This window comes from Aeromonas sp. TW 6 (assembly GCF_013168745.1).
GTDB lineage: Bacteria > Pseudomonadota > Gammaproteobacteria > Enterobacterales > Aeromonadaceae > Aeromonas > Aeromonas caviae.
The window spans coordinates 1-56,437 of sequence record NZ_JABERS010000023.1; the positions used below are offsets into that span (position 1 = coordinate 1).

A 56,437-nucleotide genomic window follows, 5' to 3' on the forward strand; every position below is an offset into this window, starting at 1 on the left:
CAGTTGGTTAAGATCTCGACTATTTACAGCTTGGCAACGCAAGGTACAATTAAAATCGTACTTGGAGCCGTTCAACTGATCGAGACTTGATCAACTTGTGCAGAGAATGATCATGCGTCGGCCCTGGTCTTGCCGATTTTGTAGCAAATCAAGGATGGTTTTCTTTTAGGAACTTGACGAGTCTCGTTGTCAACAGGATCAAATTCTGTCGAATAAGTCTTTTGCAGACTGCGCTTAGATACTTCAGCCTGACAATGGGGGCATGGAAAACTGTCTTTTACTCGCTTTGATTCTTCATCCAAAGCCTCGGCGAGAAATTCCACCTCGCCAGCACAATCAGGACAAGCGAACACTTCACTCCAGACGGTATATTCAATACGCCCCTTAGTTTTGCCATCTGTATGAAGCGTCTCGTACATCCAGCCAATTTCATTTTCAACGTCACGCAGCAGTTTTTTCGCTGCTTTATTAAATGCTGTTACATCAAAAGGCAAATTGTAGTTTGCCGCGATAAAAGTTGCGGCAGGAGATAAATCATTAAGAACACAGTGCCGAAGCCCCCATTGAGGAGCTGCATGGCCTTCTTCCTTCCACTTCTGTTCAAGCTCCATTTTGTATTCTTGAGGAGCGGACCCACACCATTGAGCTGCAACACCGGTCATGCCTGAGCCGTTGAATCCATCCAGTATGATGTCGCCTGGTTTTGTGTAATGGAGAATTGAAGGCACGATAGCAAGATGCGGAACCTTCGTGTGATAAGAGTGGGCTTTATATATGGCATGTGTCTTACCTTCACTGACATCTGCCGCAAATGGCTCGCGATGATATTCCTCATCAGTATCAGGTTTTTGTGCTTCCCATTCTGCAACAAAATCGCCAATCCAAGGATTAGGGCAGGCCGTGTAATAGGGCGGATCACTAAGATTTAAAATGTCTTCATCACTACCGATGGGAAACCCTTCAATTTTACGGAATTCTGGGTCTTTTAATTTTTCTGCCAGCAGGGCTAAAAAATAATCACGCCGAGCCTGATCGTTGGCAAAGGTTTTGCCTAAGCAGGTCACAGGGCCTGCAGTCTGATCGTGTTGTGGGCTATCACTGGAAAATAAGCTGTCTTGTTGCATGGAGCTTCCTATAGCGGGTACGGCATAAACCGCACCCGCGACTCTTGATTAATCGATGATGATGCGAACTTTCGCGATGTCTTTGCCCTGACAGAGTTTGTTCAGCAGGCGGTTAAAGCGCTCAGCGATTTCGTCACGCCCCTGGGGTAGACCTTGACCGAGTGCATACACGAGTTCGGCGGCACTGACTCGCACCTCCTCCAACCCGGCGAGAACCAGATTGACCGCCTGAACAAAGGCGGAATCCAGTGGGTCAGGTAGCTGCCCTTGCTGAATAAAATCATGAATTAACTCTGCCTGTTCGGCTTTGAGCAGATCCAGATTAATAAAGGGGTCATCCAGCAAGCTGCTGAGGTTACTGAGCCAATCACTTTGCAGGCTGTCGAGCCGCTGTTCCAGACTCTTCAATTGTTCGCTGGCTGGCGCCTTGCCGCTCTCTTGGCGAGCATTAAACTCCATGGGGTTGGCATTCATCGCCAGCAGCTTTGGGTCGATAGGCTTGGCGGCTTGCAATTGCGCCGCCTCCTTACGCCACTCAGCCAGTTGTGTGGCCGGGAGCAAGGCGATACCGCTTAAGATCTCCAGCTCAGCCAAGCGTTCGTCATTCAACAGCTTGGCTTTGGTCTTCTCTTCGTTGCCGTCGAGACGCGCTCGCATATAGAGCTCAACATAGTATTTGGCATAGTCGGTTTTCAGCGCCGACAATGTGCTGAGCTGCGCGGCCTTAAAGCTGTCATCACCGCGCAGTGAGGGGTTGGCCAAACCTTGGCGTAGGGCATCCCGCGCCAGCTTGACTTGCTCTTGCCAAGCATGTGATTCGGGCAATACCTGCTGCGCCTCTTTGAGATAGGCGCAGAGGGGGGCTAGATCGCCCACTACGGTTTTGAGCTGCACAAAGTTGTGCCATGTCTGCAGCATCTGTTGGTATGTGGCGATGTCGGCGGCAGTCACCTTAAGATTTTTCAGCTTGCCCGGTTTGTCGTAGCGCGCAATGGTTTCCAAAAAGTTCTTCAGCTCGCTCAGCTGGGTGGAGAGCGTCTGCTCCTCGCTCTCTTCCAGTACTGATTGCCCCCACAGCGGCAAGCGATCCTTAACGCTCTGCTGCCCCTTGACCAGCTCGTTAATCAGCGCCTCAGTGCGCTTTAACATTTCCCGCACCACGCCTTCATCGCCTTGCTGAATTGAGGTGGCTAGGCCATCGTTCATCTCAAGCAGGGTGAGTAGGGCTTTTAAGGCGGTGATATTAAAATCCTTGGGTGCCTGGATATGTTTAAAATCTCTCAGCACATCAAAGGGGATGGACTTGAACTTGACCACATCGCTGGCGGTCAGGGTGTGGCCGACTACCACCAACTCGAGCTCGCCGCTGTAAACCAAACAGGCGATCAGCACTAGCAGCCATTCAGGCTCCAGGCGGAAGCTATCGGGCTTAAAGTAGAGGCGGGAGTTGATGGCCTCCAGCAATTCGGCTTGATTGACCACTTGCCCTTGCTGCTTGCTTTGCAGGACGGCCAAAACGGCTTGGGCATAGCGCGATTGCAGCGGAGCGATTTTATCACCATCCAATAATTCCAACGCATCGAGCACGGCATTGGCGCGCTTGGTTGCTGCCCCACCGGAGACGACACTTAACGCATCCTTGGCTGCGCTTTCGATGTTATCGTAGGTGATCCATTGGCTAAAGCTGGGATACTCGGGTGCCAACGCTTCAAAGTGATTGGCCAAAATATGGCTGGCAACGGCTTCGAAGATATCTTTGAGACTGCCGATCTGGCTATCACCAAGTCCGGAGATGTTGCGCACCGAGGTGCCTTTTAGCCAGTCCATCATCGGCTTGTTTTGCCCGTTATATTGGGCAATGTAAGCCTCTTTGAAGTGGCTCTTGAGCCAGGTCTGCATCTCTTTGAGATAACCATCAGCCTTGAGTTTGTAGACATTCTTAGCGTTACCGGTAGCCGAAGCATGCAAGTCGATGGCTGCTGCGTAGTAGTTCAAGCAACGATCAAACTCGGCATCGGCGTTTTGCAAAACAAACAGCACTTCATCGCTACGGATAAACTCTTTTTTCAGCTTGGGCGGGTTATAGGGCTGAATAAAGTACATGTAATAGTCGAGCGGAGGTTTGGCTGTCTCGCGCTCATTGGGAGAGCCGAGGAACATCCAGCCGGGGCGGTTGACGTTACGATCCAACCATTTGAGCTCGTGCCGCCACATCTGAATATTAGGCTGCTGGGTATCAGTTTCTTCCAGGATCTGCAGCATGGCTTCACGATAAGCACCATTACGGCTGTCATCGGTCAGCAAGGGCACCTTGTTTTCGATATAGGCATCAAAATCTTCGGTCTTTTTCAAATCCAAAAAGAATTGATCGTTGGCCTTGTTCTTGGAAAAGAACTGGCCGTTGACGGTTTTACGGATCTTGGTCAATACCGCGACGATCTGGGTTTCCAGGTTTTTGCTCTTTTCCCCTGGCAACTGTTCGATACCGGGTAGATAGAGGCAAAGAGAATCACGTAGCTCGGCAGCCGTAGCCCCCATCTCGTTATAAACATCGCCGACGGACAAACGATGGATGGCCAGTCCGGCGACCAAGCGCTTGGCAAAATCGATCTCCGTAGCGGTGGGATAGGCTTGGTCGATACGCGTAAACAGGGTTTCACCGACCTCAATAACCTGACCGATCTCCGGGTTGGTTTTGGCGCTCGGGTCGCCTCTAAGCTCATCCCAGTAGGTGTCGTAAGAAAACACACCTGGCTTATCGGTAGGCACCACCTGCTCCATCAAGGCTTGCATCTGCCGCGACAGGCTACGCAGTACCTGGCGTTGCTCTATACCCGCGCCCCGCACGCGCTCGAAGGTATTGATGTAGTCAGGGTGCACTGGGAACATGCGCACAAACTCATCGAGGCGTTCGTTCATGCGGTCAAAGCAGGGGGTGAATTGCTGCAGGTACTCGCGGATCCAATGCAGTTGCTGGGCATCTTTTTTGAGCAGACGCTCGGCGACGACATATTTGATATCGTCACGGGTAATCAGCACCTGCTCGGCCCGGTCACGGATGCGTTTGACTTCTTGGGTGGCGAATGCAAGTTGCGTGCTATCAAAGATAGCTTCTTGCACACCACAGATGAAACGGAAACGGGTACCATCGATCACTTCACCCATCACACGCATCATGGCCATATCCAACGGCAGCTGCTGCTGATTACGAGAGCGCAGGTAATCGAGGATTTCGTCACAGATCAGCAGCAAACCTTGGTCGGGATAGCGCTCGTGAAACAGCGCCATCATCTTTTCAAAGTAGGGTTTGTGATTGGATGAGATTTCCTCCATGGCCGGGAATTGGTAGTCGATACCCATCTCAGCCAGGCCTGATGTCAAGTTGTCGGTGACAATATCGGCAAAGGCTTTTTTGCTAGCACCGACTTCAAAGCGGATGACTTTGAACTTGCCAGCAATCTTGTTCGCGGCTACACGCACCTTGTCGTTAGTGATGAATTGGGCCAATTCTGGAAACTCGGCGACGGCCGAGATCACCGACATCAAATGTGATTTACCGGAACCGTAGTTACCGACCACCCAGAGAGATTTGTTATCAACGGATTCGTCAAACTGAAGCTGAGGAATGATGATGTCCGCCAGCTTTTGCGACATTTTGTCCGAGATGACATATGAGGCCACCAACTGTTGAGCCTTTGACTGTTCTGCCGACTCTTTGAGTTTGATGATGGTGGTGACGGGCTCAAACTGAATGAGCTCCCCGTACTTTTTCATTTTTATCCCCTTTGCTCGGTAACGTGAATGATGGGCACGTTGGCCAAATCATTCGCAGAGTAAGATTGATAGTCGTCCCGTCCGGGGACGGAAAAGGTTAGAAATCGTTCTGTAATCTGACCAGGCCAGATGGCCACGATAGGTTTGAGGCGAGCTAAATCCTGGAGCTGACGCAGTGGGTCTAGTTCCAACGTTGGCTCAAACAAAACTTGGATCCTGTCTAGCCATACAACATCAGACGCTATGCCATTCAGCATTTGAGCAATGATGTCTGAAACATGGCGAGACCGGTCATTGCATGATAGCGGTAACAGCCGCTCACATAACTGTTCTGAAAGCTCAAGATATGTCAGCCCTTCTGTTTCACGAGCAGACCTGATGATTTGTGTAGGTGAGTTGATGACTAGCACCAAGGCGCTAGATTGGACACTCATTCTCAACAGGGCCTTGTTGGCTTCCGCTTGCAGCTCGTATGCCGAAGATACGCTTGTTACATGGATTGGTTGCCCGAGCATCGCTCTCTGCTTAATGACACAAATAAATTGGCATATTCTAGCGATTTCAACTTGGTCTGTCTCATCAGAAACCTTGAGATAGCGTGTCTTTATGAATCGCCCCGGCTCTCCAACTGACTGGGGATCCACATAACCACCCAACTGGAATCAAGGCTGAGACACGGATTGTGACTCATACTGACCTCTTTGTTATTTGTCGGCGCCATGGTACGCCATCAGTGGCATGCGGGACTTGCGCTGGTTCAAAGGTGGCGCGCTATAATGCCTGTATATAAATACAGGTGTTATTACCATGAAGCTGTTAACCCCAGACCCATCACCCGCCGAGGTGACCATCCCGCTGTTCTTGCATCACGCCTCCTGTGGCTTTCCCAGCCCAGCAAGCGACTATCTGGAAGGGAAGTTGGACCTCAACACCCACTGCGTGTCGCACCCTGCAGCAACCTTCTATCTGCGCGCCGAGGGGGAGAGCATGACCGGGGTCGGCATCTTTCCCGGTGACTTGCTGGTAGTCGATAAGAGCCTGACCCCGCGCCATGGTGATGTGGTGATTGCACTACTCGATGGCGGCTTCACGGTAAAGATCTTGCAGCTCAAGCCTAGGCTGCGGCTGTTGCCAGCCAATTCGGCGTTCGCGCCTATCGACCCTTGCATGAGCCTCTCCCTGGAGTTGTTCGGAGTAGTCACCCATGTGATTGGCAATCTGAGGCAGCGTGATGGCTATAGCGCTCGTTGATGTAAACAACTTCTACGCCAGCTGTGAGCGGCTGTTTCGCCCTGAGCTGCGTGGCCGCCCGATCGTGGTGCTCTCCAACAACGATGGATGCGTGGTGTCGCGCAGCCCCGAGGCCAAGGCGATGGGTATCAAGATGGCCGGGCCCTACTTCAAGATCCGCGATCAGTTCGAGGCGCATGGCGGTGTGGCATTCAGCTCCAACTACGCGCTCTATGGAGACATGTCTGGCAGGGTGATGAGCACGTTGGAGACCATGGCCCCCGAGCTGGAGGTCTACTCCATCGATGAAGCATTCCTGTCACTGTCGGAGTCGTTTGCCGGGGACCTGACAGCCTATGGACAACAGATCCGGCAGCGAGTGTGGCAGTGGACCGGCCTCACGGTAGGGGTCGGGATTGGCCCCACCAAGACCCTCGCCAAGCTGGCCAACTATGCAGCCAAGAAGTGGCCTGCCACGGGCGGCGTCGTGGACTTGCGTGACGAGCTGCGCCGTGCCCGGCTGATGGCTATCACCCCGGTGGACGAGGTGTGGGGCATAGGACGGCGCTTGGGCGCTAAGTTGGTGGCACAAGGCATCAACACCGTGGCTGACCTGGTGGCTAGCGACGCCAAAGGGTTACGCGCCCAATACGGCGTGGTGGTCGAGCGGATCGTACAGGAGCTGCGTGGCCTGCCTTGCGCAGAGCTGACCGTTGAACCGGCGGCGAAGCTGCAGATCCTCTCGAGCCGTTCCTTTGGTGAGCGCGTGACCGACCGTGGAGAAATGGCCCAAGCGTTGTCGGGCTTTATGGCTCGCGCAGCCGAGAAGCTGCGGGCCGAGGGAATGTGTTGCCAGCGGGTGCACCTGTTCGTGCGAACCAGCCCCTTTGATGAACGAGCCCCTTACTACAGTGAGCAGGCTGGCGTCCGGCTGGTCTGCCCTAGCGATGATACCCGGTTGCTGCTGCAGCAAGTGAACGTGCTGCTACCGCAGATTTGGCGCGACGGTTACCGCTATCAGAAGGGGGGCGTCATGCTGAGTGAGTTCACCCCCAAGGGGCAGCAACAGGCCGATCTGTTTGCCCCGTCCTCCGCTCAATCAGATGCGCTGATGGCAGTGATGGACCAGATCAAAGCCAAGGGATTGGGGCGCGTAGGCTTTGCCAGCCAGGGCACTGGGTCGCCTGAGTGGATGATGCGACAAGAGCACTTGAGCCCCTGTTACACCACCCGCTGGGAGGACCTGCCGGTGGCGAGGTAAAAAGCCACAGAAGGTTGAAACAGTCTATTCAAAGCTCGCTGGACAGGTAAATTTTGGACGGGAAATTTTTTTCCAAACGAGGAACTGATACAACAGAGAGCGCCAACTTTCGCAAGAGTCAGTTACCTTTTGAGAAAGGTGAGAGTTAAAATTTCCTCCACGGCCAATTAACCACATATGACCATTCCAGCCCAGATAACACTATGTTATTGCAGAAGTTCTGATGTTAGGCATACGGTTAGGCATATATTAATTTTCTGAATTGGCGATTTTAATTTAAGATCAATTAGTTAGTCATTAGGTTCAACATCCCCCAGCACCAAACGTTTGGAAAGGGCCACTTCGCAAGAAGTGGTCCTTTTTGTATCCTTTTTCTCACCTTCAGAGGTTGTATCCGCCCCGCGAGTGCTGTGCATCTCCAGACCAAGGGCCAAAGGCTCCGCGGGTCGTGACTGCATTTGACATGTGCCAGCATCCAGGTGATGCGGCCAGCAAAAACCGGCGAGTGGAGCGGCAATTTGCCCGGGAGCTGTGGGCCACGCCATCAGCCCAGCGCCTCCATGGGGTTGAAACAACCTCGAGGGTTCGCCCCCGAGAATCTTCCACTAGCCGTTGGCAGTGGAAGGCTGGGTCAGATGAACGACGGGATTTTCGGAGAAGAGGTAGCGGTCATCCTCCATTTCGTCATCGAAGATGGTGGCCTGGAAGAGCATCTGCTTGGTGTTCTCCAGGTGCTGCCACATGGCCAGCTTGGCCGCCTGCGGATCCTTGCGCATCAGGGCCTTGAGGATCTGGTCGTGATCGTCGCACCAGCTGGAGATAGCCTTGTCGTCGATATGCTCGTGGAGCTTGCGCCAGTAGGGGTTGCGCTCGCGATGCAGCCAGAGCTGCTCGGTCAGGATCACCAGCACGGAGTTCTGGGTCGCCTTGGCCACCTGGATATGGAACTGCTTGTCCCACTCCGAATCGCGGGCACGATCCTCCTTGCGGGCCAGGGCCTGGATCTTCAGCAGCTCCATGATGTCCTGCTTGGTCACCTGGGTCGCGGCAAACTCGGCGATATTGCTCTCCAGCAGTTGCCTGGCTTGCAGCAGCTCGAAGGGGCCCGCCGTCAACAGGGCGTCATCCAGGGTGGGAGTCGCTTCGGCATACTGGCTCTCCCGGGCGATCACGTGGATCCCGGACCCTTTCTGCACCGCCACCAGCCCTTCCACTTCCAGCATGATGATGGCTTCGCGCACCACGGTGCGACTCACGTCCATCTCCTCGGCAATCAGCCGCTCGGCCGGCAGACGCTCGCCAACTTGATAACGCTGGCTGGCAATGCGTTGTTTCAGCTCGGCGGCGACTTTCTGATAGAGACGCTTTGATTCAACCAAGTCCATATTCATCTCACTCACACCCCAGCCTCATACTATTCAAGTGCCGGGACTGTCCCCCGGATACGGTAACTTGTTATACCAATTTACATGAAAATGAACAAGTGAGCCCTGGGCTCACTTGTTCTCTCATGACTCAGTGCATGCCAAACAGTCCCGGCAGGAAGAGACTGAGTGACGGTATGTAGGTCACCGCCATCAGGCTCAGCAGCAAGACGAAGAAGAAGGGCAGCATGGGCCGGATCAGGGCCTGCAGCTTGACCCCCGAGACCGAACACCCCACAAACAACGCACTGCCCACCGGCGGTGTACAGAGCCCGATGCAGAGGTTGAAGATCATCATGATGCCGAAGTGGACCGGATCCATGCCGAGCTCGGTGACGATGGGCAGGAAGATCGGGGTGAAGATCAGCACCGCCGGAGTCATGTCCATGAAGACGCCCACGATGAGCAGGATCACGTTGATGATGAGCAGGATGACCAGAGGGTTATCGGAGACATTCATCAAGGCGTCACTGATGGTGTAGGGGATATCCGCATTGGTCATGGCCCAGGACATGCCCACCGAGATGCCGATCAGCAGCAGCACGATGGCGGTGGTGATGACCGAGTCCAGCATGATGGCCGGCAGATCCTTGAACTTCACTTCGCGGTAGATGAGCACCGAGAGTACGAAGGTGTAGACCACGGCGATGGCGGAGGCTTCGGTGGCGGTGAAGATGCCCCCCAGGATCCCGCCCATGACCACCACCACCAGCAGCAGGCTGGGGATGGCATCCCAGAAGGCGCGCATCACCATGGCAAAGGAGGGTCGCTCCGCAACCGGGTAGCCACGGCGCTTGGCGATGATGGCTCCCACGGCCATGATGCTGAGCCCCATCAGGATGCCGGGGACGTAACCGGCCATGAACAGGGTGGCCACCGAGATGCCGCCGGCGGTCAGGGCATAGATGATGAGCACGTTGGAGGGCGGGATCAGCAGACCCGTGATGCAGGAGGTCACGTTGATGGCCGCCGAATAGGCCGGATCATAGCCGGACTTCTTCTGCATGGGGGCCATGGTGCCACCCACCGCGGCCGCGGCTGCCACCGCCGACCCCGAGATGGAGCCGAACAGCATGTTGGCCATGACATTCACGTGGCCGAGCGAGCCCGGCATGCGGCCCACCAGCACCTGGGAGAAGTTGATGAGCCGCTGGGCGATGCCGCCGCAGTTCATCAGGGTCCCCGCCAAGATGAAGAAGGGGATCGCCAGCAGGGAGAAGCTGTCGAGGCCGGTGGCCATCTTCTGGCCGACCACCGCAAGGATGGTTTCCATCGGCAGCATCATCATGCCGGAGGCCAGGGTCGCCAGGCCGATGGAGAAAGAGATGGGCACGCCCGCGAACACCAACACGAAGAAGGAGCCGAACATGACCAGGGCTATGGTCCAATCCATCAGATGTTCTCCTCTGAGGGGGCAAGATCGGGGGTGGGCGCCAGACTGTCGAGCAGGGTCTCCAGCATGAAGAGCACACAGTAATAACTGATGATGAGGCCGCTCAGGGGCAGCACGGCGTAGACATAGGCCATCGGCAACTGCATGGCCGGGGAGACCTGGCCGGTGCTGTATACCTTGGTCACCAGGGTCAGGCCGCCCCACACCATGGCGCCGCTGGAAAACAGCAGCACGCAGAGATCCACGAACAGCTGGTTGGCGAGCTTGCGCCCTCCCTTGAGGTCGGAAACGAACAGGTCGATGCTGAGGTGGCGACGCTTGCCGGTGGCGTAGGCCGCTCCCAGCAATCCCACCCAGATCATGCTGAAGCGGGCTATCTCGTCGGTCATGGTGCTCGGCTGTGCCAGCACGTAGCGACTGAACACCTGCCAGACCACGCAGACTACCAGCATGGCCATCACGGCGACGGTAAACCCGGCGAGCAACCTGTCGATGGGTTGCTTGAACTTTTCAAGACGCATTGCGGTTCTCCCGGGAGGGCGATCTCGTCGCCCTCCCCTCATGATTACTGACCGGCTTCATTCTCGATCTTGGTGAGCCACTCACCGCGTACCGGATCCTTGCGGAAATCGTCATACAGGGGGGCCAGCGCAGTGCGGAAAGCCTCCTTGTCGACCTGGATGAAGGTGGCCCCCGCGTCGGTCGCCTGCTTGCGAGATGCCGCGACCTCCTTGTCCCACAGCTCCTGTTCGTAGGTTTCCGAGTGCTTGGCGGCAGTGGTGAGGATGGCCTTCTGCTCGTCGGAAAGCTTGTCCAGCACCTTGCTCGAGATCACCAGGAAATCGGGCACAGAAGTGTGCTGATCTTCGGCGTAGAACTTGGCCACCTCGACATGACGAGTCTGCACGTAGGAGGGCTCGTTGTTCTCGGCGCCGTCGATGACCCCTTGCTGCAGTGCGGTGTAGACCTCACCGAAGGGGATCGGGGCCGGGGCCGCACCCAGCAGTTCGATCAGCTTGATGGTGGTGGGGGTGGCGACCACCCGGATCTTCATCCCCTTCATGTCGGCCGGGGTGTGAATAGGCTTGTTGGCGTAGAAGCTGCGGGTCCCCGCCACGTAGGCGGCGATGGAGACGAAGCCCTTATCACGGGTCTGGGCCATCATGGATTCGCCCACGGGGCCGTAAATGACCTTGTTGAAGTGGGCCTGATCCTTGAACAGGTAAGGCAGGCTGAAGATGGAGAAGGCGGGCGAGAAGGGTTCCATCTCGCTGGCACTGGCCTTGGTCATGTCCAGGGCGCCGTTTTGCAGCAACTCCAGGGTCTCACGGGGACCGCCCATCTGGCCACCCGGGTAGATGCGCAGCTTCATCTTGCCGTCGGAGGCGGTGCTGATCTCCTTGGCCATCTGGGCCAACGCCTGGTGTACCACATGGTTGGTGTCCAGGTTATGGGCCAGCTTCAGCGTCACTCTCTCCATGGCATGGGAAGAGAAGGCTGTCAGGGCCAGGGGGGCGGCCATCAGGATGGCGGCGGCGATGGTTTTCATTTTCATTGGAGCGGGACCTCAAGTGTGTGCGTTTATCTGCTAGACCTCTTCCCTGAGGAGTCAGTCTTAATGTCCTACATCTTTGTGATGCACACTGTAATTGGTAGAACATCTATGAATGTTGAGAACCATCACAAAAACGGCATACCCCCACAAATGGGCTGTGATAAACCCAACGCAGGTCACATTTTACCCATCCACAAGAGTAAAAAGGTGTCATACAAACCTCTCATCCAGCCTCTTCATCCTCTTTCCCGCTCTTTCTCACCCTGTTAGGCACCATTGAAGGCCCTCTTTGAGACTCAAAATGGTTTAATTCGACGATTTTGTGAGCCGACCGGTGTTTTTTCAATATGGTGACTGGACGAGATGTCTGGCAATGAGAATAATTGGTCCAACAACTATCTCCACTTCACCGAGCACTCTCGTAGGGAGCAAGCGAATGACCGCCTTCATGACCGGTGACTTTCTGCTGGATACCGAATTCTCGCGCCAGCTTTATCACGGCTTCGCCGCCGGACAGCCCATCTTCGACTATCACTGCCACCTGCCGCCCCAGCTGATTGCCGAGGATCACCGCTTCGCCAACCTGTATGAGATCTGGCTCAAGGGGGATCACTACAAGTGGCGCGCCATGCGCTCAAACGGAGTGGATGAACGCTTCTGCACCGGGGATGCCGACGACTACGCCAAGTTCGAGGCCTGGGCCAGCACCGTGCCCCACACCATCGGCAACCCCCTCTATCACTGGACCCATCTCGAGCTCAAGCGGCCCTTTGGCATCACGGGCCAGCTGCTGGGGCCGCAGACCGCACAGGCTATCTGGCACCAGTGCAACGACAAGCTGGCCCAGCCCGACTTCTCGGCCCGCGGCATCATGAAACAGATGAACGTCAAGATGGTGGGCACCACGGACGATCCCGTCGACGATCTGCGCCACCACGCCGCCATCGCGGCCGACGGCGGCTTCGACATCAAGGTGCTGCCGAGCTGGCGTCCGGACAAGGCGTTCAACATCGACGCCCATGGCTTTGCGGACTATCTGGCCGAACTCGGCCGGGTCAGCGACATCCAGATCCGCACCTTTGCCGATCTGACCCGGGCCCTCGGCGTGCGGCTGGATCACTTCGCCGCACACGGCTGCAAGATTGCCGACCATGCCCTGGACGAAGTGCCCTTCGGCCAGGCCGGCGAACAGGCGCTCGACGCCATGCTGACTCGACGTCTGGGGGGCGCCGTACTGGAGAGCGCCGATGTGGCCGCCTTCAAGACCGCAGTGCTGCTCTATCTGGCGGGCGAATACCACCGGCGCGGCTGGGTGCAGCAGTACCACATCGGGGCGCTGCGCAACAACAACAGCCGCCGCCTGCTGACCCTGGGGCCGGACACCGGCTTTGACTCCATCCACGACGCTCCCGTGGCCAAGGCGCTCTCCCGCCTGCTCGACGCCCAGGACGCGCAAGGGACGCTGCCCAAGACCATCCTCTACTGCCTGAACCCGAGGGACAACGAGGTGCTCGGCACCATGATCGGCAACTTCCAGGGGGACAACCTTCCCGGCAAGATGCAGTTCGGCTCGGGCTGGTGGTTCAACGATCAGAAGGATGGCATGGAGCGCCAGATGACCCAGCTCGCCCAGCTCGGCCTGCTCAGTCGCTTCGTCGGCATGCTGACCGACAGCCGCAGCTTCCTCTCCTACACCCGTCACGAATACTTCCGCCGCATCCTGTGCCGCATGATCGGGCACTGGGTCGCGGACGGTGAGGCCCCGGCCGATCTCGCGCTGCTGGGCCAGATGGTGGAGAACATCTGCTTCCACAACGCCCGCGACTACTTCGCCATCGAGCTGAACTGACCAGAAATAAAAAATGAGGCGGCGGGCATGTCCCGCCGCCGGAGCGGACCATTCCATGGGTCAAACCGCGCCCATCATCCATATCCGCCACAGGGGCACAGCCCCATGAGGACCACAACAAGATGCAACGCCTGAATCGTGATGCCTTCCCGGGGGCCCAATATCCGGACCGCGTGATCCAGTTTGGCGAGGGGAATTTCCTGCGCGCCTTCATCGACTGGCAGCTGGACCTGCTCAACGAGCACACCCGCCTCGACGCCGGCGTGGTCATAGTGCGCCCCATCGACAGCGACTTTCCCCCCAGCCTGAGCACTCAGGACGGCCTCTACACCACCGTCATCCGCGGGCTGGACGAGTCCGGCAAGGCCATCAGCACCCAGCGCCTGATCCGCAGCGTCAACCGCGAACTGAGCTGCTATCGCCAGTTCGACGAGGTGCTGGCACTGGCGCGCAACCCGGATATCCGCTTCCTCTTCTCCAACACCACGGAAGCCGGGATCAGCTATCACGCCGACGACCAGTTCGACGACGCTCCGCCCGCGAGCTTCCCGGCCAAGCTGACCCGCTTGCTGTTCGAGCGCTTCAGTCACTTTGACGGCGCCGCCGACAAGGGCTGGGTGCTGCTGCCGTGCGAGCTCATCGACTACAACGGCGACGCCCTGCGCGAGCTGGTGCTGCGCTACGCCGCCCAGTGGCAGTTGCCAGAGGCCTTCCAGACCTGGCTGCGCGAACACAACACCTTCTGCTCCACCCTGGTGGATCGCATCGTCACCGGCTTCCCCCGGGACGAGCACGCCGAGCTGCAGGCGCAATTTGGCTATCAGGATCAGTTCGTGGTCACCGCCGAGCACTTCTACCTGCTGGTGATCCAGGGGCCTGCATGGCTGACGAGCGCCCTCTGCCTCGATCAGCTGCCCGCCGGGCAGGCGCTCAACATCCTCATCGTCGATGACATCAAGCCCTACAAGGAGCGCAAGGTCGCCATCCTCAACGGCGCCCACACCGCCCTGGTGCCGGTCGCCTTCCTGGCCGGGCTCGACACGGTGGGCGAGGCCATGGCCGACGAGGAAATTGGCGAGTTCGTCGAGCGCATCATGCGCGATGAGATAGTGCCGACCTTGAGCCTGCCGCAAGAAGAGCTGCTCTCCTTCGCCCGCGACGTGCAGGGGCGCTTTCGCAACCCCTTCATCAAGCACCAGTTGCTCTCCATCGCCCTGAACGGCATGACCAAGTTCCGCACCCGTTTGCTGCCGCAGTTGCTGACCTATCAACAGCAGCAGGGCACCCTGGCGCCGCGCCTGAGCTTTGCCCTCGCCGCCCTGCTCGCCTTCTATCGCGGGGAGCGCAACGGACACACCTATCCGCTGCAGGACGATCAACCCTGGCTCGACGCCTACGCCCGCCTCTGGCCTGCGGTGGAGCGCGGCGAGATCCCCCAGCGCGCCCTGGTGCAAGAGGTGCTCGGCCAGGAGGCCCACTGGGGCCAGTCCCTGTGCGAGGTGCCCGGCCTGGTCGAGCGAGTCGATGCCTGTCTGACCCGGATCCGCGAGCAGGGCCTGCGCGCGGCGCTGGCCGCCTGCTGCTAAGGAGTGACCATGCAAGCCGTGATTCGCATCCACCCCGCCGACAATGTGCTGGTGACCCTGAGAGAGCTCGCCGCCGGCGAGCAGATAGCGCACGAAGGTGTTGCCTTCACCCTGAGCGACCCCCTCCCCCGCGGCCACAAGCTGGCGCTGGTGGCCCTCAGTGAAGGGGATCAGATCATCAAGTACGGTCTGCCCATCGGCCACGCCACCCGCGCCATCGCGGCGGGGGAGCATATCCATCACCACAATCTCGCCACCAACCTCAGCGAGCTCGACGAGTACAGCTACCAGCCGGAACTCATCGACGTCAGCACCGCGCTGCCGGACCGGGAGATCCAGGTCTACCGCCGCCACGACGGCCAGGTCGGCATTCGCAACGAGCTGTGGATCCTGCCCACCGTGGGCTGCGTCAACGCCCTCGCCAAACAGATGAAGCAACAGCTCGAGCGCGACACCGATCTCGGCGCCATCGACGGGGTGCACCTGTTCAGCCACCAGTACGGCTGCTCCCAACTCGGTCAGGATCACCTCAACACCCGCACCCTGCTGCAAAACCTGGTGCATCACCCCAACTCGGGGGGGGTTCTGGTGGTGGGGCTGGGCTGCGAGAACAACCAGATCGCCGCCTTCAGGGAGACCCTGGGCCCCGTCGATGCCGCCCGCGTGCGCTTCATGGTGTGCCAGCAGCACGATGACGAGGTGGAGCACGGGCTGGGGCTGCTGCGCGAGCTGCTCGCGCAGATGCAGCAAGACAGGCGCCAACCCGGTCGGCTCGGCGAGCTCAAATTCGGGCTGGAATGCGGCGGCTCGGACGGCCTCTCCGGGATCACCGCCAACCCGCTGCTCGGCTGCTTCTCCGACTACGTGATCCAGCACGGGGGCAGCTCGGTGCTGACCGAGGTGCCGGAGATGTTTGGCGCCGAGCGCATCCTGATGTCCCGCTGCCAGGACGAGCAGACCTTCGACAAGACGGTGCAGATGGTCAACGACTTCAAGCAGTACTTCATCGACCACCAGCAACCCATCTACGAGAACCCCTCCCCCGGCAACAAGGCGGGCGGCATCTCGACCCTGGAGGAGAAGTCCCTCGGCTGCACCCAGAAGGCGGGGCACAGCCAGGTGGTGGACGTGCTGCCCTACGGCGCCCGCTTGCAGCGCCCCGGGCTGAACCTGCTGAGTGCCCCGGGCAACGACGCCGTCGCCACCAGCGCCCTGGCCGGCGCAGGCTGCCACATGGTGCTGTTTAGTACCGGGCGCGGCACCCCTTACGGTGGCCCGGCCCCCACGGTCAAGCTCGCCACCAACAGCGATCTGGCCAGGCGCAAGCCGCACTGGATCGACTTCAATGCCGGCACCCTGATTGAGGGCACCCCCATGAGCAGCCTGCTCGCCCAGTTCATCGACCTCATCGTCGACATCGCCAACGGCAAGCCGACCTGCAACGAGCGCAACGACTTCCGGGAGCTGGCCATCTTCAAGAGTGGTGTCACCCTGTGAGTCTCGAGCTTGGCTGGCTGCAACCGGTCTGGACCCTGATTGAACAGCAGCCCCTGGCGCAAGGCATCGGCCTTGCCGCCATGCTGGTCGGGGTGAGCGCCTTCCTGCAACGGGACGACAGCCGCTTTCGCTGGCGGCTGTGTCTCTACCAGGGAGCCATCGCGGTCCACTTCCTGCTGATGGGTGCCAGCACGGCGGCTCTCAGCGCCGCCCTCAGCTGTGGTCGCACCATCGCCTCGGGGCGCACCCGCAGCCCCTGGGTGATGCTCTTCTTCCTCGTGCTGGTGTGGGTGCTGGGCATCCCCGGGATCACCAGTGCGGTGCAGTGGCTCCCCATCATCGGCACCACCATCGGCACCTGGGGCCTGTTCCGGGCCCACGGGCTGGCGCTGCGGCTGTGCATGCTGGCGGGCGGCTTGTGCTGGACCAGCCACAACATACTGATCGGCTCCATCGGCGGCAGCCTGATTGAGACCACCTTCCTGTTCGTCAACTGCCACACCATGTATCGCATGTGGCGTCATCCCCTGGCGAACCCCCTGTAACGATTGCAAGGAGTCGAAACCATGACCCGACAGATAGCCGTCATCGGCGAATGCATGGTGGAGCTGCGCCGAGCCGGGCAAGGCCTGCTGGCACAAGGTTTCGGGGGCGACACCCTCAACACCGCCCTCTATCTCGCCCGCCTGGGGAGCCAGGCGTTCGCGGTGCACTACGTCACGGCCCTCGGCCAGGACGGGTTCAGCAGCCAGATGCTGGCCGCCTGGCAGCAAGAGGGCATCCATACCGACTGGGTGCAGCGCCTGGCAGACAAGGCCCCTGGTCTCTATCTCATCGACACCGCGGCCGACGGCGAGCGCTCGTTCACCTACTGGCGCAGCGACGCCGCCGCCCGCTACTGGCTGGTGCAACCCGAGGGCGAGGACATTCTCGCCGCCCTGGGCCAGTGCGATCTTGTCTACGTGAGCGGCATCAGCCTGGCCATACTGCCGCCCGCCTCGCGCCAGCGCCTGCTGGAAGGACTCGCCGCAGCGCGCGCCCGGGGGGCCAGAATTGCCTTTGACAACAACTACCGCCCCCGCCTCTGGCAAGACAAGGAGACCGCCAAAGAGGCCTACACCGCCATCCTGCGCCTGGCGGACATCGCCCTGCTGACCCTGGATGACGAGCAGGCACTCTGGGGCGACGCGGAGGTCGAAACCTGCCTCGCCCGCAGCCAGGGCTTCGGGGTGGGCGAGATCGTCGTCAAGCGCGGCTCTGAGCCTTGCCTGGTGGTCACGGCAGCGCAGCGGATCGAAATCGCCGCCCTGCGGTTGTCCGCCGAACAGGTGATCGACACCACGGCGGCGGGCGACTCCTTCAGCGCCGGTTATCTCGCCGCACGCCTGCAAGGGGCCGACGTCACCGACGCCGCCCGGGCAGGCCACCGCCTGGCGGCGGCCGTCATCCAGTATCCGGGGGCCATCATTCCCCCCTCCCACATGCCATCACTCAAGGAAACGCACCATGTCTGATCTCATCGCCCGCCTCGAAGCCCTCAAGGTGATCCCCGTCATCGCGCTGAAAGATGCTGCCCAGGCCGTCCCTCTCGCCCGGGTGCTGGTGGAAAATGGCCTGCCCGCCGCCGAGGTGACCTTCCGCACCCCCGCCGCCGCCGAGGCCATCCGCCAGATGCGCGCGGCCTACCCGGATCTGCTGATCGGGGCCGGCACCGTGCTCAACCGCGAGCAGGTGGATGCGGCCGTTGCGGCGGGCGCCGACTTCATCGTCAGCCCCGGCTTCAACCCGACCACGGTGCAGTACTGTCTGGACAAGGACGTCACCATCATCCCCGGGGTCAACAACCCCAGCCTGGTGGAGCAGGCCATGGAGATGGGGCTGCGCCACCTCAAGTTCTTCCCGGCCGAGCAGTCTGGCGGCACCGCCATGCTCAAGGCCCTGGGCGCCGTCTATCCGGTGCGCTTCATGCCCACCGGCGGCGTGACGCCGGCCAATCTGAAGGAGTATCTGGGGCTGAATGCCGTGATCGCCTGCGGCGGCACCTGGATGGTGCCGGCCAAGCTCATCGACGAGGGCAGGTGGGAAGAGCTGGCCGCCCTGGTAAGAGAGGCAGTGGCGGCCCTGTGATCATCGGTTGAGCGTGGGAAGGTCTGCCCTCCCCCGGATGTGTTGAAGAGCCACTTCCCGCGAAGTGGCTTTTTTATGCCCTGCAAGGGCTGGAGATCAATGTGCGGTGCGGTTGCAGCAGTCTGCCAGCGGCTTATTCCCCTGCGTCATCGGGCGTCAACACCAGCCTGCGCCAGGGCCCCGTGATGTCGCAATGACCCGTCTCTTCGGTGTTCTCCCAGCCCAGGCGATGATAGAAAGCCATCGCCGTGGTGTTGCGCATGGCCACCTTGAGGGAGGCCGGGGAGGGGTATCCGGCCAAGCCGGCGGCAAGCAAGGCCCGCCCCATGCCCTGCCCATGCCAGTCCGCCACCACGTAGAGATGATGCACGAAGCTCTCGGCCCCCCAGATGGAGACGAATCCGCACGGGCTGCCCCCTTTCTCCGCCACCCAGATCTCCTCGCCCCGGGTCTGCTCGGCAAAATCCTCGAGCCGGAACAGGGCGGGATCAACCCAATGGAAGGCCTGGCGCCTTCCCTTGAGGAAGAGCTGCGCCAGCATGGGCTCGTCAGCTTCCGTCATCATTCTGATCATGACACCATCCTTGCGTTGCGTGCTTGTCGCTTCCCACTCTCGATGGATCCCGCCGTGCTGTCAAATCGGCAATGTGGACCCTCTTGAATACGTAACCGTGTGACACAGGGCTGCCTATTTTATCGCCTCAGGGGCTATACTGCCGAGGTCCCGTCCATGACTGGTTTGAGGTTCACTGATTTATGGATAACAAGCAAATTGAAGGCAGTATTCTGGTACCCGCCCACATTGACGATGTCTGGCGGGCCTGGACCACGGAGAGCGGGCTGCGCAGTTTTCTGGCGCCGGAGTGCCTCATGGTCCCGGAACCCAACGGACCGTTCGAGATCTATTTCAGACCCGATGCTCCCCTCGGCGAGCGTGGCAGCGAAGGGTGCCGGGTGATGGCGGTCATGCCCCATGATCTGCTCAGCTTCAGCTGGAATTTCCCTCCCCAGTTTCCCCACATTCGTCAGCAGAAGACCCAGGTCAGCCTGCGCTTCGTGCCGGAGGGCCAGGGCACCCGACTCCACTTCCTGCAGACCGGCTGGGCGCAGGATCCGGACTGGGACCAGGGCTATGCCTACTTCCGGGAGGAGTGGCTGGAACTGAGTCTGCCGAGGCTTCAGTACCGTTTCACCCACGGCCCCATCGACTGGAACAACCCGCCGGGCAAGCAGCAGCTGAAATCCCTGGCCCAGTGACGTCCATTCAAGCGATGGGCATGGCATGAAAAAGGACCCGCTCAGGGTCCTTTTTCATGGATGGGCAGGCGGTCACTCCACCGGCTCTTCATCGAACAGGGGGTGATAGAGCACCTCGCCCCTTACCCCGTCGAGCCCGCCGGGTTGCAACTCCATCGCCATGAAACACTCCGTCGGCACCTCATAGATGCAGTGCAGGCCGAAGTCGCTGGCAGGCCGAAAGCCGAAACGGGCGTAGTAGGCGGGATCCCCGAGCACCACCACCGCCTTCCAGTCCATCTCCAGTGCCGTGTCCAGCCCTTCCCGCACCAGATCCGAGCCAATGCCCTGCCCCTGCCAGTCGGGATGCACGGCCACGGGTGCCAGTCCCAGCCAGGGCCCTTCCTGTCCCTCAATGGTGATCGGGCTCAGCATCAGGTGCCCCATGAACTCGTACTCTTCCTCCTCGACCATGGTGACCACGGCGGCCCCACATTCTCGCAGGCGGTTGACCAGTTCGGCCTCGTCGGGACGACCAAAGGCGGCACTCACCAGCTCATAGACTGGCAGCATGTCGCCGGGACGCTCGGTTCTCAACATACAGCGTTACTCCTCGTACAGCAGGGCGGCCATTATTCCACAGAAGTGGTGCGCCTCTTCACTGCCTTTGTCTGAAAATGGGAGGGCGGACTCAGGAAAACGCCTGACAGACCCCGCACCAGGCTTCGCGATGACCGCCCTTGCGCAAGCCATCAGCGTCCGTCGTCAGGCTGTCTCAATCGCCGCAGATAGGCGAGGCCCAGATCCCCGCACTCCTTGAGGAGGGCGCCACCACCATGGGCCTGCACCCCGGGCGCCTCTGGCGCCAGCATGGCCAGGGGATAGCGCCGCACCGTCAGCCCGCTGAGTGTCTGCTCGCCCTCTGTCGCCTCCCCCGCCATGAAGAGCGCCACCCCCTCATCGTGCAGTATGGCCACAACCACCTCCTCGTCATCCAGCCAGGGGGCCAGCGCCTCTTTGCGTGCATCCGTCAGGCGCGCCGGGCGATCCAGCCGCCAGTGATCGAGCTCGAGGGCGCCATCGGCCGGATCTGGCCGACGCCCGTCATGGTGCATGCCAGTCTTTTCCATCACCCGGCCTGAGGCGAGGTTGCCCGGCATGTGGCGGGCGGTGAGGGCAGGCAGGCGCCACTGTTCGAAGGCAAACGCCCTGACCAGGCTCGCGGCCCGGGTGGCCAGCCCCCTGTTCTGCCAGGGCACGCCGACCCACCATGCCAGCTCCCCGTGCCAGTGCAGGGAGAGGGTGCCGACCAGGGGAGCGGGCTCGTCTCCACGCCCCTGGGGCAGAGTCAGGGCCCAGGTGCATCCCAGCCCGAGAGCAGCCTTGCGCCCGCTCAGGGCAAGCCAGTCCCGCGCCGCCTCCGGCGAATAGGGGTGGGGGATGTTGAGGGTATAGCGGGCGAGCGCCGCATCCGAACAATAACGCAGGATGGCGCTCTCATCGCCGGGCAGCAGGGGGCGCAGCACCAGCGCGTCCTGCCCGCCAGGCTCGCGCAGCACCGGGGTCATCAGGCGGCGGGCAAGCAGGCGTTGCAGGGCAACCCCAAGGTCGTCATCGGCACCGAGGCGATGATCCGCCCCCGCGGGCCCCAGGGTGAGCAGGCCGCTCTCTCTGGCCAGGGTCAGCAGGGAGCCGGAGGCAGCGATCAGGATCTGCCGGTCCGGCTGTGTCACCATCAGCGGGGAGGCGGCCTCCCCCAGCCAGGCGGCAAGCAGGTCGCGGGCACGGAGAATGCCATCTGGCGGGCTGACCGACCAGGGTGCCATCTCCCTCGCCTCCCCTTTGCCAAGCAGCAGCCACCAGCGGTTTCCCTGGTGCTGCCAGGCCTGCAACGCCGCTTGCCAGGAGGGGCGCCAGAGCGCACCCTCGATATACAGATCCATTCCTTCCCCCACATCCGCCCCCCGGATCAGGCACCGGGTGCCCGGGCGGCACCACACTCCTGTCTGAGGCAGCATAAGCAGCTGCCAATGAGTTGTTAAACCATATATTTACCATGGTTAAACGGCATACCCCATGAAAAAATGCCATATGGCTGACTTGATGGCGGTCACATTCCTTCCCCTCCTCGCTTCCTATCATGCCCCCATCATGGCGTGACCAAAGACGCCCATGAAGGACAACGGATAACAAGAGAACACACTATGCAGCCAACCAGCCCACTCAAAACGGTAGTAGTCAGTACCCTGGCGACCGCCCTGCTGATCTTCGTGGCCCAATCCCTCATCGGGAAGCAGGAGATCAGACTCGGCATCGCCATCATCCCCATCCTGCCCATGCTCTTTGCCGTCATCATCGGCATGATCGTCTCCGCCAAGCCCGTCAAGGATCGCATTCCCGGCTGGAAGAGACTCTTCACCGAGCGAGAAGAGGGCTTCTGCGGCAAGATGGTGGGTTTCAGCCTGCTGATCCTCGGGACCCAGTATGCGGGGATGATCATCCCCAACCTCAAGATGATCCTGAGCGTCGGCGTACCGCTCTTCCTGCAGGAAATAGGCAACCTCCTGCCCATCCTCATCGCCATTCCGCTGGCGGTGAAGTTCGGCTTTGGCCGCCGCGCCATCGGGGCCTGCTCCTCCATCAGCCGTGAACCCTCGGTCGCGGTGATCCAGGGCAAGTTCGGCACCGGCTCCCAGGAGTACATCGGCGTGCTCGCCATCTACCTGTGCGGCTCCGTCATCGGCACCCTCTGGTTCAGCGTGCTTGGCAGCATCGCCCCCCTCACGGGGCTGCATCCCCTGGCCCTGGCCGCCGGTTCCGGCGTGGGATCCGGCTCCATGCTGAGCGCCGCCTCCGGTGCCCTCATCAACGGCCTGGACGAGGCGATGGCCCAGCAGGTGCTCAGCATCGCCGCCGCCTCGAATCTGCTCTCGTCGGCCCTGGGGGCGCTCTCCCTCACCTATCTGGGTCTGCCGCTCGCTGAAAAAATCTATGCCCTGACCGCCAAAGGAGAGAAAGCATGAAAAGCATCGTGATGGATATGCGCTTCGTCTTCCTGGCGATCCTGCTGGCCATGTTCACCCAGACCCTGACCTCGGGCCTGCCGCTGTGGCAGATGGGGGACAGCTTCGTCGCCATGTCCCTGGTGGTGTTCGCCTCCCTGGTGACCAAGCGCTATCTGCCCTCCTCCCTGCCGGCCTTTGCCTATGCCACCATCATCGGCATTCTCATCTGCCTGCCGGAGACGCCGGTGCGCGGCCTCTTCATCGATGCCGTGGCCAAGATCTCCTTCCTCTCCTGCTGCGTGCCGCTCCTGGCCTTCGCCGGCCTCTCGGTGGGCGGTCAGCTGGAGGAGCTCAAGAAGATGTCGTGGAAAGTGATCCTCATCTTCATGATCGTCTCCACCTGCTGCTTCTTTGGCGCCTCCCTGGTTGCCCAGCTCGGTTTCTCCATTCAAGGGATCATCTGATGAACCACTACCATATCGAACCTGACCTGTTGGCCCTGCGCGACTTCAGCTACGAAGTGCGCCACCACCTGCACCGCATCCCGGAATACTCCGGGGCCGAGTTCAAGACCTCTGCCTACTGCCGTGGGTTGATGGAAGAGTTCGGCTACAGGATCACCCTGTATCCCGGCTTCACCGGTTTTCACGGGGATCTGGCGGTCGACCCCACCCTGCCCACCATTGCCTTTCGTGCCGACATGGATGGCCTGGAGATGCACGACATGAGCGAGGTGGCGTTCAAATCCACCCATGAGGGGATGGCCCACAACTGCGGCCACGACTCCCACATGGCGATCGCTCTGACCGCCGCCAGGTTTCTGGCCGCCAACCGCGATCGCCTGCGATACAACGTCCGCTTCATCTTCCAGATGGCGGAAGAGGACATGCGCGTCCCCGGTGCCGAAAAGATGGTGGAGCTTGGTTGCATGAAGGGGGTGGACGAGGTCTATGCCCTGCACAACGACGGCGCCATGGAGACGGGCACCATCAAGTTCAACCAGGGGGTCATGTCCTCCTGGGGGTCTGCCTGGACGCTCGATGTGCACGGCATCTCCGCCCACGGCTCCACCCCCCACAAGGGGCTGGATGCCATCCGGGAGGCGGTGCGGATCATCGAGGATATGGACTACATCGTCGCCAAGCGCACCAGCCCGTTCAGCCCGGCGGTCTTTGGTTGCGGCATGATCAACGGCGGCACCATTCCCAACGCCATCGCCGATCATGTGCAGGCCCGTGGCACCATCCGCGCCATGGACGCCGAAACCGACCAGATCCTGAAAAACAGCTTCAGGGACATCATCGCCCAGAGCGAGCTGCGCGGCTTCAAGACCACCATGGTCCATGCCGGCTACCCGGCAGTGGAGAACCACCCCCAGGCCTGCGAGCGCCTGCAACAAGCCGCCTCGGAGGTGTTGTCCAGCGACGGGATCAACGCAAAGGGCCAGCCCATGACCGGCAGCGAGGACTTCAGCTACATGATCAACGCCACGCCAAGCCGCATGGGGGCCATGTTCTTCCTCGGCAGCGGCAATCAGGCCAAGGGGATCTGCAACTACCTGCACGCGAACCCCTATTACCTGGACGACGACTGCCTACTGGTGGGAGCCCAGATCTTCGTCAATCTGGCGACCAGGGTCGACTGACGGGCCAGGGGGATCTGCCACTACCAGCACCACGTCAATCCCCTACTACCCGGATGATGACTGCCTGCTGATCGGTGCCCAGACCTTCGTCAATCTGACGACCCGACCCCCTAAGCAGCAAGGGGACTGCCGCACCCCGAGGCCATGCTGGATGATGGCGAACTGCGGCTCGGCACCCGGAGCGCCGTCAATATGGTGACCACGATAGCCGGGAGAGAGGGATCACCGGGAAAAGGCAGCGCAGGACACCACTTATCACAAAAAAGAGAGGCCATTGGCCCCCCTGACGGCCTTCAGAGCCAGGGCAGGGTCGCAGACGGGGCGGGCGTTCCTTGGTTGAGCAGCGCCAGCTGCACCGTCTCCCGGCTCACATGGGGGGCATAGAGGTGGATGAAGTCGTACATGTAGTCCCGCAGGTGGGCGTGCCTGCGCAGGCACACATGGGCCACGCTCGAGGCGATCAGATGATCGATGTTGAGGCAGACCAGGCTCTCCCTGTCCCCTTCGTCGAACGCCGAGGTGGCGATCACCCCGACTCCCATCCCCAGGCGCACATAGTGCTTGATGATGTCGCTGTCGGTGGCCGTCAGCACTATGCGGGGGCTGAGGCCATGGCGTCCGAACGCCTTGTCCATCTTGGATCGGCCGGTGAAACCGAACACATAGGTGATGAGGGGATACCGGGCCAGATCCGCCATGGCCAGCGGCTGGCAGTCCAGCAGCGGATGGCCGTGGGGCACCACCACGCTGCGCCCCCAGCGATAGCAGGGCACGGTCGCCAGCTCGTCGAACAGGTGCATGGACTCGGTGGCGATGGCCATCTCCACATCCCCGTTTTGCGCCATCTGCGCCAGTTGGGCAGGGGCTCCCTGATGCAGCTGGATGCTCACCTCGGGGTAGCGGCGGGAGAATTCGGTGATGACCGCCGGCAGCTTGTAGCGGGCCATGGTGTGGGTGGTGGCGATGCGCAGCACCCCGCTGGTGGCCAGCTGATCCCCGAGGGAAAGCTGGCCAATTTGCTCCACCTGGGCCACCACTCCCCTGGCCAGCTCCATCACCTGCTCCCCCATGGGGGTCAGGCCCGACAGGTTCTTGCCCTTGCGGGTAAACAGCGCCAGCCCTAGCTCCTCTTCCAGCATCTTCATCTGCTTGCTGAGGGTCGGCTGGGAGGTATAGAGCTTCTCCGCCGTCGCCGAGATGTTGAAGTTGTTCTTCACTATCTCGGTGAAGTTCTTGAGCCGGGCGATGTTCATCAGGGCGCCAGGCGCTCGATGTGCCAGCCGTCCCCCTCGCGGGTGTAATAGAAACGATCGTGCAGACGATGCTCCCCGCCCTGCCAGAACTCGACGGTGTCGATGCGCACCCGGAAACCACCCCAGAAGCTCGGCAGCGGCACCTCGCCATTGGCAAACTTCTGTTTGAGTTCGAGGAACTTGGCCTCCAGCACGCCACGGGCCGAGATGCGGGTCGACTGTTTGGAGACCCAGGCGGCGATCTGGCTGTCCTTGGGACGGCTGTGGAAATACTTCATCACCTCGAAGGTGCTCATCTTCTCCACCCGGCCGGTCACGTGTACCTGTCTGTCCAGGGTATGCCAGGGGAAGAGCAGGCTGATACGGGGGTTGCCCTCCAGCTGATGCGCCTTGCGGCTGCCCATGTTGGTGTAGAACACCATGCCTTCGGCATCGTAGTGCTTGAGCAGCACGGTGCGCTGCCAGGGCTGGCCATCGGCATCCACGGTGCCCACCACCATGGCGGTGGGATCGGTCAGTTTGGCCTCGCACGCCTGGGCCAGCCACTTCTCGAACAGGGCGAGGGGCTCGGCCGGCAGATCGGCCCGGTGCAGTCCACCCCTGGTGTATTCGCGACGCAGATCAGCCACATCCATCATCTTGATTTTCCTTCTCTCTTTCTCTGCCGCCCGTGCGGCGATGGGTGCAGGCATTGTGCGACGAGCGCGCCATGGGTACAAGCCTCGGGGCGGCCAAATGGCGGAGCAAAAAGAGAGGGAGGCTCATGCCTCCCTCTTTATGCCGATGACCGTCAGCCTACTGCTTGCCGTCAACTGGCGGGCAATGGGCCAGCATGCGCCGGTTGTAGTCCGCCGCATAGGCGCTCAGCCTGGCGTGGGCCTCCTTCTGATCCGGCTTGATGACATCGCCGAAGCCGTCGAGGTAGCGCACACCGCAGCGCGCCTTGGCCGCAGCCTGCTGATCCGCCGCGATCCCGGGCGCCACCTCGCCGCGCCCGGCCCGCACGATCAGCCGGTAATCCTGCCTGGCAAGGCTGGCGCTGACCGCCTGCTCCAGGGTGTCTGCATCGGCCTGACAACCGCCGAGCAGGGTGAGCAGCAGCACCCCGGCCAGTCTCATGCCCGCCTCCGCTGCCAGCCCAGCAACGCCAGGGCCAGGGTCCAGAAGCCGAGGGCACCGCCGCCACCGCTTCCCCCCTCTTCACCGCGCTGGGTGACCGAGAGCTTGAGGGGACTGATGGCGAAGAAGATGTTGTCGCTGCACGCCACCTTCAAACGGGCAGTGCCATCCTGGCCCGCCGGAATGGTGACGCTCGCCGAGCCCGAGTTGGGTTTGCCGCTGGCAAGGGAAGTCCAGTTTGCCCCCTCGTCCCGGGTCATGAAAAGATCCACCTTGCTGCAGTTGATGGGGACGGCATTGGTGCCGGCCACTTCCCAACTGATGGTCTGCGTCTTGCCCGCCCCCAGGGGGGTCACCACCGGGCTGGTCAGGGCAAAGGCCTTGCCGGTGTTGACCACCTGGATCTTCATGTCATCGCTGGCGACACCGCCCTTGCCGTCCCGCGCCGTGAGGCGGAAGTTCAGGTCCCGGTTGGTGGCAGGCCAGGCCTCCCCTATTGCCAGGGTGTTGGTGAGCAGGGAGGTGAGACTCGGCAGGGTGCGCTCCGGCACGCTGGTCGGCGCCACGAAACGGAACAGCGGGCGGCTGCCGTCGTCCACCATGGTGGCCGGGCTGCTCGACTCCGTCCCCAGATCGATCTGCTCCCAGGTGTAATTCAGCGGATCGCTGTCAAGATCGGCCCCCGCCCCCTGGAGCACGAAGGGGGTGTTCGCAGGGATGACGTAGTCATTGCCTGCCGCCACCTGGGGCGCATTGTTGACCAGCGCCAACGGGGTGCCGCAATTTGGCACAGTGGCCATGTGGGCCCGCATCTGCTCGATGGACTTGCTGTGGAAATAGGGCTCGCTGTGGGGCTGCAGATCTTCGTCTCCGCAGATCCCCGCATAGGCCATGATGGAGCTGCCGCTGCCCGGCTCCCAGGCCTGGCTTGGTTCCCGGTTGCCGCCGCCACAACTGCCTGTGGTGCCGTTGAAGGTGTGGTCTGCCCCGAACTGGTGACCAATCTCGTGGGCCACGTAGTCGATGAAGAAGGCATCCCCCACCGGCTCGGAGGAGCCCGTCATCCCCGCCGATTTGTCAGGGGTGCAGAGTACGCCCAGTCCCGCCAGGCCGCCGCCACCGGTGTTGACCACATGGCCGATGTCGAAGGCCCCCAGACCCTTGGTCAGGGCATCGGCCTGCACCTGCATGTTGGCATCCACATCGCCATCATCATTGTTGAAGGGATCGTTCGCCACGTCGGTGAAGATGATGGTGTCGTTGCCGCTGGCCAGCTGGAATTCGGCCGCCACGTCACGCTGGTAGACCTCGTTGACCCGGTTGAGCAGGGTGGTGATGGCGCCAAGACCCGCCTCCACGGTACCGCCGTGATACTGGGTATACTCCCCCGCCGCCGAGATGGCGATGACATAGCGCTTGCGCTCGTTGCCATCCACCAGCACCTGACGGGCCAGCTTTTTGGCCTCGCCCCCGATCACCTTGTCCGCCTCTTCTTCCAGCCGGCTGTGGGCATCCTGCTGGTAATAGACGGCATAGCCTTCCCCATTGCGAAGGGGATCGACGAACACCATCTTTCCTTCATGGCTGAACATGGCGTGGAATCCCTGGGGACCGAGATCGAAGCGCCCGGTCTCGCCCGGCGCCGCTTCGTTGTGCCCCTTGAAGGCCAGGATATCGGGATATTTGGCGGCCAGATCCGCCGGCAGCAGATCATAGGGTTGCAGGCTGAAGGTCACCTCCTTGCCATCCGGCAGAGGCAAGGTCAGGCGGCGCTCGCCCCCCTTCAGGGCAGCCAGGTAATCGGTAGAGACGGTGACGATGCGATACTGGCTGGCCCTCACCTCGTACCCATCGGCGGCGGTGGCCCGCGCCGTGACCGTATGCCACTCGCCGGCCATCAGGTTGCCGGACGTCATCAGACCCGCCACCAGCACCGCCAGCGGAGAATATTTCATCAACTGCATCTTTTTAATTCCTTTTTAAACGGATTCACCTGAACTGCCACGGCATCATTTGCCCGCTGGTCCGATTAGTCCAGCAACATCCTCTGTACATTCCCCGAATGGGGAAGGTTGCACCAATGCAGACTAGCCCCTATCATGGCGCGGATTTGTCCGTTCCAGAACCCCTCTTCGACGGGGCCGGTTCACTCTTTCTTTGGCCAAGGTTAATCTCATGCTCAAGTCCCCACTGTTGCCCCGTTTCGGGGATCTGGTCGTTGCCATCGTTGACGATGTGCTGGGTCAGGGTCTTACCCTCGACCGCGCCTATGCACGTCACTTCTCCGGCATCGAACTCAAACCGCAAGAACAGGCAAGGATTGCCCTGGTCACCGGCGATCTGCTGCGCCGCCTCAGCCTCTACTGCTTCCTCACCGGCATCCAGGTCCGTCAGGCGGAGAAGAATGTCTGGCCGCTGCTGCACAGCTGGCACGCCTTCCACAAGATAGATCAGCCTAACCACCCGACCCTGGATCGCTTCAACGAGGAGGCGTTCCGCCGCCGCCTGACCGAAGCCAAGAAGAACCCGGTGCTGATGGACGGCTGCCCTGCCTGGCTGGAAAAACTCGGCAGCGAGCAACTGGGCGACGCCTGGCCGGCCGAGCGTGCCGCCCTGGCCTGGATGCCCAAGCGTTACCTGCGGGTCAACACCCTCAAGTGCACCCGGGACGAGCTGCAAGCCATGCTGGCCAAAGAGCATGTCACCACAGTGCCCGTCGACGGAGTGGAGACCGCCCTGCAAGTGACCTCGGACGCCGCCCTGTTCCGTACCCAGGCCTTTGCCGACGGCTGCTTCGAGCAGCAGGATGCCGGCTCCCAGCTGGTGGCCGCGGCCCTCGACGTCAAGCCCGGCATGCGGGTCATCGACGCCTGTGCCGGTGCCGGCGGCAAGACCCTGCACCTGGCCGCCATGATGCAGGGCAAGGGCCGTCTGCTGGCCATGGACGTGGAAGAGTGGAAACTGGAGAACCTCAAGCAGCGCGCCCGCCGCGCCGGTGCCCACAACGTGGAGACCCGGGTCATCACCAGCAGCAAGACCGTCAAGCGCCTGAAAGAAAGCGCCGATCGCGTGCTGCTGGACGTCCCCTGCTCCGGCCTTGGCGTGCTCAAGCGCAACCCGGATGCCAAGTGGCGCGACACCGCCGAGCGCCTGCCGGTGCTGGTCGCCCTGCAAGAGGAGATCCTGCAGCGCTACAGCCAGATGGTGAAGGTGGGCGGCTTGCTGGTCTACGCCACCTGCTCCATCCTGCCCGAGGAGAACCGCCAGCAGGTGGACAAGTTCCTCGCCGCCAACGAGCACTTCCGCCTGCTCGGCGATCACAACGTCAGCCCGGCCGAGACCGGCTTCGACGGCTTCTACATGGCGCGCCTCGAGCGCATCGCCTGATGTCTGTCGTGGGCACAAAGAAAAGGGGAGCCAGTGGCTCCCCTTTTTGCATGGTATGGATGCGGCCTTATTCGGCGGCAGCGTCATCCTGCTTGTGCTTGGCGGCAGTTTCCTTGATCAGGGTCTGCAGCTCGCCGGCCTGGAACATCTCGATCATGATGTCGCAACCACCGACCAGCTCGCCCTCGACCCACAGTTGCGGGAAGGTGGGCCAGTTGGCGAATTTCGGCAGCTCGGCGCGGATGTCCGGGTTCTGCAGGATGTCGACATAGGCGAAAGGCTCGCCGCAGGACATCAGGGCCTGGGAGGCCTGGGCAGAGAAACCGCAGCTGGGCAGCTTGGGGGATCCCTTCATGTAGAGGATGATGGGATTCTCAGCCAACTGCTGTTTGATCTTTTCAATAGTTTCCATAAATGCCTCACTGGAGCGATTTCGGCGGCCATTCTACTGCAATCCGGGCAGACCACAAACTGGCAAACCGTTGCGAATGAAAGAAGTCATGCATCAATACGCCGCAGCTTGATCCGGATCATGGCAAGAATCAAGGGTTGTTCGCCCATCTTTGATACTGCTACAATCGACGGGCTTTGGGCCGTCTGGCCCCCTCATTTCAAGAACAATTCTTTTCAAGATAGAAAAGAGTACGCAATGTCTTGCAACCGTCGCCTTCGCACGGACCAGCCAATGGAGAGTAGAAAATGGCTTTCGAACTTCCCGCTCTGCCCTATGCAATCAATGCTCTGGAACCGCACATCTCCCAGGAAACCCTGGAATATCACCACGGCAAGCACCACAACACCTACGTGGTCAACCTGAACAACCTGGTGCCGGGTACCGAGTTTGAAGGCAAGTCTCTGGAAGAGATCATCAAGACCTCCACTGGTGGCGTCTTCAACAACGCTGCCCAGATCTGGAACCACACCTTCTACTGGCACTGCCTCTCCCCGAACGGCGGTGGCGAGCCCACTGGCGCCCTGGCCGATGCCATCACCAAGGCCTTCGGCTCCTTCGCCGAGTTCAAGGATGCGTTCACCAAGTCTGCCATCGGCAACTTCGGCTCCAGCTGGACCTGGCTGGTGAAAAAGGCTGACGGCTCCCTGGCCATCGTCAACACCTCCAACGCCGGTTGCCCGCTGACCGAAGCCGGTACCACCCCGCTGCTGACCGTCGACCTGTGGGAACACGCCTACTACATCGATTTCCGCAACCTGCGTCCGAAGTACATGGAAACCTTCTGGGCCCTGGTCAACTGGGAATTCGTGGCCAAGAACCTGGCTGCCTGATAAGCCTTTCTTGCCAAAACGCCCCGCACTTGCGGGGCGTTTTTTATGGTCGAACACCTGCCATCGACAACAAAGGCGCCCGCAGGCGCCTTGTGGAAGATGACCATGCTTACTGGTCTATCTCGTCCATGTAATCGTCGAGGTTGCCATCATCCGCCGCCTCTGGCTTCTGCTCCTGGAGCTCGGGTTTGCGGCCCGTCACCTTGCCATCGTTGTACTGCAAGTAGAAGTCCTTGGTCAGGGCGTAAGGATCCAGCGCGTTGTCGATGATGCGCTCCTGATCGATCAACTTGGAGCGGGTACCGAGGCCATCCAGCGCCCAGTGCACCACCTTCAGCGGGAAGGTCAGCAGGGCATAGGGGAAGTAGATGGTATCGATGGTATCCCCTACCAGTTGCCGGGTGGTGGTGGGACCGTAGACCGGCACCATCAGATAGGCGCCATCCCCGATGTCGGCCTTGCCGAGCACGGTGTCCATCTCCAGCGTGTTGCGAGCCAGGCCCGCATGCTTGGCCACGTCGAACAGACCGAGCAGGCCCACAGTGGTGTTGAGGGTGAAGCGGCCCAGGTTGGTACCGGCCCCTTTCAGATCACCCACCAGCAGGTGGTTTACCATGCTGCTCGGCTCGTCGAAGTTGTCCACGAAATTCTCGATGCTGTCCCTCACTCCTTGCGGGACATAGCGGGCATAGCCGTGTACCACGGGGCGCGCCACATAGGGCTCCAGCACGTCATAGTTGACGGCCCACATGGCACGGTTGGGCCCCTGGAAGGGGTCGCGAGGATCGCTGGCCGTGCTGGATGCCCCGGGGCGGCTCGGGGTCTCGCCGAGATCCAGGCTCTCCGGGCCCGGCTTGGGAGGGCCGCCCGCACAGCCCGCGAGCAGCAATGCCACCGCCAATGCTCCTGAACGCAGATACATATGAAAGTCCTAAGATTTTTTTGGGTATTGATATGAATTATACAGGGGGCCCACCCCAAGGGGTGGGCCAAAAGCGTATTAGAGGGCGTGATCGATGCGGATGTCAATCGGCGCTGTGGGGATAGTGCTGGTCGGCACGGTGACCGAAACCCCTTCAAAGGCGCCTTCCTTGTTCATGACGTTGCCACCTTGGGAGAGGCGCGCCTTGAACTGCAGCTCGGCATGGGCCGCCAGCTTGCTCCCCTCCATCATGGCATCCCCGTCCCCCAGGGAGAGGGTGAGCGGGAGATGCGGGCCTGCAATGCGCTTGACCGCGATGGGCATGGGCGGACCGTTGGGGATCACCGCAAAGACGAACAGATGGGCATCTTCCGGCATCTTGATGCCCGGCGCCAGGGTGATGTGCAGGGGGAACTCCCCCTCTTTCACCGCCAGCACTTCGGCTTGTGCCTGGCCTTCGGCAGACGGGGTGGTCACGGCGATGCCACGCTGGCCAAGCTGCTGCCTGGCGTACTCCATGGAGCGCTCCACCATGGTGTAGCGGGCCGAGCCCGGCTCCAGCAGCGGCAACATCCCCTGCCAGCGGTCGAGGGCGGTCTGGAAATCCTCTTTTTGCAGGGCCATGAAGGCGTGGACGGAGCGAGCCTCGATGTTGGCCGGGTCCTCGGCAATGACCGCCTGCAACAGCTGATCCGCACGGGCTTCCTCCCCCGTCATCATCAGGGCCTGGGCATAGGGCACCGCCACCATGGCCTTCTGGGGCGCGAGGGCGTAGGCACGCTCCAGCGCCTCGCGGGCCATCTCGGGATCATTGCCATCCAGGGTCAGGCGCCCCAGCAGCAGCCAGCCGCGATAGTCGTTCGGTTCTTCTTTCAGCCGGGTTCGCAGGGCCAGGGTGAAGTCCAGCAGATCCTGCTCGGTCACCCGGGTATCGCGCTCCACCAGGATGCGGTTGCTGAGCTCCCCCAACCGGCTGCTGGCATCTTGCCAGCGGCTCACCTCCTGCCAGGCGCCGAGCTTGGCGTAGAGGCCGATGCTCACCACCGCCAGCACCAGCACACCGGGGATCCAGATCAGGCTCTTGCCGCCACGGGCGGTCTGCTCCACGTCGGGAATGTCGTCCAGGAGGCTGCGCTGCAGCTCCACCAGGGATTCCGGCTCCTCCGCCAGTATCCCCTGCTCCCGCTCTTCCCCTATCTCCAGCAGGCGCTGGCGATAGAGCTGCTTGTTGAGGGCCGAGCGACTGATGCTCTGCCGGCCCTCGCCGCGCCACAGCGGCACGATCAGAGCCAGGCTCGCCAGCACCAGCAGGGCCGCACCCAGTATCCAGAATGGGGTCATGGTTTCTCTTCCTCTTTGAGCAGGGCGGACAGCCTGGCCTGCTCTTCTGCACTCAGGGTGCCTTCAGGCTGTTGCAAGGGAGCAGGGGCATGGCGGCGGCTTCGCACCACCACGGTGACGACGCCAATCACGATGACCAGCAAGGGGCCAAGCCAGAGGATCAGGGTCGAGGCCATCAGGGGGGGATCATAGAGAATGAAGTTGCCGTAGCGGGCCACCATGTAGTCCACCACTTCCTGCTTCTCCTTGCCCTCGCGCACCATCTGGTAGGTCTTGTCCCGCAGATCCTTGGCGAGCCCGGCGTTGGAGTCCGCGATATCCTGGTTCTGGCACTTGGGGCAGCGCAGCTCCTTAGTCAGCTCGCGAAAGGTCTGCTCCTGGGCGTCGCTGTCGAAGGTGTAGACATCGATGGCGGCGCGGGCCTGTCCGGCGCAGACGAGACCGGCCAGCAGCAACAGGGATGCAATCAGTGTTTTCATCGGGGAGGCCTCACTTCATGGCATCAAAGATGGGTTTGAGGGTACTGGCCCAGACGTCTGGGTTGATGTCCCCCACGTGGCGATAGCGGATGATGCCCTGGCTGTCGATGAAGAAGGTCTCGGGCGCGCCATAGACACCGAGATCCAGCCCCAGCATGCCGTCCGGATCGTAGAGGTTGACCTGGTAGGGATTGCCAAGCTCCGCCAGCCACTTGATGGCCTTGTCACGCTCGTCCTTGTAGTTCATGCCGACGATGTAGATCCCCTGCCCCGCCAGCTCCTTGAGGTAGGTGTGTTCCCCGTAACAGGTCGGGCACCAGGTGGCCCAGACGTTGAGCAGCATGGGGCGCCCCTTGAGGATGCTCCTGTCGTGCTGCTTGCCCAGGTCATAGATGTCCTGCAGGGTGAACACGGGCACCTCCTTGTCCACCATCACGGATTCGAGCTTGGTGGGATCGGAGTAGAGCCCCTTGAACAGAAACACGGCCCCCATCAGGAAGATGATGAAGGGCAGCAGATAGAGCCAGGTCTTCTTGTTCATGCCTTGGCCTCCTCGTCACGACGTCCGAAGCGGTAGCGCTTGTCCAGCATGGCCAGCACGCCGCCGAGGGCCATGAAGACGCCGCCGAACCAGATCCAGCGCACGAAGGGCTTGTAGTAGATCCGTACCGCCCAGGCGCCGTTGTCGAGCTGCTCGCCGAGCGCCGCATAGAGATCCCGGGTAACCCCCGCATCGATGGCCGCCTCGGTCATCGGCATGCGGCTCACGGTGTACATCCGCTTCTCGGGTTTGAGCAGGGCTACCTGCTTGCCATCCCGGTGCACTTCCAGCACGCCCTTGAAACCGTCGTAGTTGGGGCCGTTCTTCTCCTTGATGCCGGTGAAGACGAACTCGTAATCGGCGAACTGGACGCGATCGCCGGCCTGCATCCGCAGGTCCTTCTCGATGCTGTAGTTCTGGGTGCAGGCGATGCCGATGATGCTGACCGCGAGCCCCACGTGCCCCAGGATCATGGCCCAGTGGCTGTTGCCAAGCTTGCGCACGCCGGTGGCAAAACCGTGTTTGTGGGTGGCCCGCGCCCAGGTCTCCTGCACACTGGTGACGATGATCCAGACGCCAAGGCCGATACCGAGCGCAGCCCAGGGTTTGAACGCCTCGGCAAAGAGTTTGGGCAACAGCAGAGCCGCGGCCAGGCTCAGCACCAGGGCGAGCATCACCTTGCCCTTGAGCTCACCGAGATCCTGGCGGCGCCAGCGGAACAGGGGGCCCACCCCCAGCAGCAGGGCGAAGGGGATGATGAGCCAGCTGTAGATGTGGTTGAAGAAGGGGGTGCCGATGGAGATGCTGCCAAGCCCCAGCTCCTTGTGCACCAGGGGCAACAGGGTGCCGAGCAGCACGGTGAGCAGGCCCGCCACCAGCAGGATGTTGTTGCCAAGGAGCAGGGTCTCGCGGCTCCACAGCTCATGCTTGCCGTGGCTCTTCACCTGGGAGCCCTTGAAGGCGAACAGCAGCAGGGAGCTGCCTATCACCGCCAGCAGGAAGCCCAGGATGAACAGACCCCGGGTCGGGTCCGAGGCAAACGCATGGACCGACACCAGCACGCCGGAACGCACCAGGAAGGTGCCGAGCAGGCTCAGGGAGAAGGCCGAGAGCGCCAGCAGCACGGTCCAGGCCTTGAAGGTGGCGCGCTTCTCGCTCACCGCGAGGGAGTGGAGCAGGGCCGTGCCAGCCAGCCAGGGCATGAAGGAGGCGTTTTCCACCGGGTCCCAGAACCACCAGCCGCCCCAGCCGAGTTCGTAATAGGCCCACCAGGAACCGAGCACGATGCCCAGCGTCAGGAAGACCCAGGCCGCCATGGTCCAGGGACGGGACCAGCGCGCCCAGGTGGCGTCCAGACGCCCCGTCATCAGGGAGGCGATGGCGAAGGCGAAGGCCACCGAGAAGCCCACGTAGCCCATGTAGAGCATGGGGGGGTGGAAGATGAGACCGGGATCCTGCAGCAGCGGATTGAGATCCCGCCCGTCCACCGGGAAATACGGCAGGGTGCGGGTGAAAGGATCCGAGGTGAACAGCACAAAAGCGGTGAAGCCCACCGAGATAAGGCCGAGCACCCCGAGTACCCGCGCCACCGCATCGAGCGGCAGGCGACGGCTGAAGAGGGCTACCGCCGCCGTCCAGCCCCCCAGGGTCAGCACCCAGAGCAGCAGCGAGCCTTCATGGGCTCCCCACACCGCCGAGATGCGGTATTGCAGGGGCAGCAGGCTGTTGGAGTTGGTGGCCACGTACTGCACGGTGAAGTCGTTGTCGATAAAGGCCCAGGTGAGGCAGATAAACGACAGCAGCAGCAGCAGGAACTGGCTGTAGGCGAGCGGGCGGGCCGCCGACATCATGCCAAGACGACCGAGATGGGCCCCGATCAGCGGGTAACTGCCCAGCAGCAGGGCGGTGGCGAAGGCCAGGATCAGTGAGAACTGCCCTAATTCCGGGATCATTGACTATTCCCTCTCGATTGCACGGAGAAACCTGCCGATTTGGCGGTATAAAGAAGTGAATTCTTGGCGCATACCGGCATCATTGCTTGGCTCCCTGCAACTGTGCCTCTGTGTATTCGGGCTTGAAGTGCATGCCGTTGGTGGCGTCGGCCACTTCCGGCGGCATGTAGTTCTCGTCGTGCTTGGCCAGCACCTCGAAGGCGGCGACCGTGGTGGCATCCTTGAGGGTGCCCTGGGCGACGATCCCCTGCCCTTCCCGGAAGAGATCCGGCAGGATGCCGTCAAACTCCACCGTCACCAGATGGCCGCCGTTGTCCACCAGCTTGAAGGCTACCTTGAGGCTCTGGGGATCCCGCACCACAGACCCCGGCACCACCAGGCCACCGATGCGCAGGCGCTGCCCCTCCTCGGGCTTGATCTTCTCCGGCCCCTTCCCTTCCACCAGCTCGCTCGGGGTGTAGAAGAGGTCGATGTTCTGGCTCAGGGCATAGAGCACCAGGCCAGTCACGCTGACAAGGCCCAGGCTGATGGCCAGGATGATGGTGAGGCGTTTCTTGCGGCGCGGGTTCATAGGGTGTTCTCCATCTGCTGGGCCGCCTTGCGGCGTGCCTCCCGAGCCTGCTTGTTGCGCAGTTCGCCGAGCAGGCTGCGGGTCTTCAATCGGGTGGAAATGACGATGCCGACCAGGCAGAGCAGGGTCAGACCGAAGGAGAGCCAGACGTAGAAGGCATAGCCTCCCATGGCCATGAAATCACTGAACGAGGCAAAGTGCATGCTTACTTCTCCTGCCTGGCGATGTCGGCGACCCAGGGGCGGTGCCACTCCCGCATCAGCAGCTCATTGCGAAAACGCATCAGGGTCAGGGCACCGAGAAACGCGGCGAACGCCAGGATCATGATGAGCAGCGGCCACAGCATCTCGGGGGAGATGGAGGGTTTGTCAAACTTGGTGATGGTGGCCCCCTGGTGCAGGGTGTTCCACCACTCCACCGAGTAGTGGATGATGGGCAGGTTGATCACCCCGACCAGCGCCAGGATGCCGGCGGCGCGGCCCGCCACCACCTTGTCGCTGAAGGCGTTGTAGAGGGCGATGACACCCAGATAGAGGAACAGCAGGATGAGCTCGGAGGTGAGCCGGGCATCCCACACCCACCAGGTGCCCCACATGGGTTTTCCCCAGGCGGCGCCGGTAAAGAGGGCAATGAAGGTGAAGACGGCCCCCACCGGGGCGATGGCCGCCACCGTCATGTCTGCCATGCGCAGTTGCCACACCAGGCCAATGAAGGCGGCCACCGCCATGGTGGAGTAGGCGCCCATGGAGAGGATGGCGGAAGGCACATGGATATAGATGATCCTGAAAGAGTCGCCCTGCTGGTAATCGGCGGGTGCAAAAGCCAGCCCCCAGACGGTGCCGATGATGAAGGCAAGCAGGCTTGTCACGGCAAACCAGGGCAGCAGGGTGCCGGCCAGCCCATAGGCGCGCTCGGGTTTGGCATAAGGGTGCAACCATTTCCACATAGCTCACGAAACCTTTCAGTTATTAATTTTTAAGTGGCGAGGGCTACCATACCCATGGGGGAAAAACATCATATCCCCCGAAAGCAATAAGCAGCCATCCCCTTGATCTATCTCAACTATCTCGCCCCTAACAAGGCTTCAAACGAAAATCTTTTCACCAAATCAATCAGTTGACACTCACCCGCAGCGCCGCCGAGATAGCCAGGGGCGTCAGGGTCAATGCCCCCACCAGCATGGCCCCCAGGATGGCGAGCTGGCCGGCATAGGGCAGTCCCATGCTCGCCGCGTCGATGGCGGACGTGGCGAAGATAAGCACCGGAATATAGAGCGGCAGCAGCAACAGGCTGAGCAGCACGCCCCCCTTGCGCAGCCCTGCGGTCAGCGCTACTCCGACCGCCCCGAGCAGGCTCAGCACCGGCGTACCGAGCGCCAGGGTGGCCACCACGGCCAGATAGGTCTTCAGCTCCAGGGAGAGCAGGATGGCGAGCAAGGGGGAGACCAGCAACAGCGGCAGACCGGTCAGCAACCAGTGAGCGATCACTTTGGCCAGGGCCAGCAACCCCAGGGGATGGGGCATCAGCATCATCTGCTCCAGGGCGCCGTCGCTGAAGTCGTCACGAAACAGCCGCTCCAGGGAGAGCATGGCCGCCAGCAGGGCCGCCACCCAGATGATGCCGGGAGCGATGCGGGCCAGCAACTGGGGCTCGGGCCCGATCCCCAATGGAAACAGGGTGATGACGATGAGGAAGAACCAGAGCGGGTTGAAGATGTCGGCGCGCTGGCGCAGGGCCATCAGCAACTCGCGGTGAATAAGGTGTATGACGGCGCGCAGCATGGGCTACTCCTGCAACAGCGAGGTCAGAGAGAGGGTCTTGAGCCGTCCCTGCATCAGGGTCAGATCCTGGTGGGTCGTAAGGACCACCATGCCCCCCCTGTCCGCGTGGGCGAGGAACAACTGCTCCAGCACCCTGACCCCCTGCTTGTCGATGGCGGTGAAGGGCTCGTCCAGGATCCAGAGCGCCGGTCGCTCGCTCAGCCACAACCTGGCCAGCGCCACCCGTCGCTGCTGCCCGGCGGAGAGCTGCCCCGCGGGATAGTCTTCGAAACCGGCGAGGCCGACCTGGGCCAGCACCCGCCAGAGATCCACGCCGTCCCCGGCAGGGCCATGAAGCTTCTGGTAGAAGGAGAGATTCTCAAGGGGGGTCAGGGTCGCCTTGACGCCGGGCTGATGGCCCAGGTAAAGCAGGCTGGCGTGGTATTCATCCCGGCAATGGCGGATATTCTCCCCATTCCAGCACACCTCGCCAGCAAAGGGCTGGGAGAGGCCGGTGAGCAGGCGCAACAGGCTGGTCTTGCCCACCCCGTTGGGACCCTCAATCTGCATCAAATCCCCGGCACGCACCGCGAAGGAGAGATGTTCAAACAGGGTGCGATCTTCACGCACGCAGCTCAGATTGTTCGCTTGAAGCAGCATGGGGATGTAATCGTTGAAAATGAGGCGGCCTGCATCTTAACACAGGATCCGGAGGCGTCTTTTCAAAGATGCCAATAATCAACAGGATTTGTGGGGAAGATCGCGCCTCCACCAAAGAGATTGATGCCAAAGGATTATCACCGTCCCGGCATCGAGAAAGAAGTGGCCACGGGCCGAACAGAAAGCGGGGAGGCACCGGCCTCCCCGCGACACATCCGTCAGCTGCGTCCCTTTCGCAAGGAAATAAGCAGCTCCGCTTCCGCCTGGGGCAACTCGCACTCGCTCATCACCTCGTCCAGATCGGCACCAAGCTCCACCATCTTGGCGGCGCGGCTGTAGAGGCGGCGCTCCGGATCCTGCAACGTCAGCTCCTGCTGGCTGTCGTGGATCTTCTGCATGGCCCCTTCTGCGGCTTGCAGACGCTGGCCCATGCCGATGGCGCCCGTGTGCAACTCCATCATCTGCTTGCGCAGACTCTCGAGCTGCCCCTGCAGCGCTTCCACCCTGGCCTCGGACTCTCGCTGGCGACGACGGTGCCCCAGGATCCCGTAAAGGGCCAGCACCAGTGCGAGCAAGGACAACCCCAAGGCTGCAAATTCAATCATCAAACCATCACCTTACCGTCACAGGGAGGCGGACAGGTGCCATCGCCCCCGTCCGCACGTTCCCGTCCCTGTTACAGGGAACCAATGTCTTCCCACTCTTCGTCGGAGAGCAGCTTGTTGAGATCCACCAGGATCAGCAGTTGGCCGTCACGGTTGCTGACGCCCTGGATGAACTTGGCGCTCTCCTCGGTGCCTACCGCCGGGGCGGCATCGATCTCGGAGGAGCGCAGATAGACCACCTCGGCCACGCTGTCCACCATGATGCCGATCACCTGCTTCTCCGCCTCGATGATGACGATGCGGGAGTTCTCGCTCACGTCCCCGGCCGGCAGGCCGAAACGGGAGCGGGTATCGATGACGGTCACCACGTTGCCACGCAGGTTGATGATGCCCAGCACGTAGTCAGGTGCACCCGGGACCGGAGCGATCTCGGTGTAGCGCAACACTTCCTGAACCTGCATCACGTTGATGCCATAGGTCTCGTTTTCCAACTGGAAGGTCACCCACTGCAGCACTTCGTCTTCGGCCAGATTCTGTGCAATATTGCGCTTCTCTGTCATCTTCTTGATCCTTGTATGAACCCGTCAACGGGTAAAATTAGCAATAAAACCATGGCGATGCCGACGTTGTCAGCGGCCTTCGATGTTCACGCCCCGGCCAAGCAGCAGCAAGAGCTCCCTGACGTGCAGCAGGGCACACATCTTCTCCTTGACCATGCCGGCCAACCAGGGGCGCTTGCCCTCCTGATGGCGCCACTTCACCTGGTCCCGGTGCAGCAGTTCTGTGCCCTTCAACTGGTGACAGGCCAATCCCCAGGGTGATTCTCCCAGCATAATCAGATATTTGTAATCGTCCATCTCCAGATGCTGGCCCGGCATGACCCACTGGGCCGTGTCCACCACGTTCATCTTCTGCTCGCGGGAGGTCATGATCCCCTTGTACCAGCCCGGCTGGCCGAAGAGAGAGGTCACCTCCCCCAGTTGATGGATGCCCCCCAACTCGGTCAGAGGCACCGCAAACGTCACCCCGGCCACGTCGAAGAAGAGCGCCTGAAACTCGTTGCCGGTATCCAGGTTCTCCCAGGTCGACGGTGCGGGCGCCGCTTCGAGGGCGGGTGCGGGTTCTGCCACCGCGAGGGCGACGGGCTCGACCTCCTCCACCACGGCTTCCACCACCGGCTCTGCCAGGGCGACCAGAGGCTCACTGTCAACCACCTCTGCCTCGAGCTGGAATGGTTCGACATGCACCTCTTCGTGGCTCAGGGCATCCATCTCGAACTGGACCTGTCCCACCTGGGCAAGCAGCTCGCTCAGCTGGGCCAGTCGGGTATCGGTTTCAAGATAGGGGGTGGCAGCCACCTCCGGCACGGCGACGGTCTGACGTTGCAACGCAGGGGCCGGTGCTTCGTCTTCGGGATCTTCCCGCAGCAGGGCATCGTCCAGCAGCAGGGAGTGGAAATAGTCGTCCATGGCCCGAACCTGGGTGGTCTCTCTCACGGCATCACCTCCTGGGTCAGTTGACGCTCCAGCGCGTCGAGATGGTTGAGCAGGGTCTCATAGGCATAGGTGCCCCGGCTGCCCGGTGCATAGATGGAGGGAGGAATGTGCACCAGACTGGCATCCCTGAATTTGGTGTCGATGGGAATGACCGCATTCCACACCGCCTCCCCATACTGCTCCTTGATGGACTGCAATGTCATCAGGGAGGCGCGGGTACGCTTGTCAAACATGGTCGGAATGATGGTGTAGCGGAACTTCTCCCGCTTGGAGCGCTGCATGATCTCGAAGGTCTTCATCATCCGCTCCAGCCCCTTGAGGGCCAGGAATTCGGTCTGCACCGGCACCAGGATGCGATCGCAGGCCGCCAGCGCGTTCACCATCATGACCCCCAGCACCGGCGGACAGTCGATGAGCACGTAGTCGAACTGATCCTGCACCCGCAGCAGAGCGCGCTTGAGCACCAGCCCCATCCCTTCCCGGTTGCCCATCACCCGATCCAGCGTGGCCAGGGTAATCGAGGCAGGCAGCAGGCTGATGTTCTCGAATCGGGTCTTGAGGGTCATCCGGTTGACCAGCTCGGCGCTGGGTTTGGCCGCCTGGAACAACTCGTACAGGGTGCCTTCCAGCCTGTCCGAGTCGAAATCGAGATAGGAGGTCAGGGAGGCGTGGGGGTCGGTGTCGATCAGCAGTACCCGCTGGCCACGCTGGGCCAGAATGCCCGCCAGGGAGACGACCGTGGTGGTTTTACCGACTCCACCTTTCTGATTGGCAACCGTCCAAACAATCACTGTATCAATCCTGCCTTGTTGTTATGCGTATGCCCCCACCGGGCAGCGCGATCACCCTGATCTTTTCACTGTCGACACTCTGCGGTGCGTCCTGCACTGGTGCCACCGTCAGCGGTTTGACGGGGGCTGGCGGCACCCAGGCGAACCTGGATATGGCGACCACCACCTTGCGATTCTGTAATCGTCCCTGCTCGGTGCCATTGTCGACGAAGGGGGAAAACTCTCCGTACGCCTCGTAGGCGAGCCGACCGGGAGCCACCCCCTTGCCCACCAAGGCATTGAGCACTGCCTCGGCACGGGCCGCTGACAATGTCCAGTTGGAGCGGAAAATTTCGTTGTTTATCGGTTGGTTATCCGTGTAGCCCCGCACCCTGACATAGTTATCGACCGGTTTGAGAATACCTGAAAGCGTATCGAGCACGGGTGCGGCATTGCTCCCCAGAAAAGCGCTGCCACTGTTGAACAGGAGACCTGAACTCAGCTCCACCGTCAGCCAGTTGTCATCCTGCGCAAGCTTCACCACCCCTGCATCGACCAGGGCGCCCATGGACTCCTGGATCTGCATGTCGATCTGTGCAAGAGCCGTGCCATCTTGCGAGACGGGCGTGCCCGTGATGGGTGCCCGCGAGGGGGACGCAGAGGCCTGGCTCTCCAGCAGGCTGGGGGCGGCCGAGACCGGGTTGTCCAACAAGGAATTGCCCCGCCCTTCCAGCAGACCATCGCTGCGCGGCGCCTGGTTGAAGGCCTGAGTCATGCCCTCGATGACGGCGCGGTACTCCTCCTTGTTGACGATGGCAACGGAGTAGAGCACCACGAAAAGGGCGAAGATGAGCGTCATGTAATCGGCATAGGAGACCAGCCAGCGATCGAGATGCTCTCGCCCTTGCAGGTGCAAACGATAGCGCTTGCGCATGGCTACTCCCCTTTCAGATAAGCCCGTAACCGCCTTTCAACCTGCGGGCCGCTCTCCCCGTGGGCGATGGCCAGAAGCCCCTCCAGGGTCATCTCCTGATAGAGACCGTAATGGTAGTGGAAGGCGCGCAACCGATTCGCAATTGGCAGATAGAGCAAGTTGGCAAAGCCCACCCCGTAGATGGTGGCGACGAAGGCCACGGCAATGCCCGCCCCCAGGGTGCCTGGCTCCTCCAGATGAAACATGGCCTGGATGAGGCCAATCACGGCCCCGATGATGCCGATGGTGGGGCTGTACCCCCCCATGGACTCGAACACCCTGGCCGAGTGCTCGTTGCGCTCCTGCTCGATGTCGATATCCGCCTCCAACAGGCTGCGGATATCCTCGATGGAGACGCCATCCACAATCATGGAAAGCCCCTGGCGGGTGAAGGGATCGGGCTCGGCCTCGGCCTGGTTTTCCAGCGCCAGCAAGCCTTGCTGGCGGGCGAACTGAGCCCACGCCTTCAGGCGCTCGGCCTGCTCCGCAAGATCCAGCTGCGGCGGAAACAGCATCCAGGTAGCCTGCCTCAGGGCACTGAGCAGGTACCTGCGGGGAGTCTGCAAGATCACCGCCCCCCAGGTTCCCCCGACGACGATGACAAAGGCCGGGCCATCCAGCAGGGTCAGCAGGCTCCCGCCATGCCACCACTGGGCGATGGCGACGGCCCCCAGCGCCAGCACCAGGCCGAGCATGCCCATGGTCAGCGGCCCAACTCGACCAGAATGCGCTGGGCCACCCGATCCAGCGGCAGGGATTCGCTTGCTATGCCCGCCTTGGCAACGGCCTGGGGCATGCCATAGACCACACAGGAGGCTTCATCCTGCGCCCAGATGGTCGCCCCCTGCTCCTTGAGCAGACGGGCACCGTCGCGGCCATCCGCGCCCATGCCGGTCAGGACGATGGCCAGCACCTTGTCGCCATAGGTCTTGGCGGCGGAGGCGAAGGTGATGTCCACACAGGGTTTGTAGTTGACCTTGTCATTGCCATCGATGATGCGAAGACGGGCACCGGGCCCGCGCCCTTCCAGCAGCATCTGCTTGCCACCGGGGGCAAGATAGGCCTGACCCGGCTTGAGCACGTCGCCATCCTGCGCCTCCTTGACCCCTATCTGGCACAGCCCGTTGAGGCGGGCGGCAAAGGCAGCGGTGAAGGTGGCCGGCATGTGCTGGATCAGCAGAATGGGATGAGGGAAATCCCCCGGCAGCTTGGTCAGCACGTTCTGCAGTGCCACCGGCCCGCCGGTGGAGGTACCGATGGCAACCAGCTGGTAACTCTTGCCACTGCGCTTGAACGCGGCGGGAGCCGCCGCTGCCCGCACAGGCTCGGGCTGGCGTTCGGCCAAGGGGCGATTCAGGGTCCCCGTGACGGCGGGCCGGACGGCAGGCTCGGGGGCGCGGGGCCGGGTCGCCATCAGGAAGCGCTTGCGGGCGATCTCCTTGACCCGCTGCTGCAGCAGGTTGACGGCTTCGTCCTTGTCCCGGGCGATGTCTTCAAACTTCTTGGGCAGAAAATCGAGGGCGCCCGCATCCAGCGCATCCAGGGTTGCCTTGGCTCCCTCGTGGGTCAGGGAAGAGAACATCAGGATGGGGGTCGGACACTTGGCCATGATCTCGCGCACGGCGCTGATGCCGTCGAGCACCGGCATTTCAATGTCCATGGTAATGACGTCGGGCCGCAACTGCTGCGCCTTGTCTACCGCCTCCCGCCCGTTCTGGGCCGTGTCGATCACCGTCATCAGGGGATCCTGATTGATGATTTCGCTGACCCGACGGCGGAAGAAACTCGAATCGTCGACCACTAATACCTTGACTGCCATTGTTATTCTTTTAACTCCTTGAGCCTGGCGCTCAGTGGCGACGGGCATAGGCCTTGAGCAGGCTGGGCACATCCAGAATGAGGGCGATGCCGCCGTCGCTGGTAATCGTGGCGCCGGCCATGCCGGGGGTACCTTGCAGCAGGTTGTCCAGGGGCTTTATCACCACCTCTTCCTGGCCGATGAGGTTGTCTACCACGAAGCCGACCTGCTGGGTGCCGATCTGGACGATGACCACGTGGCCCTGGTCCTGGCGGGCCGTCTTGCCGGCACCGCGTACCAGCCACTTGTGCAGGTAGAACAGCGGAATCGCCTTGTCACGGACGATGATGGTGAGCTGGCCATCCACCACGTTGGCCTTTTTCAGATCCAGGTGGAAAATCTCATTCACGCAACCGAGGGGCAGGGCGAAGGTCTGTTGACCCACCTCCACCATCAGGGTCGGCAGAATGGCCAGGGTCAGGGGAACCTTGATCTCGAGACGGGTGCCCTTACCCCAGGTGGAATCGATGTGCACCGAGCCATTGAGGCTGACGATGCTGGTCTTCACCACGTCCATACCCACTCCACGGCCGGAGATGTCGGAGATCTCCGACTTGGTGGAGAAGCCGGGGGCGAAGATCAGGTTGTAGGCATCGTTGTCGCTCATGCGCGCCGCGCTGTCAGCATCGAGCACGCCACGGCTGATGGCGATGGACTTGAGCTTCTCCGGGTCCATCCCTGCGCCGTCATCCTCGATGCAGAGCAGAATGTGGTCCCCTTGCTGGGAGGCGCTCAGGGTGATGGTGCCCTGACGGGGCTTGCCCGCCTTCTCGCGCACGTCCGGCATCTCGACGCCATGGTCGCAGGAGTTGCGCACCAGGTGAACCAGGGGGTCGGCCAGGGCCTCCACCAGGTTCTTGTCCAGATCCGTGTCCTCACCCACCATCACCAGCTCGATCTCCTTCTTGAGGGTACGAGCCAGATCGCGCACCACGCGCGGGAAGCGGCCGAATACTTTCTTGATAGGCTGCATGCGGGTCTTCATGACCGCGCCCTGCAGATCGGCGGTCACGACGTCGAGGTTCGCGACAGCCTTGGACATCTCTTCGTCATTGCTGGCGATGCCGAGGCTCACCAGGCGGTTTCTCACCAGCACCAGTTCGCCCACCATGTTCATGATGACGTCCAGGGTCTTGGTATCCACCCGCACCGTGGTATCGCTCTGTACCGCGCTGCTCTCGGCGGGAGCGGCCTGCTTGGCAGGGGCGGCCCTGGCTGGCGCTGTGGGCTCTGCCGGCGCAGGTTTGGCGGCCACTGGCGCCTTGGGCGGCGTCACCGGGGCTGCGGGGGCAGCGGGTGCCGGAGCCTTGGGTTCGGGCGCAGGAGCAGGTGCCAGACTGTGCTGGGGCGCCTGGCCACGGCCGTGCAGTTCATCCAGCAGGCGCTCGAACTCATCGTCGTCGATGAGCTCGTCCACCTCTTTCTGGACCGAGTGCAGGGGGGCCAGATCGGGGGCACCACCGTGCTGGCCCTGACCATGGAGCTGGTCGAGCAGAGCCTCGAATTCGTCGTCTGTGATGTCACCTGAACCGCTCAGCACGGGGGCGGCAGAGACCGTCGGCGCTTTGCCGACACCGTGCAGCTCATCGAGCAGGCGTTCAAATTCGTCGGCGGAGATCTCGTCGATGGAGCCACCGCCATTGACGGCGACAGGCGCCACCTCGGCGATGACCTCGGGTTCTGGTGCGGGTTCGGGCTCAGGCTCGGGTGCTGGCTGGGCCGCCACGCTGGCGGTACGCAGCTGCTCCTGCCCTTCCGGCTTGCACAGCTCGTGCAGATCGTGCAGCAGATCGGGAGAAGCGGGGCTTATCTCTTCGCGGTTCTGGACCTGGGCAAACATGACGTTGATGGCATCCAGCGCCTGCAAGATGACATCCATCAGCTCGGCACTGAGGGTCCGCTTGCCGTTGCGCAGCATGTCGAACAGGTTCTCGGCACCGTGACAGACATCCACCAGTTCGGTGAGGGAGAGGAAGCCCGCTCCCCCCTTGACGGTGTGGAAGCCGCGGAAGATGGCGTTCAACAGGTTCTTGTCATCGGGCCGCTTTTCCAAGTCGACCAGTTGTTCAGACAACTGTTCCAATATTTCTGATGCTTCGACCAAAAAGTCTTGCAGTATGTCTTCATCAACTTCGAAGGCCATGCGTCACTCCATTAGAATCCCAGGCTAGACAGCAGATCGTCCACATCATCTTGACCATTGACCACATCTGAGCGGGTCTGCGGGTTCATGATGGGGCCTTCCGCCTCGATGCCTCTCACTGGCAGGCTACGTGCCGAATTGTCGCTAACGCCCTCACCGAACATGGTCAGCATCTCTATCAACTTCGTTTCAACTTCCTGCACCAGTTTGATCACCTTGCGGATCATCTGACCGGTCAGGTCCTGGAAATCCTGAGCCATCAGAATTTCCGTCAGCAGTTGTCGTAACTTATCGGCATCCGTCTCAGAAGCCTTAATAAAATCATTCAGTTGATGGCACAGCGCCTTGAATTGACCCAGCTCGAGATCCCGGCTCATCAGGGCATTCCAGTTGGGCATGACCAGCTGAATGTTGTCGTTGAGTCGATCGGCGATGGGAAGGCTTGCCTCGACCGCATCCATGGTGCGATTGGCCGCCTTGTCCGTCATGTCGATGACATAGCTCAGACGCTCCCGGGCATCCGGGATTTCATGGGTGGCCAGGTCGGGGATCCTGGGATCCAGGCGAAAATCCTGCAATGAGTTGTGCAATTGGCGGGTCAGCTGCCCCACCTTGTCAAACAGGGCCGCCGCATTGGGGGCGCACACATCGGCGAGGATGGTATCGGCCTGTTCAAACTCTTCCCGCTCCAGGTGGGCAACCAGCATCCTTGCCTGGTCAAGCGAGATCATGGCACTCGTTTTGGCCTTCATCCCTGCCGCTCCTTAGCCGATACGTTCAAAGATTTTGTCGAGCTTCTCTTTGAGGGTGGCAGCGGTGAACGGCTTGACGATATAGCCATTGACCCCGGCCTGGGCGGCTTCGATGATCTGCTCGCGTTTGGCTTCGGCAGTCACCATCAGAACCGGCAGGTGCTTGAGCTTGTCGTCGAGGCGAATCGCCTTGAGCAGGTCGATGCCCTGCATACCGGGCATGTTCCAGTCGGTGACCACGAACTGGAAGTCGCCATTTTTCAGCATCGGCAACGCCGTGTTGCCATCGTCTGCTTCATGGGTATTGTTGTATCCCAGGTCACGCAGCAAGTTCTTGATAATCCGGCGCATCGTTGAAAAGTCATCGACGATGAGGATTTTCATGTTCTTGTCCAAAGTTCCTCCTAAATAGCCGCCAAGACGGCTCACTTACATGATGCAGATCGCAGGTTTTATGGTGCGGATTATGCCTTAGAGTTGTGCTCCAGTGTAGCCAGTACAACCACTTATAAATTCCAATCTCGCAAACGGGCGCGCAGCCTGTGCATGGCCTGACTATGAATCTGGCTCACCCGAGACTCACTTACACTCAATACTTCACCGATCTCGCGCAGATTCAGCTCTTCATCGTAATAAAGGGAGAGCACCAGCGCCTCCCGCTCCGGCAGGCGGGCGATGTGCTCCGCCAGGGCCCCCTGGAAGCGTTCAGCCGCCAGATCGTCGAATCCTCCCTGACCGTTGCCTTCATCGGGATGACCGATGACATCTTCGCTGACGCCCAGATCCTCGATGCCGATGATCTTGCCGCAGGAGACATCCTGCAGCATGGCATGGTACTCCCCGAGGGAGACCCCCATATTGGCGGCCACCTCGGTGTCTCTGGCATCCCGGCCATGGGCCTGCTCCACGTTCTCGATCGCTTCTGCGATGGCACGGCTGTTGCGGTGCACCGAGCGGGGCACCCAGTCCCCACGGCGGATCTCGTCGAGCATGGCACCACGGATGCGGATGCCGGCATAGGTTTCAAAGCTGGCGCCCTTGCTGCCGTCAAAGTTGCGGGAAGCTTCGAGCAGCCCAATCATACCTGCCTGGATCAGGTCATCCAGCAAGACACTGCTTGGCAGGCGAGCCAATAAATGCTGGGCAATCCGCTTGACCAGCGGAGCGTGTCGCTCGACCAGCACGTAGGAATCCTGATGACGCAAGTATGCTTGGGCTTTATTCACGGGAGTCTTCCTGTGTTATGACCGGCTTTTGCAACAAGTTTTCCAGGAAAAATTCGAGGTGGCCGCCCGGCTGATTCGGGATGGGCCAGCTCGCCGCCTTGTTCGCCAGGGCACGAAATGCCAGGGCGGCAGGGGATTTTGGAAACGCCTCAACTATCAGTTTCTGCTTGCGCACCGCGGCCCGCAGGTTGGTGTCGTAAGGCACGCAGGCCACCAGCTCCAGGGAGGTATCCAGGAAGCGGTCGGTGACCCGGGTCAGCTTGGCGAACAGCTCCTGCCCCTCGCGCAGGGAGCGGACCATGTTGGCCACCACCTTGAAGCGGAATACACCGTGATCCTTGGAGAGGATCTTGATGAGCGCGTAGGCATCCGTGATGGAGGTGGGTTCATCGCACACCACCACCATGATGTCCTGGGCGGCACGGGTGAAACTCAGCACCATGTCGGAGATCCCCGCCGCCGTGTCCACCAGCAACACGTCCACCTGGGTCTTCATCTCGCTGAAGGCGCGGATGAGCTCGGCATGTTGTACCGGGGAGAGCTCGACCATGGACTGAGTGCCCGAGGTGGCTGGCACTATCATCATGCCGTAGGGCCCCTCGACGATGATGTCGTCCAGGGTGCATTCCCCCGCCAGCACATGGGAGAGGTTGCGATGCACCCTCAGCCCCAGCATGACGTCGACGTTGGCCAGACCAAGGTCGGCGTCCAGCACCAACACCCGCTTGCCCTGGGCGGCCATGGCTCCCGCCACGTTCAGGGTCACGTTGGTCTTGCCGACGCCCCCCTTGCCTCCGGACACGGCGATCACTTTCACTCGATTGTTTTGACGCATTTTGCGCAGACCACTCGCCTGATCCATATACATGTTACTCATAAAACTCCGAATCTTCGGATTCGCCAAAACCCGATCCCCAGAAATAGGGATCTTCTGCTTCCCGTTCCAGCGACCCCATGGCGGCACCGACCAGCAGCGCCGCGTTGGCAACTTGAATATCTTCCGGCACCCGTTGCCCGTCGGTGATGTAACTGATGGGCAGGGCGTTTTGAATGCACACGTTGATCACTTCACCCAGATTCAGGCTCTCGTCGAGCTTGGTCAGAATGCAGCCGGAGAGCGGAATGCGCCGGAAGTGATCCACCGCCTCCTGCATCACCCGTCGCTGGGAGGTGGCCGACATGACCAGATAACTGCGGATGCGCACCTTGGCATTCTTCACCAGGGTGTCGAGCTGTTCGGTCAGGCGGATATCCCGCTGACCCACCCCGGCGGTGTCGATGAGCACCAGCCGGCGATGGCGGAACTGATAGAGGGCACTGGCCAGCTCTTCGGCGTCCCGCACCTGACGCACCGGGCAACCCATGATGCGACCATAGGTCTGCAACTGTTCGTGGGCCCCGATCCGGTAGTTGTCCGTGGTAATGAGCGCCACCTGCTCGGCGCCATACTTCATGGCAAAGCGGGCCGCCAGCTTGGCGATGGTGGTGGTCTTGCCCACCCCGGTCGGTCCGAGCAGGGCCACCGCCCCTCCCTGACGCAGGATCTCGTCCTCGCTGATCTTGAGCTGGGCCGTCAGCACCTCGGCCAGTTGGGCCATGGCCTGATGGATCGGCATGTCTTCGGGGATGAGGCCCGCCAGTTGATCGGCGAAGGCATCGTCGAACCCCATCTTCTTGAGTTCCTTGATGAGCAGGGCGCGCATGGGTTCGCGGCGCTCCACCTCCTGCCACATCAGGCCGGAGATCTGGTGCTCCAGCAGCTTGCGGATGCTGGCCATCTCCTTGCGCATCCCCTCCATCTCCTGATCCCGCTGGGCTGACTGGGTCTGGCGCGGGGCGGCGGCAGGACGGGCCTTGGGCTTGGCGGGTTCGGGAGCGGCGCCCCACTGGCCCTGTTCGGCCAGGGTTCTGGGAGCACTGGCCGCGCCCGCCAGTCCGGCGGACTGGGTGCCGGCAGCGCCATTGGCGGGCCAGGAGGCCGAAGCTGGCTGACCGTTGCCTCCGTTGCCAGACCATGATCCCGGGGCGCCATTGCCACCCGCCGGGTTGGCCGGATTGAGCTTCTGCTGGCGTGCCAGCAGGGCCGCCAGGGTATCGGCGTAGTATTCGTTCTGTTCCTTGGGTGGCGCCGACCTCGTCATCTGCTTGCCCGCAGACGAGATATTGACGCTCTCTTCATTCAACTGACGGCGAACCGGCGCGTCTTTGGGCCCCGGTACCTGGGATTGATAATCGACGGCCGCGACTATCTCCACCCCACCGGTGACCTTTTTGTTGGACATGATGACGGCATCGGGTCCGAGAGTCTCCTTGACCTCGGCCAGCGCCGTGCGCATGTCTTTGGCAAAAAACCGCTTAATCTTCACCCGTCATCTCCGCTAACTAGCCCTGTCCCACCGCACTGACGATGCGGATCTGCTTGTCGTCAGGCACTTCCTGATAGGACAGCACGCGTAATCCAGGAATGGCATTCTTGACAAATTTCGCCAGGGTATTGCGCAATATCCCCGATGTCAGAAGCACGGCCGGCTGGCCTTCCAGTTCTTGTCGTTGAGTGGCTTCCACCAGGGAGCGTTGCATCCGCTCCGCCAGTCCCGGTTCGATACCGGCGCCATCTCCCCCACCTGCTTGCAGGGATTGATGCAATATACGTTCCAGTTCTGGTGACAAGGTGATCACCGGCAGCTCGGGCTCGGGGCCGGCAATCTCCTGCACAATCAATCTGCGCAGGGCGATCCGGCAGGCTGCGGTCAGCACTTCCGGGTCCGGGCTGCGGGGCGCATATTCCACAAGGGTCTGCAGGATAGTGCGCATATCGCGAATTGGCACGCCTTCATTGAGCAAATTCTGCAATACCTTCACCAGGTTGCCCATGCTGATCACCTCGGGAACCAGTCCTTCCACCAGCTTGCTCTGATGCTTCCCTATCATGTCGAGCAGTTGTTGCACCTCGTCATGACCCAGCAGCAGCGCCGCATGGTTGGAGAGGATCTGGCTCAGGTGGGTAGCCACCACGGTGGCCGCATCGACCACGGTGTAGCCAAGGGTCTGGGCCTGGGAGACCTGCTCCTTGGCGACCCAGACCGCCTCCAGCCCGAACGCCGGGTCCTGGGTAGCGATACCGTGGATCTGGCCGAACACCTGCCCCGGGTTGATGGCCATCTCCTTGTCGTGATAGACGGTGGCTTCCCCCGTGCTCACGCCCATCAGGGTGATGCGGTACTGGTTGGGGGCAAGATCCAGGTTATCGCGAATGTGGACGGCAGGCACCAGAAAGCCCAGCTCCTGGGAGAGCTTCTTGCGCACCCCCTTGATCCGGTTGAGCAGCTCGCCCCCCTGATTCTTGTCCACCAGAGGTATCAGCTGATAACCCACCTCCAGGCCGATGATGTCCACCGGCATGACGTCGTCCCAGCTGAGATCCTTCTGCTCCACCGGGGCATCCCCCTGGGCCGGCATGAGTTCACCGCTCGCCGCCTTCGCCTTGTTCTGCTTCTCGCGGCGCAGCAGCCACCAGGCGCCCGCCGCCGCCACCGCCCCCAGGCTCAGGAAAGCCAGGTGCGGCATGCCGGGTACGCTGCCCATCATCAGCAGGATGCCGGCGGAGATCACCAGCGCCTTGGGATTTTCGAACAGTTGGCCGAGTACCGCTGTCCCCATGTCCTGGTCGGTATTCTGACGGGTAACGATGATGGCCGCGGCAATGGAGAGCAGGAGCGAGGGGATCTGGGCGACCAGACCGTCACCGATGGCGAGCAGGGTATAGACCTGGGCCGCTTCGCCGAAGGTGAGCTGGTGCTGCATCATGCCGATGATGAAGCCGCCGATGATGTTGATGAAGAGGATCATGATGCCGGCGATGGCATCCCCCTTCACGAATTTGGAGGCACCGTCCATGGAGCCGTAGAAGTCCGCTTCCTGAGTCACGTCCTGACGGCGCTTCTTGGCCTCTTCCTGGTTGATGAGACCGGCGTTCAGGTCCGCATCGATGGCCATCTGCTTGCCTGGCATGGCGTCAAGGGTGAAGCGGGCGCTCACCTCGGAGATCCGGCCCGCACCCTTGGTGACCACCACGAAGTTGATGATCACCAGGATCATGAAGACGATGATGCCCACGGCATAGTTGCCGCCGATCACCACGTTGCCGAACGCCTCGATCACATGGCCTGCCGCCGCGCTGCCGTTGTGGCCTTCCAGCAACACCACCCGGGTGGAGGCGACGTTGAGGGCGAGCCGCAGCAGGGTGGCGATCAGCAAGACGGTGGGGAAGGCGGCAAATTCCAGGGGGCGGCGGGTATAGACCGCCACCAGCAGCACCACGATGGAGAGGGCGATATTGAAGGAGAAGAGGATATCCAGCATCAGGGGCGGAATGGGGAGTACCACCATGCCGAGGGAGGCGAGCACCAGCAGCGGGGTCCCGACCCCCTTGGTCAGCAACCACCTGTACTCTTTGAAACGGCCCAGCCCTGCCTTCAATCCCATCGTGCTTCTCAATGTTCAACTACCGATGCCGGATTAAAGCAAATATCAAGCCAATGATTCAATCCATTGATCTGCATGGGTTTTATTTTGATGCTGTCAGAAGTCCGTCGCAGGCTTTCCGGGCCGGGGCGGCAAGGAAGCTGGCGCTCCCAGCCGGGAGAACATTGGGGACGGGTCCCAGGCGAACAGGTCAGGCTCCAGCCAGCGCCTTACGACGCTCAGGTGGAAGCTTGGAGCTGCCCCTGGCGACAAAGCCAGACAGCAGCCAGCGCCTTACTTGCGAAACTCGGGTGGGATGGGCAGATCCTTGGCGAGGGGGGTCGGCCGCCGGCCACGGCCGCGGCGAAACTTCTTGAGCTGGTAGACATAGGCCAGCACCTGGGCGACGGCGGCGAAGAGCCCCTCCGGGATCTCCTGGCCAATCTCGGTGGCGTGGTAAAGGGCCCGGGTGAGCGGCGGGGAGGACATGACGGGGATGTCGTATTCGCGCCCGATCTCCCGGATCTTCATCGCCACCTCGTCGACCCCCTTGGCCAGTACCTTGGGCGCAGCCCCCGGCTTGCCCGCATCGTATTTGAGTGCCACCGAGTAGTGGGTCGGGTTGGTGATGATCACATCGGCCTTGGGGACATCCCCCATCATGCGGCGCATGGCCATCTGCATCTGCAACTGGCGTATCCGCCCCTTGACCTCGGGCTTGCCTTCGCTGTCCTTGAACTCGTCCTTGATCTCCTGCTTGGTCATCTTCAGCTGGCGATTGTGGTTCCAGCTCTGGAACGGCACATCGATGGCGACAATGGGGATCAGGGCGCAGCAGAGGATGATCAGCATCCAGAGCAGCAGGTCCAGAGCATCGACGATGCCGCCGGGAAAGCCCTCAAGAGAGAGATTCAGCAGATGGTTGAACTGGCTCGACAGCATCCACCAGGCGAACAGACTAATAAACACCACTTTCGCGATGGATTTGACAAGTTCTACCAGGGATTGCACCCCGAACATCCTTTTGATGCCGCTCAGGGGGCTCAGCTTGCTCCACTTGGGCAGCATGGCCTCGGAGGAGAAGTTCATCCCGCCGAGCAGGGTGTTGCCGACGAAGGCGGCGATGATCACCAGCATGAACAGCAGCCCCAGAGGCTGGATCAGCTCTCCCAGCAGGGCGGGCACCATGGCCCCCATGGCATTGGGGTCGAACGCCTGATCCCGGTCCAGGGTAAAGCCCATGGTGAGCACCTTGATCATGGCCCCTGCCAGACTCTCCTTGATCATCAGGAGGCCGAACACGGTCGCCAGCAGGACGCTGGCGGTACCCAGCTCCTTGGAGCGTGCAATCTGCCCTTTTTCCCGGGCCTGTTGCAGTCGTTTGCCCGTGGGTTGTTCTGTGCGTTCCTGATCGGTATCAGCCATGCTGGCCTCCTGCCGGCATCAGCCGGCTGGCGGCCCGCCAGAGTGGCGGCAAAAGGGCCGCAACCGGGAGGGCCTCAGTCATGCTGGCCCCCGAAGCACTGGACGTTGATGAGCTCGCAGCTGGTCTCCTGCACCCGCTCCCAGAGCGCGTCGAAGTGTCCCATGAAGCCACCGATGGTGAGCCAGAGGATGAAGAGCCCCGACATCATGCTCACCGCAAAGCCGATGCTGAAGATGTTGAGCTGGGGGGCCGCACGGGTCATCACCCCGAACGCGAAGTTGATCAGCAGCAGGGCGATGATGGCCGAAAGCGCCATCACCAGAGAAGCCTGATACATGACCCCGAGAAAGCTCACCAGGCTGCGGATGGCAGGCAGGGTGAGCCCGCTGTCAGATACCGGCAGGGTTTCGAAACTCAGCACCACCATGCGCAGCATCAGCAGGTGGCCGTCCACCGCGAGAAACACCAGGGTCGCCAGCATCAGGTAGAACTGACCCACCACGGGAGCCGACTGGCCATTCATGGGGTCCACCAGGGTGGCAAAGCCCAGGCTGGTCTGCATGGCGATGACCTGACCCGCCATCACGAAGGTCTCCAGCAGGAACTGGGTCATGAGGCCGAGCGCGATGCCGATGAGCAGTTGCTGCCCCAGCACCAGGAAGCTGCCGAGGGAGAAGAGCTCGATCTTCGGCATCGGGGGCAGCAGGGGGGCGATGATGAGGGTGATCGCCAGCGCCAGGCCGATGCGG

The 56,437-nt window shown here is 61.4% G+C and carries 55 protein-coding genes (1 of these 55 cut by a window edge); 14 read left to right on the top strand and 41 right to left on the bottom strand.

The window, feature by feature from the left end; translation table 11 throughout:
• Positions 1 to 110: 110 nt before the first annotated feature.
• Genes HKD46_RS12580 through brxF form a run of 3 tightly spaced genes read right to left on the bottom strand, consistent with a single transcriptional unit; the run spans position 111 to position 5,413 of the window.
• Complete coding sequence (locus tag HKD46_RS12580) at positions 111 to 1,124, bottom strand: DNA methyltransferase (protein ID WP_171865486.1); 1,014 nt, start codon at positions 1,122 to 1,124, stop codon at positions 111 to 113.
• A 48-nt stretch (positions 1,125 to 1,172) separates the two neighbouring features.
• On the bottom strand, positions 1,173 to 4,898 hold the full coding sequence (locus tag HKD46_RS12585; protein WP_163156127.1) for a DUF6079 family protein: 3,726 nt from the start codon (positions 4,896 to 4,898) through the stop codon (positions 1,173 to 1,175).
• A gap of 2 nt (positions 4,899 to 4,900) precedes the next feature.
• Entirely contained in the window at positions 4,901 to 5,413 is a 513-nt protein-coding gene (gene brxF, locus HKD46_RS21630; protein WP_049048521.1) for a BREX-3 system P-loop-containing protein BrxF, read from the bottom strand.
• Positions 5,414 to 5,705: 292 nt separating this feature from the next.
• Between brxF and umuD the strand changes: the two genes are divergently transcribed.
• Together umuD and umuC are read left to right on the top strand one after the other, a co-directional pair.
• Complete coding sequence (gene umuD, locus HKD46_RS12595) at positions 5,706 to 6,149, top strand: translesion error-prone DNA polymerase V autoproteolytic subunit (protein WP_163156131.1); 444 nt, start codon at positions 5,706 to 5,708, stop codon at positions 6,147 to 6,149.
• Entirely contained in the window at positions 6,130 to 7,389 is a 1,260-nt protein-coding gene (umuC, locus tag HKD46_RS12600) for a translesion error-prone DNA polymerase V subunit UmuC (RefSeq protein WP_163156133.1), read from the top strand. The genes umuD and umuC overlap by 20 nt, the downstream gene beginning before the upstream one ends.
• A 605-nt stretch (positions 7,390 to 7,994) precedes the next feature.
• Here the strand turns inward: umuC and exuR are convergent.
• From exuR to HKD46_RS12620, 4 genes are all read right to left on the bottom strand, one after another.
• Positions 7,995 to 8,774, bottom strand: coding sequence for a transcriptional regulator ExuR (exuR, locus tag HKD46_RS12605; RefSeq protein WP_069652822.1), 780 nt, complete (start codon positions 8,772 to 8,774; stop codon positions 7,995 to 7,997).
• Positions 8,775 to 8,904: 130 nt separating this feature from the next.
• Positions 8,905 to 10,206, bottom strand: a complete 1,302-nt coding sequence (locus HKD46_RS12610) for a TRAP transporter large permease (protein WP_043154537.1) — start codon at positions 10,204 to 10,206, stop codon at positions 8,905 to 8,907.
• Complete coding sequence (locus tag HKD46_RS12615; protein WP_043154535.1) at positions 10,206 to 10,727, bottom strand: TRAP transporter small permease; 522 nt, start codon at positions 10,725 to 10,727, stop codon at positions 10,206 to 10,208. The genes HKD46_RS12610 and HKD46_RS12615 overlap by 1 nt, the downstream gene beginning before the upstream one ends.
• 44 nt (positions 10,728 to 10,771) lie before the next feature.
• Positions 10,772 to 11,761: a TRAP transporter substrate-binding protein gene (locus tag HKD46_RS12620; RefSeq protein WP_045525242.1), complete on the bottom strand. Its 990-nt coding sequence runs from the start codon at positions 11,759 to 11,761 to the stop codon at positions 10,772 to 10,774.
• A 436-nt stretch (positions 11,762 to 12,197) separates the two neighbouring features.
• Between HKD46_RS12620 and uxaC the strand changes: the two genes are divergently transcribed.
• The 6 genes from uxaC (at position 12,198) to HKD46_RS12650 (ending at position 18,820) form a co-directional block, all read left to right on the top strand.
• A complete protein-coding gene (gene uxaC / locus HKD46_RS12625) occupies positions 12,198 to 13,610 on the top strand; it encodes a glucuronate isomerase (protein ID WP_171865487.1) in 1,413 nt (470 codons plus the stop codon).
• Between the two features lie 122 nt (positions 13,611 to 13,732).
• Complete coding sequence (locus HKD46_RS12630) at positions 13,733 to 15,196, top strand: tagaturonate reductase (RefSeq protein ID WP_171865488.1); 1,464 nt, start codon at positions 13,733 to 13,735, stop codon at positions 15,194 to 15,196.
• A 9-nt stretch (positions 15,197 to 15,205) separates the two neighbouring features.
• Complete coding sequence (locus HKD46_RS12635) at positions 15,206 to 16,693, top strand: UxaA family hydrolase (RefSeq protein WP_171865489.1); 1,488 nt, start codon at positions 15,206 to 15,208, stop codon at positions 16,691 to 16,693.
• Positions 16,690 to 17,238, top strand: coding sequence for a YgjV family protein (locus HKD46_RS12640; protein ID WP_171865490.1), 549 nt, complete (start codon positions 16,690 to 16,692; stop codon positions 17,236 to 17,238). Before HKD46_RS12635 ends, HKD46_RS12640 begins: the two co-directional genes overlap by 4 nt.
• Before the next feature lie 21 nt (positions 17,239 to 17,259).
• A complete protein-coding gene (locus tag HKD46_RS12645; RefSeq protein ID WP_171865491.1) occupies positions 17,260 to 18,207 on the top strand; it encodes a sugar kinase in 948 nt (315 codons plus the stop codon).
• Positions 18,200 to 18,820 carry a bifunctional 4-hydroxy-2-oxoglutarate aldolase/2-dehydro-3-deoxy-phosphogluconate aldolase gene (locus tag HKD46_RS12650; protein WP_128296023.1) on the top strand — a complete coding sequence of 207 codons (621 nt, stop codon included), beginning with the start codon at positions 18,200 to 18,202 and terminating at the stop codon, positions 18,818 to 18,820. The genes HKD46_RS12645 and HKD46_RS12650 overlap by 8 nt, the downstream gene beginning before the upstream one ends.
• A 133-nt stretch (positions 18,821 to 18,953) precedes the next feature.
• Here the strand turns inward: HKD46_RS12650 and HKD46_RS12655 are convergent, their stop codons facing one another.
• A complete protein-coding gene (locus HKD46_RS12655) occupies positions 18,954 to 19,394 on the bottom strand; it encodes a GNAT family N-acetyltransferase (RefSeq protein ID WP_041212649.1) in 441 nt (146 codons plus the stop codon).
• Positions 19,395 to 19,576: 182 nt separating this feature from the next.
• Here HKD46_RS12655 and HKD46_RS12660 point away from each other — a divergent pair, with 182 nt between their 5' ends.
• The gene (locus HKD46_RS12660; protein WP_010673967.1) at positions 19,577 to 20,077 is read left to right on the top strand and encodes an SRPBCC domain-containing protein; all 501 of its coding nucleotides are present in this window, start codon (positions 19,577 to 19,579) and stop codon (positions 20,075 to 20,077) included.
• Positions 20,078 to 20,149: 72 nt separating this feature from the next.
• Here the strand turns inward: HKD46_RS12660 and HKD46_RS12665 are convergent, their stop codons facing one another.
• Positions 20,150 to 20,656, bottom strand: a complete 507-nt coding sequence (locus HKD46_RS12665) for a GNAT family N-acetyltransferase (protein WP_010673966.1) — start codon at positions 20,654 to 20,656, stop codon at positions 20,150 to 20,152.
• A gap of 152 nt (positions 20,657 to 20,808) precedes the next feature.
• A complete protein-coding gene (locus HKD46_RS12670; RefSeq protein WP_161469818.1) occupies positions 20,809 to 21,999 on the bottom strand; it encodes a GNAT family N-acetyltransferase in 1,191 nt (396 codons plus the stop codon).
• A 261-nt stretch (positions 22,000 to 22,260) separates the two neighbouring features.
• Between HKD46_RS12670 and HKD46_RS12675 the strand changes: the two genes are divergently transcribed.
• Genes HKD46_RS12675 through HKD46_RS12685 form a run of 3 tightly spaced genes read left to right on the top strand, consistent with a single transcriptional unit; the run spans position 22,261 to position 24,706 of the window.
• A complete protein-coding gene (locus HKD46_RS12675; protein WP_010673963.1) occupies positions 22,261 to 23,079 on the top strand; it encodes a DUF3100 domain-containing protein in 819 nt (272 codons plus the stop codon).
• The gene (locus tag HKD46_RS12680; protein WP_042016367.1) at positions 23,076 to 23,525 is read left to right on the top strand and encodes a hypothetical protein; all 450 of its coding nucleotides are present in this window, start codon (positions 23,076 to 23,078) and stop codon (positions 23,523 to 23,525) included. The genes HKD46_RS12675 and HKD46_RS12680 overlap by 4 nt, the downstream gene beginning before the upstream one ends.
• A complete protein-coding gene (locus HKD46_RS12685) occupies positions 23,525 to 24,706 on the top strand; it encodes a M20 family metallopeptidase (RefSeq protein WP_043154509.1) in 1,182 nt (393 codons plus the stop codon). The genes HKD46_RS12680 and HKD46_RS12685 overlap by 1 nt, the downstream gene beginning before the upstream one ends.
• Before the next feature lie 293 nt (positions 24,707 to 24,999).
• Here the strand turns inward: HKD46_RS12685 and HKD46_RS12690 are convergent, their stop codons facing one another.
• From HKD46_RS12690 to HKD46_RS12705, 4 genes are all read right to left on the bottom strand, one after another.
• The gene (locus HKD46_RS12690; RefSeq protein WP_103243515.1) at positions 25,000 to 25,959 is read right to left on the bottom strand and encodes a LysR substrate-binding domain-containing protein; all 960 of its coding nucleotides are present in this window, start codon (positions 25,957 to 25,959) and stop codon (positions 25,000 to 25,002) included.
• Positions 25,959 to 26,597, bottom strand: coding sequence for a pyridoxamine 5'-phosphate oxidase (gene pdxH, locus HKD46_RS12695; protein WP_010673959.1), 639 nt, complete (start codon positions 26,595 to 26,597; stop codon positions 25,959 to 25,961). Before pdxH ends, HKD46_RS12690 begins: the two co-directional genes overlap by 1 nt.
• A 157-nt stretch (positions 26,598 to 26,754) precedes the next feature.
• Entirely contained in the window at positions 26,755 to 27,078 is a 324-nt protein-coding gene (locus HKD46_RS12700) for a hypothetical protein (protein ID WP_010673958.1), read from the bottom strand.
• Positions 27,075 to 29,042, bottom strand: coding sequence for a reprolysin-like metallopeptidase (locus HKD46_RS12705; protein WP_171865492.1), 1,968 nt, complete (start codon positions 29,040 to 29,042; stop codon positions 27,075 to 27,077). Before HKD46_RS12705 ends, HKD46_RS12700 begins: the two co-directional genes overlap by 4 nt.
• A gap of 211 nt (positions 29,043 to 29,253) precedes the next feature.
• On the opposite strand from HKD46_RS12705, the gene HKD46_RS12710 reads away from it, so the two are divergent.
• On the top strand, positions 29,254 to 30,465 hold the full coding sequence (locus HKD46_RS12710) for an RsmB/NOP family class I SAM-dependent RNA methyltransferase (protein WP_171865493.1): 1,212 nt from the start codon (positions 29,254 to 29,256) through the stop codon (positions 30,463 to 30,465).
• A 67-nt stretch (positions 30,466 to 30,532) separates the two neighbouring features.
• Here the strand turns inward: HKD46_RS12710 and HKD46_RS12715 are convergent, their stop codons facing one another.
• Complete coding sequence (locus HKD46_RS12715) at positions 30,533 to 30,877, bottom strand: Grx4 family monothiol glutaredoxin (protein ID WP_010673955.1); 345 nt, start codon at positions 30,875 to 30,877, stop codon at positions 30,533 to 30,535.
• Between the two features lie 287 nt (positions 30,878 to 31,164).
• Between HKD46_RS12715 and sodB the strand changes: the two genes are divergently transcribed.
• The gene (sodB, locus tag HKD46_RS12720; protein WP_010673954.1) at positions 31,165 to 31,749 is read left to right on the top strand and encodes a superoxide dismutase [Fe]; all 585 of its coding nucleotides are present in this window, start codon (positions 31,165 to 31,167) and stop codon (positions 31,747 to 31,749) included.
• 109 nt (positions 31,750 to 31,858) lie between these two features.
• Here sodB and HKD46_RS12725 read toward each other — a convergent pair whose 3' ends face one another.
• The 26 genes from HKD46_RS12725 to fliR form a co-directional block, all read right to left on the bottom strand.
• The gene (locus HKD46_RS12725) at positions 31,859 to 32,671 is read right to left on the bottom strand and encodes a VacJ family lipoprotein (protein WP_029314176.1); all 813 of its coding nucleotides are present in this window, start codon (positions 32,669 to 32,671) and stop codon (positions 31,859 to 31,861) included.
• A 78-nt stretch (positions 32,672 to 32,749) separates the two neighbouring features.
• Positions 32,750 to 34,012, bottom strand: coding sequence for a c-type cytochrome biogenesis protein CcmI (gene ccmI / locus HKD46_RS12730; RefSeq protein WP_161469822.1), 1,263 nt, complete (start codon positions 34,010 to 34,012; stop codon positions 32,750 to 32,752).
• Complete coding sequence (locus tag HKD46_RS12735) at positions 34,009 to 34,491, bottom strand: cytochrome c-type biogenesis protein (RefSeq protein ID WP_171865494.1); 483 nt, start codon at positions 34,489 to 34,491, stop codon at positions 34,009 to 34,011. Before HKD46_RS12735 ends, ccmI begins: the two co-directional genes overlap by 4 nt.
• A 10-nt stretch (positions 34,492 to 34,501) precedes the next feature.
• Entirely contained in the window at positions 34,502 to 35,032 is a 531-nt protein-coding gene (locus HKD46_RS12740; protein WP_103243522.1) for a DsbE family thiol:disulfide interchange protein, read from the bottom strand.
• Positions 35,029 to 36,984 carry a heme lyase CcmF/NrfE family subunit gene (locus tag HKD46_RS12745; protein WP_109112098.1) on the bottom strand — a complete coding sequence of 652 codons (1,956 nt, stop codon included), beginning with the start codon at positions 36,982 to 36,984 and terminating at the stop codon, positions 35,029 to 35,031. The genes HKD46_RS12740 and HKD46_RS12745 overlap by 4 nt, the downstream gene beginning before the upstream one ends.
• 79 nt (positions 36,985 to 37,063) lie before the next feature.
• Positions 37,064 to 37,555: a cytochrome c maturation protein CcmE gene (gene ccmE, locus HKD46_RS12750; RefSeq protein WP_052815847.1), complete on the bottom strand. Its 492-nt coding sequence runs from the start codon at positions 37,553 to 37,555 to the stop codon at positions 37,064 to 37,066.
• Complete coding sequence (ccmD, locus tag HKD46_RS12755) at positions 37,552 to 37,758, bottom strand: heme exporter protein CcmD (protein ID WP_039039901.1); 207 nt, start codon at positions 37,756 to 37,758, stop codon at positions 37,552 to 37,554. The genes ccmE and ccmD overlap by 4 nt, the downstream gene beginning before the upstream one ends.
• Positions 37,759 to 37,760: 2 nt before the next feature.
• The gene (locus HKD46_RS12760) at positions 37,761 to 38,501 is read right to left on the bottom strand and encodes a heme ABC transporter permease (protein WP_010673946.1); all 741 of its coding nucleotides are present in this window, start codon (positions 38,499 to 38,501) and stop codon (positions 37,761 to 37,763) included.
• Between the two features lie 166 nt (positions 38,502 to 38,667).
• On the bottom strand, positions 38,668 to 39,336 hold the full coding sequence (ccmB, locus tag HKD46_RS12765) for a heme exporter protein CcmB (RefSeq protein WP_010673945.1): 669 nt from the start codon (positions 39,334 to 39,336) through the stop codon (positions 38,668 to 38,670).
• Between the two features lie 3 nt (positions 39,337 to 39,339).
• Positions 39,340 to 39,975, bottom strand: coding sequence for a cytochrome c biogenesis heme-transporting ATPase CcmA (ccmA, locus tag HKD46_RS12770; protein ID WP_039039903.1), 636 nt, complete (start codon positions 39,973 to 39,975; stop codon positions 39,340 to 39,342).
• Between the two features lie 218 nt (positions 39,976 to 40,193).
• A complete protein-coding gene (locus HKD46_RS12775) occupies positions 40,194 to 40,580 on the bottom strand; it encodes a DUF2802 domain-containing protein (protein ID WP_010673943.1) in 387 nt (128 codons plus the stop codon).
• A 71-nt stretch (positions 40,581 to 40,651) separates the two neighbouring features.
• Positions 40,652 to 41,140: a chemotaxis protein CheW gene (locus HKD46_RS12780; RefSeq protein WP_010673942.1), complete on the bottom strand. Its 489-nt coding sequence runs from the start codon at positions 41,138 to 41,140 to the stop codon at positions 40,652 to 40,654.
• A 69-nt stretch (positions 41,141 to 41,209) separates the two neighbouring features.
• The gene (locus HKD46_RS12785) at positions 41,210 to 42,076 is read right to left on the bottom strand and encodes a chemotaxis protein CheW (protein ID WP_104455537.1); all 867 of its coding nucleotides are present in this window, start codon (positions 42,074 to 42,076) and stop codon (positions 41,210 to 41,212) included.
• Entirely contained in the window at positions 42,073 to 42,867 is a 795-nt protein-coding gene (locus HKD46_RS12790) for a ParA family protein (protein ID WP_161469823.1), read from the bottom strand. The genes HKD46_RS12785 and HKD46_RS12790 overlap by 4 nt, the downstream gene beginning before the upstream one ends.
• Before the next feature lie 4 nt (positions 42,868 to 42,871).
• A complete protein-coding gene (locus tag HKD46_RS12795) occupies positions 42,872 to 43,780 on the bottom strand; it encodes an OmpA family protein (RefSeq protein WP_043154490.1) in 909 nt (302 codons plus the stop codon).
• Positions 43,781 to 43,782: 2 nt separating this feature from the next.
• Positions 43,783 to 44,520 (bottom strand): flagellar motor protein, encoded by a 738-nt coding sequence (locus tag HKD46_RS12800; protein WP_171865495.1) that lies wholly within the window; start codon positions 44,518 to 44,520, stop codon positions 43,783 to 43,785.
• A gap of 2 nt (positions 44,521 to 44,522) precedes the next feature.
• Complete coding sequence (locus HKD46_RS12805; RefSeq protein WP_109112101.1) at positions 44,523 to 45,638, bottom strand: chemotaxis response regulator protein-glutamate methylesterase; 1,116 nt, start codon at positions 45,636 to 45,638, stop codon at positions 44,523 to 44,525.
• Positions 45,639 to 45,669: 31 nt separating this feature from the next.
• On the bottom strand, positions 45,670 to 47,820 hold the full coding sequence (locus HKD46_RS12810; protein WP_171865496.1) for a chemotaxis protein CheA: 2,151 nt from the start codon (positions 47,818 to 47,820) through the stop codon (positions 45,670 to 45,672).
• 11 nt (positions 47,821 to 47,831) lie between these two features.
• A complete protein-coding gene (locus HKD46_RS12815) occupies positions 47,832 to 48,572 on the bottom strand; it encodes a protein phosphatase CheZ (RefSeq protein WP_171865497.1) in 741 nt (246 codons plus the stop codon).
• 12 nt (positions 48,573 to 48,584) lie between these two features.
• Complete coding sequence (gene cheY / locus HKD46_RS12820) at positions 48,585 to 48,968, bottom strand: chemotaxis response regulator CheY (RefSeq protein ID WP_010673934.1); 384 nt, start codon at positions 48,966 to 48,968, stop codon at positions 48,585 to 48,587.
• Positions 48,969 to 49,078: 110 nt separating this feature from the next.
• Positions 49,079 to 49,798 carry an RNA polymerase sigma factor FliA gene (locus HKD46_RS12825; protein WP_029314170.1) on the bottom strand — a complete coding sequence of 240 codons (720 nt, stop codon included), beginning with the start codon at positions 49,796 to 49,798 and terminating at the stop codon, positions 49,079 to 49,081.
• A complete protein-coding gene (locus tag HKD46_RS12830) occupies positions 49,791 to 50,666 on the bottom strand; it encodes a MinD/ParA family protein (protein ID WP_010673932.1) in 876 nt (291 codons plus the stop codon). Before HKD46_RS12830 ends, HKD46_RS12825 begins: the two co-directional genes overlap by 8 nt.
• 1 nt (position 50,667) lies before the next feature.
• Positions 50,668 to 52,164, bottom strand: a complete 1,497-nt coding sequence (flhF, locus tag HKD46_RS12835) for a flagellar biosynthesis protein FlhF (protein ID WP_010673931.1) — start codon at positions 52,162 to 52,164, stop codon at positions 50,668 to 50,670.
• Between the two features lie 16 nt (positions 52,165 to 52,180).
• Entirely contained in the window at positions 52,181 to 54,283 is a 2,103-nt protein-coding gene (gene flhA / locus HKD46_RS12840; protein WP_171865498.1) for a flagellar biosynthesis protein FlhA, read from the bottom strand.
• A gap of 273 nt (positions 54,284 to 54,556) precedes the next feature.
• Positions 54,557 to 55,687 (bottom strand): flagellar biosynthesis protein FlhB, encoded by a 1,131-nt coding sequence (gene flhB, locus HKD46_RS12845; protein WP_171865499.1) that lies wholly within the window; start codon positions 55,685 to 55,687, stop codon positions 54,557 to 54,559.
• A 74-nt stretch (positions 55,688 to 55,761) separates the two neighbouring features.
• A protein-coding gene (gene fliR / locus HKD46_RS12850) for a flagellar biosynthetic protein FliR (RefSeq protein WP_010673928.1) crosses the window boundary here: on the bottom strand, positions 55,762 to 56,437 show its 3' portion. Its footprint extends 122 nt past the window's final position; 676 of the gene's 798 nt are visible here — the last part of the coding sequence; the start codon falls outside the window, past its right edge; its stop codon occupies positions 55,762 to 55,764.

Bases quoted from the DNA above. Each gene is read 5' to 3' on its own strand.
- HKD46_RS12805 (WP_109112101.1), bottom strand. From the start codon at position 45,638: ATGGCAGTCAAGGTATTAGTGGTCGACGATTCGAGTTTCTTCCGCCGT.
- HKD46_RS12810 (WP_171865496.1), bottom strand. From the start codon at position 47,820: ATGGCCTTCGAAGTTGATGAAGACATACTGCAAGACTTTTTGGTCGAA.
- HKD46_RS12700 (WP_010673958.1), bottom strand. From the start codon at position 27,078: ATGAGACTGGCCGGGGTGCTGCTGCTCACCCTGCTCGGCGGTTGTCAG.
- HKD46_RS12715 (WP_010673955.1), bottom strand. From the start codon at position 30,877: ATGGAAACTATTGAAAAGATCAAACAGCAGTTGGCTGAGAATCCCATC.
- HKD46_RS12800 (WP_171865495.1), bottom strand. From the start codon at position 44,520: ATGGGCATGCTCGGCCTGGTGCTGGCGCTGGGGGCCGTCGCCATCGCC.
- HKD46_RS12685 (WP_043154509.1), top strand. From the start codon at position 23,525: ATGAACCACTACCATATCGAACCTGACCTGTTGGCCCTGCGCGACTTC.
- HKD46_RS12760 (WP_010673946.1), bottom strand. From the start codon at position 38,501: ATGTGGAAATGGTTGCACCCTTATGCCAAACCCGAGCGCGCCTATGGG.
- HKD46_RS12710 (WP_171865493.1), top strand. From the start codon at position 29,254: ATGCTCAAGTCCCCACTGTTGCCCCGTTTCGGGGATCTGGTCGTTGCC.
- HKD46_RS12735 (WP_171865494.1), bottom strand. From the start codon at position 34,491: ATGAAAACACTGATTGCATCCCTGTTGCTGCTGGCCGGTCTCGTCTGC.
- HKD46_RS12690 (WP_103243515.1), bottom strand. From the start codon at position 25,959: ATGAACATCGCCCGGCTCAAGAACTTCACCGAGATAGTGAAGAACAAC.
- HKD46_RS12620 (WP_045525242.1), bottom strand. From the start codon at position 11,761: ATGAAAATGAAAACCATCGCCGCCGCCATCCTGATGGCCGCCCCCCTG.
- pdxH (WP_010673959.1), bottom strand. From the start codon at position 26,597: ATGATGGATGTGGCTGATCTGCGTCGCGAATACACCAGGGGTGGACTG.
- ccmA (WP_039039903.1), bottom strand. From the start codon at position 39,975: ATGCTGCTTCAAGCGAACAATCTGAGCTGCGTGCGTGAAGATCGCACC.
- ccmE (WP_052815847.1), bottom strand. From the start codon at position 37,555: ATGAACCCGCGCCGCAAGAAACGCCTCACCATCATCCTGGCCATCAGC.
- HKD46_RS12645 (WP_171865491.1), top strand. From the start codon at position 17,260: ATGACCCGACAGATAGCCGTCATCGGCGAATGCATGGTGGAGCTGCGC.
- ccmB (WP_010673945.1), bottom strand. From the start codon at position 39,336: ATGCTGCGCGCCGTCATACACCTTATTCACCGCGAGTTGCTGATGGCC.
- HKD46_RS12745 (WP_109112098.1), bottom strand. From the start codon at position 36,984: ATGATCCCGGAATTAGGGCAGTTCTCACTGATCCTGGCCTTCGCCACC.
- umuC (WP_163156133.1), top strand. From the start codon at position 6,130: ATGGCTATAGCGCTCGTTGATGTAAACAACTTCTACGCCAGCTGTGAG.
- exuR (WP_069652822.1), bottom strand. From the start codon at position 8,774: ATGGACTTGGTTGAATCAAAGCGTCTCTATCAGAAAGTCGCCGCCGAG.
- HKD46_RS12830 (WP_010673932.1), bottom strand. From the start codon at position 50,666: ATGTATATGGATCAGGCGAGTGGTCTGCGCAAAATGCGTCAAAACAAT.
- ccmD (WP_039039901.1), bottom strand. From the start codon at position 37,758: ATGCACTTTGCCTCGTTCAGTGATTTCATGGCCATGGGAGGCTATGCC.
- HKD46_RS12795 (WP_043154490.1), bottom strand. From the start codon at position 43,780: ATGCGCAAGCGCTATCGTTTGCACCTGCAAGGGCGAGAGCATCTCGAT.
- uxaC (WP_171865487.1), top strand. From the start codon at position 12,198: ATGACCGCCTTCATGACCGGTGACTTTCTGCTGGATACCGAATTCTCG.
- HKD46_RS12775 (WP_010673943.1), bottom strand. From the start codon at position 40,580: ATGATTGAATTTGCAGCCTTGGGGTTGTCCTTGCTCGCACTGGTGCTG.
- sodB (WP_010673954.1), top strand. From the start codon at position 31,165: ATGGCTTTCGAACTTCCCGCTCTGCCCTATGCAATCAATGCTCTGGAA.
- HKD46_RS12780 (WP_010673942.1), bottom strand. From the start codon at position 41,140: ATGACAGAGAAGCGCAATATTGCACAGAATCTGGCCGAAGACGAAGTG.
- HKD46_RS12665 (WP_010673966.1), bottom strand. From the start codon at position 20,656: ATGTTGAGAACCGAGCGTCCCGGCGACATGCTGCCAGTCTATGAGCTG.
- HKD46_RS12660 (WP_010673967.1), top strand. From the start codon at position 19,577: ATGGATAACAAGCAAATTGAAGGCAGTATTCTGGTACCCGCCCACATT.
- HKD46_RS12675 (WP_010673963.1), top strand. From the start codon at position 22,261: ATGCAGCCAACCAGCCCACTCAAAACGGTAGTAGTCAGTACCCTGGCG.
- HKD46_RS12650 (WP_128296023.1), top strand. From the start codon at position 18,200: ATGTCTGATCTCATCGCCCGCCTCGAAGCCCTCAAGGTGATCCCCGTC.
- HKD46_RS12610 (WP_043154537.1), bottom strand. From the start codon at position 10,206: ATGGATTGGACCATAGCCCTGGTCATGTTCGGCTCCTTCTTCGTGTTG.
- HKD46_RS12815 (WP_171865497.1), bottom strand. From the start codon at position 48,572: ATGAAGGCCAAAACGAGTGCCATGATCTCGCTTGACCAGGCAAGGATG.
- HKD46_RS12630 (WP_171865488.1), top strand. From the start codon at position 13,733: ATGCAACGCCTGAATCGTGATGCCTTCCCGGGGGCCCAATATCCGGAC.
- HKD46_RS12725 (WP_029314176.1), bottom strand. From the start codon at position 32,671: ATGTATCTGCGTTCAGGAGCATTGGCGGTGGCATTGCTGCTCGCGGGC.
- flhB (WP_171865499.1), bottom strand. From the start codon at position 55,687: ATGGCTGATACCGATCAGGAACGCACAGAACAACCCACGGGCAAACGA.
- HKD46_RS12615 (WP_043154535.1), bottom strand. From the start codon at position 10,727: ATGCGTCTTGAAAAGTTCAAGCAACCCATCGACAGGTTGCTCGCCGGG.
- brxF (WP_049048521.1), bottom strand. From the start codon at position 5,413: ATGCTCGGGCAACCAATCCATGTAACAAGCGTATCTTCGGCATACGAG.
- HKD46_RS12635 (WP_171865489.1), top strand. From the start codon at position 15,206: ATGCAAGCCGTGATTCGCATCCACCCCGCCGACAATGTGCTGGTGACC.
- HKD46_RS12580 (WP_171865486.1), bottom strand. From the start codon at position 1,124: ATGCAACAAGACAGCTTATTTTCCAGTGATAGCCCACAACACGATCAG.
- HKD46_RS12680 (WP_042016367.1), top strand. From the start codon at position 23,076: ATGAAAAGCATCGTGATGGATATGCGCTTCGTCTTCCTGGCGATCCTG.
- umuD (WP_163156131.1), top strand. From the start codon at position 5,706: ATGAAGCTGTTAACCCCAGACCCATCACCCGCCGAGGTGACCATCCCG.
- HKD46_RS12655 (WP_041212649.1), bottom strand. From the start codon at position 19,394: ATGATCAGAATGATGACGGAAGCTGACGAGCCCATGCTGGCGCAGCTC.
- ccmI (WP_161469822.1), bottom strand. From the start codon at position 34,012: ATGACCCCATTCTGGATACTGGGTGCGGCCCTGCTGGTGCTGGCGAGC.
- flhA (WP_171865498.1), bottom strand. From the start codon at position 54,283: ATGGGATTGAAGGCAGGGCTGGGCCGTTTCAAAGAGTACAGGTGGTTG.
- HKD46_RS12740 (WP_103243522.1), bottom strand. From the start codon at position 35,032: ATGAACAAGAAGACCTGGCTCTATCTGCTGCCCTTCATCATCTTCCTG.
- HKD46_RS12585 (WP_163156127.1), bottom strand. From the start codon at position 4,898: ATGAAAAAGTACGGGGAGCTCATTCAGTTTGAGCCCGTCACCACCATC.
- HKD46_RS12705 (WP_171865492.1), bottom strand. From the start codon at position 29,042: ATGCAGTTGATGAAATATTCTCCGCTGGCGGTGCTGGTGGCGGGTCTG.
- HKD46_RS12670 (WP_161469818.1), bottom strand. From the start codon at position 21,999: ATGGATCTGTATATCGAGGGTGCGCTCTGGCGCCCCTCCTGGCAAGCG.